Raw genomic sequence first — 48,961 nt, forward strand, 5'->3', positions numbered from 1 at the left:
GCGTGGAGCGCGGTGGTGCTGCTGGTCGGTGGCTGGGGCATGGAGGGGTGTCCCTTCTGTGCTATTTGCCCAGAACAGTAGCCCAAAGATCCCTGGGGGCCGGGGACGCGGGCCTCACCCGAATGGCCGACACGGATGGCTGGGTGCCCGCGGTGAACCGACCCTTGAGCTGTCGGTCGGTGCCCCCGGCCGCCCACTCGGAGAGGAGTGTTTCGCATGAGTACATCAACGGCTCCGTCCGGCAGCCCGCATCGCCTGGGCCCCGAGACGGAGGGGAGTCCGTGGGCCGCCGGCGGCAGCGCGCTGGCCGGGGTGCTGATGGTGCTGTACGGCGTGCTCGGCGTGCTGCAGGGCATCGCCGGCATTGCGAAGAACGACGTGTACGGCAATGTCGGCGACTACGTCTTCAAGCTCGACACCACGGCCTGGGGCTGGATCCACCTGATTCTCGGCGCGATCGTGCTCGCCGCGGGCTTCGGCATCTTCAAGGGCGCGCTGTGGGCGCGCAGCGTCGGCGTCGCCCTCGCCACGCTCACCGTGATCGCCAACTTCATGTGGCTGCCCTACTACCCGGTCTGGGCGATCATCGGCATCGCCCTCGGCGTCTTCGTGATCTGGGCGCTGTGCACCGACCGCTTCGGTGCCGCCGCTTAACGGTGTCGCAACCCCCTATGGCCCTGCTGCGCGTGCCCGCGCCAGGGCCATAGGCATCGGATGGAGCATGACGTGAGTGAGGCCGTAGCAGCGCCACCCCAAGCGCCCGGACTGCGGGAGATCCTGCTGAGTCCCGGGTACCGCCGCCTGCTCCTGCTCTCCGCCCTCGCTGGCGTGCCCATCGCGCTCCTGTGCTTCGCGTTCGTCAGCCTGCAGCACGCCATCCAGCACGGCGTCTGGGAGCATCTGCCGGCGGCCCTGGGTTACGACCGGGCGCCCTGGTGGTGGCCGTTGCCCACGCTGCTGCTGGCCGGGCTGATCCTGGCACCGGTGGTCACCCGGCTGCCCGGCGGCGGCGGTCACGTCCCCGTACACGGGCTGGGCGGACCGCCCGTAAAGCCGGTGGCGCTGCCGGGCGTGATCATCGCCGCCCTGGCCACGCTGCCGCTGGGTGTGGTGCTGGGTCCTGAGGCGCCGCTGATGGCGCTCGGCAGCGGGCTCGCGCTGCTGTTCCTGCAGTGGGTGAAGGCCGCCGACCGGCCGGAGACCACCTTGCTGTTCGGCACCGCGGGCTCGACGACCGCCATCTCCACCATCCTCGGCGGGCCGCTGGCCGCGGCGCTGATGGTGGTGGAGGGAGCCGGGCTGGTGGGTCCCCGGCTGGTGGCGCTGCTGCTGCCCACCCTGACCGCCAGCGGCGTGGGGGCGCTGGTGTTCACCGGCTTCGGGCGCTGGACGGGACTGGGCATCGGCAGCCTCGAGCTGCCCAGCGTGCCGCCCGATGTGCAGCCGGACGCGGGTGACTTCCTCTGGGGACTGCCGATCGCGGCGGTCGTCGCGCTGGTCGTGTCCGCGGGGCGCCGGCTCGGGTTCGCCACCCTGGCGTGGGCTCGGGAGCAGACCGCGGTGCGCACCGTGGCGGCAGCCGTCGCCGCCGGCGGGTGCCTGGCCGCGTACGCCCTGATCACCGGGCGGACGCCGGAGGACGCCGCGCTGTCCGGGCAGGCCGGGCTGGGAGAACTCGCCGCGCATCCGCACGCTTTGCCCGTCGCGACCCTGATCGCGCTGGTGGTGTGCAAGGGGCTGGCGTGGGGGCTGTGCCTGGGCGCCATGCGCGGCGGTCCGATCTTCCCGGCGGTTCTGCTCGGGGCCGCGATTGCCCTGGCCTGCGCCGGGCTGCCCGGCTTCGGCGCCACGCCGGCGCTCGCCGTGGGGATTGCGGCGGCCGCGGTTACGGTGACCGGGCTCGCCGTGACGAGTGCGGTGCTGGCGGCGCTGCTGCTGGGTGCGGACTCGGCCAACCAGATGCCGCTCATCGTCCTGTCCACCGCCGTCGCCCTGGTGGTGGCGCAGCTGGTGCGCCGGGGAGAGCCGCCGGAGCCTACGGCGTAGCGGCGGGCTGGGGCGACCGGCTGCCCACGCGCCGCCAGATCACCCGCAGGACGACCATGGTCAGCGCACCGACCCCGATCAGGACGACCAGGTTGAGCCCGAGCTGCGCCAGCGACCGCAGCCCGTAGTCCCAGCTGACGAGGGCCCAGGCCACACCGGCGTCGGCGGCCGCGGGGATCGTGGTGGCGGAGATGAAGACCCCGAGCAGCGTGCCCGTCCGGTCCAGCGTCAGCGAGACCGCGCCCACCGTGCCCGCGGTCACGGCCACCACCAGGGAGTAGAAGTTCGGCGTGCCCACCAGGTGCGACACCGGCCGGAGCCCGTTGTCGTACGCGATCGGCACCCGGTCCATCGCGCCCGCCACGGTGGCGAACACGTAGGCCGCCGCGAGGGCGAGAGCGAATCCGGCGAGCAGGGCGCCGAGTCCCTTCCGCACGGGGGCCATCTCGCGCCGTGAAATGCCCAGTGCGACATTGGCGATCGCGCCGTATTCGGGGCCGACGACCATCGCTCCGATGACCAGAATCTGCGAGTTGGTGAGAATGCCGACGGCGCCGATGATGCCCGCGGCCACGAGCAGCAGATAAAAGCTGGGCCGGTATACCGCGTTGGCGCGGATCCGGGCCTGCACCATCTCCCAGACGGGAGCCCGCGCCAGCGGGCCGAGCAGCTTGCGCTCCGCGTGCAGTGCCGGCTCGGAGGTGGCCAGTTCCACGTGGGAGACGGTGAGGGAGATCCGCTCGCCGGCGCCCCCCGACCGCAGGCTGCGCAGCAGTTCGTTCGCGGCGCCCACGAGCACATCGCATTCGACGACGTCCTCCTGCTGCGCCTGGTCCGTGGCGGGCAGCACGCCCAGGTCGAAGACGTACGGGTTGGCGCGCAGCGCGGCGAGCACCTCGCCGAGGTCGTTCCGGGGACCGGTCAGCCGCAGATGCAGCATGTCGACCGTGTTCATCTCCCCTAACCGGGCCACCGGCCGCCGAGACGCCTTCTCCATGCACACCCCTGCAGCCGACTATTCCGGTCACCGGACCGCTGCCACACCAGAAGAATCGGCAGCGGTCCGGGTCATTTCCGGGCGGCAATACCCGGCCACAGCTCTCAGGTGCCGAGTTAGCGCCTTCGGTAAATATAGGAGCGGGTCGTGGGGGCGACAACTTGGCTTTTCGGGGTCTCGGGCTGCTGACCTGCGTAAAGATTCGATACCAGAGATAAAAGTCGCGTAAGTGCCGGGGGTGTGGCGTCATAGAGGAAAGGGGAGGCCGCGGGGCGCCAGCCCGCATCGGGTCAAGACGCCGCGGACGCTCTATCAAGGAGAGAACATGCGGAAGCTCGCAGTAGCGGTGGGGGCCTCGGCGATACTCGCGCTGGCCCCGATGACGACCGCAGCGGCCCAGGCTCCGGCCGACACCCCGGCCGGTGTGTCCACCAGCGTCGTCGAGCAGAACAACGGCGACAAGGGCCCGAAGGGTGACAAGGGTGACCGCGGTCCCAAGGGTGACAGCGCGAGCAACTGGGGCTGGCTGGGTATGACCGGTCTGCTCGGTCTGCTCGGCCTCGCCAAGCGGAGCGCTCCGAGTTACTCCACGACCGCGACGCGCACCACGGGTACCACGCGCACCTACGGCGACACCGGCACTACCCGGAACTACGGTGACACGGACCGATACTGATCCGTCGCACCAAAGGTCACGGCCCCAGAACCCTCTGGTTCTGGGGCCGTGTCATGTCCCCCCGGCGACACTCTCCGACGGCTAGCATGCGAGCGATCTTCGCAATTCAAGCAATTCGCAACAGAAGGAATGAGTGTGCTCGTATCCCGCATCGCTCGGAGCCCCGCACTCCTGGTGTTTGCTCTTGTCGCCGTCGTGATGGGCCCGGCGCCTGCGTACGGACAGGAGCTGCCTCCCAATAGCGAGCCGTCCGATCCCCGCGCGACCTTCGTCAACGAAAACATCCGCAACTGCGCCGACGCCGGCTATCCCGACGACGTGCAGATCTACGGCGAGGGCGCGGAGTCGGCGGGTGATCCGTACGTACAGGGGACGGTCACCGGATCCGACCCCACCAAGGTGCAGGTCGAGATCACCGACGAGGGCGAGAGCGCCGGCGTCGTGATCGACACCGTGGTCGTCAAGGGCGGCACGGGCTCCAACCTCTACAAGTCCCCGTACGTGCCGCCGGAGCTCGAGGCCCCGCAGGACTACATCTCGCCGACGAACAACGGCGGCAGCGTCGCCGACGTCAGCCACTACCTGATCTGCTACCACCTCGAGGACGAGCCGCAGGCCGACCCGGGTTCGCTGCTGGTGCTCAAGCGGGTCATGGCGCCGGAGGGCGGCACCTCCGAGCCGCTGCCGACGGAGTACACCGTGGACGTCACCTGCACGCCCCCCACCGGTGACCCGATCGAGGACACGATCACCTTCGGTGCCGGTGGCGGCATCGGGACCACATCGGACGGCAGCCGGGTGGTCAAGGACATCCCCGAGGACTCGACCTGCACCGTGGTCGAGGAGGGCACGGACCAGTTGCCGGACGGCGCCACGGTGACCTACGTGCCGTCGAAGGCCCCCAAGTCCGGCGTCACGATGGGCAACACCAAGGGCACCGCGGTCGTCGTCACCAACGACTTCAGCGGCGTCACCCCGGCCACCGGAGACTTCCGCATCACCAAGGAGGTCGCCCCGCCCGGGTATACGGGCCCGCCCGACACGTTCACCATCAGCTACGCGTGTCAGGGCCCGGAGACCGGGACGGTACGGCTGAGCCCCGGTGAGACGGCAACCGTCAGCGACATCCGGAACGACGCCTACTGCATCGTGCGGGAGCCGACCCGCCGGCTGCCGGCCGGCTGGGAGGTCTCCTACACCGTCGACGGGAAGACGAGCAGCAGGGCTCCCGTCTTCAAGGTGACCGACACCGACGACGTATCGGTGACGGTGACCAACACCGCCCCCGACGGGCCTCCGGACAAGGACGCCTGAGGTCCCGAGCCGCCGCAGCCCGCGCCCCGTACAGGGGCGCGGACTGCGGCGCGTTCCGGCCGGTCAGTCCGTCAGCAGCGCACGTCGGACGCCGCGTCCCTGAGCTCCTGGCCCAGCTGCCGGGCCTCGGGCCGCAGCGTGCTCACGATCTCCCGTACGGAAGCGTCGTCCGGGAGGTCGGCGTACGTGTTCCTGAGGTCGTCGGCGGCCTTCTGGACGGCGTCCCGCGCGTTGCTGTTCACCTCGCCGAGGTCGTCGCGGACGTCCTCCCAGTCGTCCTGCACGTCGTCGTAGGACTCCTTGACGTCGTCCTTGGAGGAGTCGGAGGAGAGGTCGCCCAGCGCGAGGCTGTCCAGCCGCAGCTCGGTCAGGTTGTCGCACAGGTCGTCGCTTGCGGCTTGGGGCGCCGCGCCGGTCAGGAGCAGGGCCGTGGTCGTGGCCAGGCACACGGCGCCGGCTATGAGAGGACGCTTCATGGTTGAACGCAGCCTTTCTGGATGCCCCTGTCGGTTGCTTCGGGCACTACTCCAAAAGTGACATGTGACGCGCCCACGGCGAGCGCGGTCATCGCCCAGTCGGGTGACCGGCACAGCACCTCGCGCACCAGCCGGGTGGCGCCGCCGCCGAATCGCGGACCCGGCGTGCCTCCCTTTAACTGGATCCACAGCCGATCTTGGGAAGCGGATGATGACAACCTCTACGAAGCGCCGGATCGGCTCGTTCCTGTCGGCCCTGCTCATCGTGCTGGGCTGCGTGCTGGCACCGCTGAGCGCCGTGGCCGTCTGGGCCTCCAACCAAGTGGGGAACACCGACCGGTACGTCGCCACGGTCGAGCCGCTCGCCGACGATCCCGACGTCCAGAAGGCGGTGGCCAACCGGGTCACGGACGCCGTCATGGAACACGTCGACGCCGCCGCCCTGCTGCAGCAGGCCGCCCCCGCGGACCGCCCCGCCCTCGAGCGGGCGCTCGGCCGGATCGACGGCCCGCTGGACAAGGCCATGCGCAGCTTCGTGCACTCCACGGCGGACCGCGTCGTGCAGAGCGATGCTTTCCCCACCGTCTGGACCGAGGTCAACCGCGCGGCGCACGCCTCGGTCAACAAGGCCCTCACCGGCGAGGGGCGGGGCGCGGTGAAGCTCGAGAACGACGCGGCCACCGTCGACCTCGCCCCGGTCGTCGAGCGCGTGAAGGAGCGCCTGGTCCAGGCGGGGCTGCCCGCCGCCGACCGGATCCCCGAGGTGCATACCGAGCTGACGCTCGTGCAGTCCGAGGACATCGGCAAGGCCAGGACCGGCTTCCGGCTGCTCCAAGCGGTCGGCAACTGGCTGCCCGTCATCGCCCTCGTGCTCCTCACCGCGGGCGTGCTGCTCGCGAGGCGCCGGCGCCGGGCGCTGGCCGCCGCCGCACTCGGCGTCGCGGTCGCCGTCGCGCTGCTCGGCATCGCGCTCACCGTCGTCCGCGGCGTCTACCTGGACGCACTGCCCGACGGCGTCTCCCACCCCGCCGCCGAGTCCGTGTACGACACCCTCGTCCGCTTCCTGCGGACCGGCATCCGCATGCTCGCGGTCCTCGGCATCGCCGTCGCCCTCGGCGCCTGGCTTACGGGCCGGGGCCGGCGCGCGGCGGCGGTGCGCGGCATGTGGCAGTCGGGCCTCGGCGCGGCCCGTTCCGCGGCTACGCAGGCCGGTCTGCGTACGGGCCCGGTCGGCCCCTGGGTGCACCGCTGGAAGCGGTGGCTCTCGTGGGCAGTTGTGGCCGCGGCGACGCTGGCGCTGATCCTGTGGCAGGCCCCGACCGGCCTGGTCGTGCTCTTGCTGGTGCTGGCTGTGCTGGCCGCGCTGGCCCTGCTCGAATTCCTCGACCCGTCCGCGGATCAGGTGGCGTCGGGGTAGAGGCAGGACCAGTCGTCCCGGACGCTGACGGTCACCCAGCCCCGCCGGCCCGCCTCCGCCAACGCGCGCTCCGCACCACCGTCGTACGGCGGATCGTCGCGGGTGTCGTCGTCGTGGCGTACCAGCAGCGCCAGCCCGCGCGGGGCCGCCGCGGCATGGGTGAGCATCTCGATGTCCCCGTTGGAATTGCCGCAGGCGAGCACCGGCCGGCGGCCCAACCGGTCCCAGATGAGCACCGGTTTCTGGGGGCCGTCATCGAGGACGCCGATGCTCGCGCCGTAGACGACTGCCTCCCGGGAGGACGACCAGCTCGTCTCGGCGGTGGAGCCGATGACCAGCTCGGGCGGCACCCCGTACATGTCGGCGGAGACGACGCGCATGAAGTCCCGCCCGCCGCCCGAGACGATCGCGGTGGTGAATCCGCTCTCCCGTAAGAAGCCCAGCAGCTCCAGCATGGGCTGGTACGCGCAGGCCGGATACGGGCGCTTCAGCACGGGGTGCCGGGCGTTGGCGAAGAACTCCGCCACCCGCTCGGCCAGCGTGTCCGTGTCCATGTCCTGCTGCGTGGCCATGATCGCTTCGGCCAGGGCGGGCACCCGGGTGTCGTCGCCCGCGTAGTGGTCGTCGACCACCGAGGCGATCCACGTCGGATCGCCGGAGACCGCGGAGGCGTACGGCTGGCGGTCCGCCAGCGACGGGTCGGCCGCGGCCATCTCCCGCCACCGCTCGGTCAGGAAATGCAGCTGTACGGGCATCGGCCGCTCCGGCCACAGGGTGCCGTCGTTGTCGAAGACGGCGATCCGGTCGGGCGGTTCGAGGTAGTGGTCGCCGTCCGGAGTCGTCACCTCCGCGACGAAGCGCAGGATGGCCGTACGGGCCGGTCCCTCACGCCAGGAAGGCAGCACGGGAGAAGTCATGGCAGCTCCAGAGGGTGCCAGCCGCCGGGGACGAGGCGTTCGGCCTCGCTGGGACCCCAGGAGCCCGGCTCGTAGGTCAGGGGCTTGGTCTCCGTGTTCAGCAGCGGGCCGGTGATGCGCCAGCATTCGTCGACCATCTGCATGGTGACGAAGCGGCTCGTCTTGCCGGTCAGCGCGTCGTGCAGAACGTTCCGGTAGGCGTCGGTGTCGTCGCCGGTCAGCTGGGTGAAGTCGAGGCGGGCGGTGTTCTCGTCGATCCGTGTCGCGTCGTCGCCGTGCTGGGTGAGCAGGGTGAGCGAGAGGCCGGCGTCGGGGCCGATGCGCAGGCGGATCAGATTCGGTGCGGCGGTCTGGGCGCCGTGGGTGTGGTGGTAGCCGGGGATGGCCCGGGTGAGTTCCACGATCAGCTCGATGGCCGTGGTGGCCATGGCCTTGCCGGCCCGGATGGCGATGGGCACGCCGGACCAGCGGGCGGTGTCCGCGTAGAGGATCAGGGCCGCGTATGTCTCCGTGGTCGAGCCGGGGGCGACGTCGTCGACGTCCTGATAGCCGGCGTACTGGCCGCGGACGTAGTCCTCGGCCCGGGCGGTGCGGATCGCGCGCAGGGTGCGGGTGCGTTCGTCGAGGAGGTCCGCGGCCGATCCGGTGCGCGGGGCCTCCATGAGGAAGTAGACCAGGGTCTGCAGGAGATGGTTCTCGACGACGTCCCGCAGACAGCCGGTGGCGTCGTAGAAGCCGCCGCGGTCGGCGACGTCGAAGTCCTCGGCCATGGTCAGCTGCACGCTGCAGACGTACTCGCGGCACAGGACGGCGGACAGCAGGGGATTGGCGAGGCGGATGGTCAGCAGGTTGTCGACGGCGCTCTTGCCGAGGAAGTGATCGACGCGGCGCAGCCGTTCCTCGGGGAAGTGGGCGGTGAGTTCGGCCTGGAGGTCGCGGGCGGAGGCGCGGTCGTGGCCGAAGGGCTTCTCCACGATCAGGCGGGCGTCGTCGTGCAGCCCGGCCTCGGCCAGCCGCCGCGCGATGGTGGCGTACGTCTCCGGCGGCACCGCGATGTAGTGCGCGAGGTAGCCGAGCGGGCGGGCCTTGGCGGCGAGCGCGGTGAAGGTGGCCGGGTCGTCGTAGTCGACAGGGACGTACGAGAGCAGTGCGGCGAAGCGGGCGAAGGCGTCCTCGTCGACCGCGCCCTGTTCCGCCACGCAGTCGCGGGCGTGATCGCGCAGCCGCGCGTCGTCCCAGTCGCTGCGGCCGACGCCGATGACCGGCACGGTGAGCAGGTCCTGGCGGACGAGCTGGTACAGGGCGGGGAGCAGCATCTTCTTGGCGAGGTCGCCGGTGATGCCGAACAGGACGAGCGCGTCGGCGGGTTGGCGGCTGGTGTCGGTCATCGCTGTCGGTCTCCCACTGGCCTACGACCTGAAGCGGATCAGCGTCGGTGCAGTGTCTCCAGGGCCTCGACGAGGACCTTGGGGTCGTGCCGGCCCTTGTAGACCTCCGGCGGGCGGGTGGTGCCGAGCAGCTCGGCGACGGCGGTCCAGGCGGTGCGCACCGAGTACTCGACGGTGAAGACGACATCGTCGGGGACCTCGGCGTACTGGCCGATGAAGGCGAGGTTGGTGGAGCCCTCCGGCACGACCTGGGGCCGGTCGCCGTGCCTGCGCGGCAGGAACTGGCTGGTGATGTACGGCATCAGTGCGGGGATCACGATGGAGTTGTCCAGGATCTGCGGAGTCCGGTCGAAGTGCAGGTGCTGCAGCACCTCTTCGAGGATCTCCCGCCCGGTGCACTGCGTCATCGGCTTCTTTACGTAGTCGCCGTCGCGGCCGCCGGAGAGGGCGTAGCCCCACCAGACGTACGTGTCGTCGGGCTGGTCGCGGAAGTGCGGCTGGTGGTTGAGGACGATGGTCAGCAGCCAGCTGGAGTCCTTGAAGGTGATCAGCCCGCCCTTGCCGGCCTCGCTGCCGGAGAAGCGTTCCATCAGCTCGAAGAACGTCGGGTCCTTCGTCGTGACGGTGAAGGACTCCCAGACGGATTCGGAGAGATGGGCGTCGAACGCGGCCGGGTTACCCACGTCGCCGCGCTTGGCGGCGAGCCGGTGCCACAGCTGCCAGGAGCCGTCGGGTGCCGAGGTGTCGAGCGCCGGGACGGTGTGGGTGTCACCGAGGGTGGAGTTCGCGGTCATCGAGCCGTTGGTGACGAAGACCAGGTCGCCCGGCTCCAGGGTGATCTCCTCGCTGCCCGCCTGCGTGGTGCAGCTCAGGCCCGTAACGGTGAGGGTCTCGCCCGCGCCCAGGTGCAGATCGTCGACGCGGGTGCCGAAGCGCAGCGTCACGCCCTGGTCGGTGAGCCACTTCAGCAGCGGGCGGACGATCGAGTCGAACTGGTTGAAGCGGGTGCGGTAGATCCCCGACATGGTGTCGAAGGTCTTGAACAGGTGCACAAAACGGTTGAGATAGCGGCGGAACTCGATCGCGCTGTGCCACGGCTCGAAGGCGAAGGTGGTGCACCACATCCACCAGAAGTTGGTGGTGAAGAACTCCGGGCTGAAGCAGTCCGTGATCCGCTTGCCGTCCAGCTGCCGCTCGGGCGTCGCCACGCACTTGACCAGCTCGAGCCGGTCCCGCTCGGAGAAGCCCATGGAGTGCGCGTCGACGAGCTGCCCGGCGGCGTCCACCAGCCGGGCGTGGTCGTCCCAGGCGAAGTCCTCGTGGAAGGCGAAGGTGTCCTCGGTGACCGACTTCGACGGATCGTCCAGCGAGGGGATCGAGCCCAGCAGGTCGTAGGTGCAGTCGAAGTGGATCTCGAACATCCGGCCGCCGCGCATCGTGTACCCGGTCTCGGGCGACCCGGCGGCATCGAGGCTGCCGCCCTCCCGGTCCTGCTCCTCCAGCACCACGATGTCCTGCCCGGCGAACCCTCCGTCCCGGATCAGGAATGCCGCCGCCGACAGCCCGGCGATACCACTGCCCACCACATACGCTCTCGGCTTGGTCATCTGACCAGTATTGATTCGGGTCCGGCCGGGTGCAGTGGATGAACGGTCAAACGGATGACGCCCGCGCGCGGTCAGCCGACGTGCACGTGCGGGCGCTTCGCCCGGTCCGGCTCCGCCTCGCGCAGCACCTCGCGGGTCACCGGCGCCACCTCGCCGTGGCCGAAGAAGAAGAAGCGGGCGAACTGGCCGATCGGGTTGCCCTCGGTCCACTCGAAGTAGATGTGCGGCTGCTGCCCGGTCAGGTCGCGGACGTGCAGCAGGACGGCGGCGAGGGCGTTGGGGATGGCGGGGCTCTTCAGCGTGAGCACCTTGTGGCGGCCGTGCAGCACCTCGCCGCGGACATACAGGTCGGCCTCGAACTCGGACGGGTCGCCGATGGCGACCTCGATGAAGACGACGTCATCGCCTTCTCTCAGGTCGTTGTCGGCGTGGATCTGGCGGAGCTTGTCGCGGTACTCGGCTTCGTCGCGCTCGCCCGGCTCGTTGGCGACGAGCCTGATGGTGCCGGTGGCGGCCTGGTCCCGTACGAACTGCTCGGCCAGGGGATCGAAGATGACGCCGGTGATCCGCAGCTCGAAGGCGCGGCGGAGCCGGGAGAGCAGCGAGGACCCGACGATGGCGGCGATGAAGCAGGCGCCGATCTTCATGCCGTCGGGGCGCTCGATGACGTTCGCGGCGGTGGTGTAGACGAAGATCGCCGAGACGATCGTGAAGAAGACGGTGAGCCGCCGCTGGCCGGCCCGCCTGGCGGCGATGGTGACCGCGATCGCCGCCGAGGTGATGAGGACCAGGACGCCGGTGGCGTACGCGCCGCCCTGCTTGTCCACGCTGGCGTCGAAGATCCAGGTGATCAGGAAGGCGGCGGCGACGAGCGTCAGCACCGCGGGGCGTACGGCGCGGGCCCAGGACGGGGCCATGCCGTACCGCGGCAGGTAGCGGGGCATCAGGTTGAGCAGCCCTGCCATGGCGGAGGCGCCGGCGAACCACAGGATGGCGATCGTCGCCGCGTCGTAGATGCTGCCGAAGGTGTTCCCCAGGTGCTCGTGCGCGAGATACGCCAGCGCGCGGCCGTTGGCGGGGCCGCCCGGGTCGAATTCCTTCTCCGGGATCAGCAGCGTCGTCACCACGCTGCTGCAGATCAGGAAGACGCTCATGGTGACCGCGGCGGTGGTCAGCAGCTTCTTGGCGCCGACGATGCGGCCCAGCGGGCGCCGCTCCGGCTCGCCTTCACGGCCCTTGATGTGCGGCATGACGGCGACGCCGGTCTCGAAGCCTGACAGGCCGAGGGCGAGCTTGGGGAAGACCAGCAGGGCGATGCCGACCATGGCCAGGCCGCTGCCGTGCTCGGTCGTCAGCGCGTCGCTCCAGTCGGGGATCACGTGCGGGGTGGTGATGACGTGCCACAGACCCACCGCGATGACGATGGCGTTGAGCAGCAGGAAGACCCCCACCAGCGGCACCGCGAAGCCGATCGCCTCGTTGAAGCCCTTGAGGAACACCGCGCCCAGCAGGGCGATCATCAGCAGCGTGATGCCGAGGTTGTGGCCGCGGAAGGTCGAGGCCAGATGCGGGTTCTCCACCAGGTGCGCGGCGCCGTCGGCGGCCGACAGGGTGATGGTGATGATGAAGTCGGTGGCGGCGAAGCCGAGCAGGAAGAGGACGAACAACTTGCCCCGCCAGAACGGCAGCAGCCGCTCCAGCATCGCGATCGAGCCCTGGCCGTTCGGACTCTCCTCCGCCACCCGCCGGTAGACCGGCAGCGCACCGGCCAGGGTCACGGCCACCAGGACGAGGGTCGCCAAGGGGGACAGGAGCCCGGCGGCCACCGCGGCAATGCCGGGCTGGTAGCCCAGCGTCGAGAAGTAGTCCAGGCCGCTGAGGCACATCACCTTCCACCACGCGTGCCGCTTCTCCTCCTTGGGCGGCCGGGCGTGCGGCCCCTGGTGTCGCTGCACCCGGTCCGCCTGCCCCTCGAGCAGCCAGGCACGCAGCCGCTCCCGTGGACCGTGGGACGTGGCGGAGCCGGCGCCGGGGGAAGCCATTCAGACATCATCCGGCCCTCGGCTCCGCGAATACTGCCTGGCCACGCCGCCCGTCACGCAGACGGACGCGCCTGCCCTGCGGGGGACCGGGGGCCGCTCGACCCTGGGACCATGCGCGCCGCGATCGGGACTGCTCCGTGGAGCTGACGCTGATCGCGGTCGTCGGCGTGGTCAGCGTCGTCGCCGTCGCCGCGTTCGCGAACCGGCTCGGACTCGCCGCACCGCTGGCCCTGGTGATCGTCGGGCTCGGGCTCAGCTTCGTACCCGGGGTGCCGCATCCGCAGATCGCTCCGGAGTGGATTCTGGCCGGCGTGCTGCCGCCGCTGCTGTACGCGTCCGCGGTGACCATCCCGGTCGTCGACTTCCGCCGCAACATCCGGGTGATCTCCAGTCTCGCCATCCTCCTCGTGGTGCTGACCACGCTCGGCACCGGGTGGCTGTTCCACCTGCTGCTGCCGGGCATCGGGTGGCCGGCGGCGTTCGCGCTCGGGGCGGTGATCAGCCCGACCGACGCGGTGGCGGCGACCGCGATGGGCAGAAAGCTCGGCCTGCCGCACCGGCTGCTGGTCGTCCTGGAGGGCGAGGGGCTGGTCAACGACGCCTCCGCGCTGGTGCTGCTGCGCTCGGCGACCGCCGCGCTGGCCGCGTCGGTGTCGGTGTGGGGGGTGGTGGGGGAGTTCCTGTACGCCGTGGTCGTCGCGGCCGCGGTCGGACTGGCCGTGGGGGTGGTCAATGTCCGGCTGCGGGCGCTGCTGAAGGATCCGGTGCTCAACACCGCGATCTCGTTCGTCGTCCCCTTCCTCGCGTATCTCCCCGCCGAGGCGCTCGGCGCCTCCGGCGTCCTGGCCGTCGTGGTCGCCGGGCTGGTGACCGGCCACGAGGGGCCGCGCTTCCTGCGCGCCCAGGACCGCATCGCCGAGGACACCAACTGGCGAACCCTGGCGTTCCTCCTGGAGAGCGGACTCTTCCTGCTGATGGGGCTGAGCGTCGAAGGGCTGCTGGCCGACGCGGGCGACGCCGGGGTGAGCGCCGGCCGGACCGCCGCCGTCGCCATGGCGGCCGTCGGGCTCGGCCTCGCCCTGCGCATGGTGTTCGTGGCCCCCATCGTTACGGGCCTGCGCCGCCGCCAGGGCCGCGCCGCCGACCTCCAGCCGCGGCTGGAGCGGCTGCGTACCGACTTCGACGAGCTCGTCCGGCAGGGGCGGGTCGGCGAGCGGAAGCAGCGGCGCCTCGAACACCGGATCACGCGGGCGGCCGCGACCGTGCAGTTCGAGCTCAACGAAACGCTCGGTTGGCGCGGCGGCGTCGTGCTCGCCTGGGCCGGCATGCGCGGCGCCATCACCGTCGCGGCCGCCCAGACGCTGCCGCCCGAGACCCCGCTGCGCTCCCATCTGATCCTGATCGCCTTCGTCGTCGCCGCGACCACCCTGCTGCTGCAGGGGCTGACCCTGCCGACGGTGATCCGCGCGGCCAAGGTCCCCGGCGACGACATGGACCGGCTGCGGGCCGACTACCTGGAGCTGGGCGGCGAACTCGACGCGGCGGCGCTCTCGGTGCTGGACGACCCCGGCCTCGCCACCCCCGACGGCGGCCGCTACGAACCGCAGGTGGTGGAGCAGGTGCGCGCCGACTCCCGGATCCCGAGCGAGAAGAAGAAGCGCCTCGCCGGACAGCCCGGCGCGGCGATCGCCGATCTCCGGGACCAGTACGTGCAGTTGCGGCTGCGGGTGCTCGACGCCGAAGTGGCGCGGCTGCTCGAGGCCCGCGACATCGGCCTCTACAGCACCCAGGCCCTGGACCGTGCCCAGCACATGCTCGACGTGGACGCCGCACGCCTGCAGCAGTTGGACGATGCGACCGGTACGGGCTGATGGCGGATACTGATCGCCATGGATGAGGTCGAGGTCGTGGTCGCCCATTCCGAGCGGGCCACCCTGCGCGTCGGCGATGTCTTCCTGAAGGTGGACGCCGATCAGGCCCGTATCGAAGCCGAGGTCAAGGCGATGGCTCTGGCGCCCGTCCCGACCCCGCGGGTCCTGTGGCGCAAGCCGCCCGTGCTCGCGATCGCCGCCGTGCCGGGGACGGCTCTCGGCCACCTCGGGCAGCCGTCGACCGCGTCCCCGGCGGCGTGGGCCGCGGCGGGTGCCGCCGTCCGGAAGCTGCACGACGCGCCGTTGCCGCCCTGGCCCGGCCGGCGCCGCCAAGGGCCCGACGAGTTGGCGGCGGAACTCGACGGCGAGTGCGAGCTGCTCGTGGCGAACGGCGTCCTGCCCGCCGACCTCGTCACCCGCAGCCGCCAGGTCGCCGAGGCCGCGCTGCGGCCGTGGACTCCGGTGTTCGCGCACGGCGACCTGCAGGCCGACCACGTCTTTGTCGACGGCGACGAGGTCACCGGCATCATCGACTGGTCCGAAGGGGGCCCGGGTGATGCGCTGTTCGACCTCGCCACCTTGACGATCGGACACCAGGAGCGCCTGAGCGACGTCGTCGCGGGCTATGGCACCGATGTCGACCTCGACGGTATCCGCGCGTGGTGGTCGATGCGCAGCCTGCTGGGGGTTCGCTGGCTGGTCGAGCACGGCTTCGACCCGTTCGCGCCGGGCTGTGAAGTCGACGTGCTGAAGGCGTGCGCGAACTCCTGGTAGAGCGCTGACTTTGGGTGATCTCCCGATCCGTTGACCGTCGTGTGGACGTCATGTATACATGCTCCATGCACGGTGGATCCACATCCGGAACGGCCCGTAGCTGGCCCCGATGCGTGGAGATGTCATGGCACCAATCAGCAGGCGTGGCCTGCTCGCAGTAGGCGGCGGCGCACTGGGCAGTACGGCACTGGCGGCCTGCGGAAGTCCGGCGAAACTGCCCGATTCCATGGAGGAGATACGCACGCGGCCCGACCGGCCCAGCCGGGGCGGGGTGCTGCACTTCGGCCTCTCCACGGACCCGGCCAACCTCGATCCGCACGTCACCACGGGCGCGGCCTCGGACTTCCTGCGGCAGCTCACCTATAACGGCCTGCTGCAGTACGACGGCGACGGCGAGATCACCGGTGACCTCGCGGCGGACTACGGCTGGTCGAGCCGTACGACCTACAAGGTCAAGCTGCGCCCGGGAGTGCGCTTCCACGACGGCTCCCGGCTCACCACCCAGGACGTGGTGTTCTCCTTCCGCCGCATGATGGACAAGAAGACCGCGGCGACCACCGGACCGCTGCTCGACCAGGTCGACGCCGTCGAGGCCGAGGACGCCACCACGGTGGTCTTCCGGATGAAGCAGCCCGACACGACGCTGCCCTTCGTCCTCGCGGGGCCGACGGCGAACATCGTCTCCCAGCGGTGGATCGAATCGGGGGTCGACCCCAAGACGCGGGTCATGGGCACGGGCCCGTTCAAGTTCATCGAGCGCATCCCCGGCGTGAGCACGACGCTGGAGCGCTTCGGCGACTATTTCGACCCCGAACTGCCGTATCTCAACGGCATCGTGTTCCAGCCGATGAGCGACGACTACGCCCGCGTGACGGCCCTGCGCACCGCGACCGTGGACATGATCGATTACGTGCCGGCGACCCACGTCGACGTCATCACGAAGAATCCCCGGCTGCGGTTCGCCTCCGACAAGACCTTCGGCTTCGGCTTCGTCGGCTTCGTCACCAGCAAGCCGCCGTTCGACGACGTCCGCGTGCGCAAGGCCATCGCCCTGTCGATCAACCGGCCCTCCGTCCTGGAGACGGCGCTGCTCGGCCACGGCCGGCCGATCGACGGCGCGCTGATGTCCGACGCCTTCGCCGGCTATCCGGCCAAGCTCGACAACACCCTCGGATACGACCCGGAGCAGGCCCGCTTCCTGCTGAAGAAGGCCGGCCGGGAGGGCATGACCATGCCGGTGGTCACCACCAGCACGTACTCGGTGATATCCCGGCCGGCCCAGGCGATGCTGCCGGGCATCCGGGCGGCGGGGGTGGACGTGCGGCTCACCCAGCAGGAGTGGCTGACCTTCCGGGCCAGCGTCACGGCCAAGTCCTTTCCGGTGCACTCCTGGGGTACGGCACCCAAGTTCGGCGATCCGTCCTCGCTGGGGGACTTCCTCAGCAGCACCGGCACCTTCGCCGTCAACACCGACTTCAAGGACGAGCGGATCGACCGGCTGCTGGGGGAGGGGCGCCGGGCGCGCAGCCGGGAGCTGCGCGACGAGATCTACCGGGACGTGGAGCAGCGGGCCCTCGAACTGCTGCCGATGACCTGGACCGTCCGCCGGCAGCAGGGCGAGGCGCACTACGACTACGTCAAGGGCTACCGGCATCCGCCCAAGGGCTCCTGGACCGGGACCACCCTCCGCCGCATCTGGATGGAGAAGACCGCATGAAACGGTTCCTCCTCACCCGGTTCGCCCAGGCGCTGCTGCAGCTCTTCGCCGTCGGCACCATCGTCTTCTTCCTCGTCCGGCTCATCCCCGGCGACCCGGCGCGGGCCGCGCTCGGCGAGGGCGCCACCGACGAGCAGGTCGCCCAGACCCGCGAGGCGATGCACCTCAACGACCCGTTCCTGCAGCAGTACTTCGGCTTCTGGGGGCGGCTCTTCCAGGGCGACCTCGGCACCTCGCTGCTGAGCAGCCGCCCGGTGATGCAGGACCTGCCGACCCGCCTGGGCAACTCCCTCGAACTGGTGCTGGTCTCCCTGGCCATCGCGCTCGTGCTGGGCATCCTGCTCGGCCGGATCGCGGCCACCCGCGCCGACAAGCCGGCCGACCACGCCCTGGTCGGCGGGTCGATCTTCGGGATCTCGCTGCCGGTCTTCGTCCTCGGCACGCTGCTGCTGATGGTCTTCGCGTTCCTCATCCCCGTACTGCCGCCGCAGCGCTTCACCACCCCGTGGGAAGACCCGGTCACCCACCTGCAGATCCTCATCCTGCCGGTGGTCACGCTCACCGCCGCGTCCTGCGCCGTGATCACGCGGATGACGCGGTCGGCGATGCTGGAGACGCTCACCGCCGACTACGTGCGCACCGCCCGCTCCAAAGGGCTCTCGGAAAAACGGGTGATCAAGGACCACGCGCTGCGCACCGCGCTGCTGCCGGTGGCGTCCGCGGCCACCATCGAGCTGACCACCCTGATCGGCAGCACCGTGCTGGTGGAGACCATCTTCGGCTGGCCCGGGGTGAGTTCGCTGCTGATGAGCGCCGTCGGGCAGCGCGACTATCCGGTCATCCAGGCCGTCGTGCTCGCCGTCGCGGCCATCGTCATCCTCGTCAACCTGGTCGGCGACCTGGTCATACGAGCCCTCGACCCGCGGGCGGAGGAGGCCTGACATGTCGACCGCAGAACTCACCTCATCCCAGGCACCACCCGAGGCCGCGGCGCCGGCCCGGCGCGGCAGCAAGTACTTCCTGCGCCGCCTGGCCGCCAACCGCCGCACCGCCATCGCGGGCGGATTCCTGCTCCTGGTCGGACTGGCCGCGCTGCTGGCACCGCTGATCGCGCCGCACGACTACCGCGACATCGTCGGCAAGCCGCTCACCCAGGGCGGGGTGCTGGGCGTCGACGACTTCGGACGCGATGTGCTGTCCCGGCTGCTGATCGGGCTGCGCACCTCGCTCGCGGTCGCGCTGTCCGCCGTCGTCATCGCCGGCGTGCTCGGCACCGCGCTCGGCCTGGTGGCCGGATACGGCAGCCGGCTGGTGTCGGGCGTCATCATGCGCGGGATCGACATCCTGCTCAGCTTCCCGCCCATCGTGCTGGCCATCGCCGTGGTGGCCGCGATGGGACCCGCGCTGATCAACGTCGTGATGGTCATCGGCGTGCTCTACATCCCGCGCTTCACCCGCATCGTCTACAGCCAGGTGCTGGCCATCCGGCACGTCGAATACGTCGAGGCCTCCGAGGTGATGGGCACCCGGCGCAGCACGATCCTGCTGCGCACCATCCTGCCGAACGTGGCCGCGCCGGTGATCGTGCAGCTCAGCCTCTCGGTGAGCTTCGCCATCCAGATGGAGGCGGGCCTGAGCTTCCTCGGCCTCGGCGCCCAGCCGCCGCTGCCGTCCCTGGGCACCATGGTCGGCGCGGGCCGCGACTTCCTCGAGGTCCAGCCCAGCCTGCTGATCTACCCCTCGGTGCTGATCATCCTCCTCGTCCTCGCCCTGAACGTCTTCGGCGACGGCCTGCGCGACCTGCTCGACCCGCGCCGCCGCGGCACCGACTCCTGACTTCTCTTCTCCGCACCGCACCGCACGCGAAAGGACCGCCTTATGACCGTCACCCTGCCCGACACCCACCGCCTGGGCGAGCTCTCCTGGACCCAGGTCAAGCACCTGGCCGCGCAGGACCCGGTCGTCCTCCTCCCCATCGGCGCCATCGAGCAGCACGGCCCGCACCTGCCGGTCCACGAGGACTCCATCGTCGCCGAGTGGGTCGCCGACCGGCTGGCCCGCGAGCACGGTTTCTGGGTCGCACCCGCCCTCAACTACGGCCACTCCGGCACCTTCCGCGGCTACGCCGGCAACCTCTCGCTCAGCCAGGAGACGCTGCGCAACGTCACGTACGAGATCATCGAGGCGCTGGTGAAGTCCGGCTTCCAGCGCATCGTGATCGTCGACAACAACGGCGGCAACGTCGGCCCGGTGACCGGCGCCTCCCTCGACGCGCGGCGCGACTTCGGCGTGCTGATCGGGCACCTGTACCCGTGGCAGCTGGGCTACGCCCTGATGCGCGACGTGTACAAGGACCCGGCCACGGCGTACGGGCACGGCGCCGAGCCGGAGCACTCCGCGATGCTGGCGATGTTCCCCGAGCAGGTGCAGAGCGAGTTCGCCGAGCCCGGCGGGCTGGCGTCCGACGCCGGGTGGACGCCGACCAGTTACACCGACGCCGCCATTCCCGGATACGACGTGCCCGGCACCGTTCTGTGGGATTTCTCCGAGGTCAGCCCCACCGGCTGCACCGGCGATGTGAGCCTCGGCAGCGCCGAGACCGGCGCGATCTGGATCGAGCGGGTGCTCGGCTTCTGCGCCTCCTACCTGCGCGAATACGACCGGAACACCCGCTCCGACACGGCCGCGGGGGCAGCATGACGGGCCCGGCGCCGGCAGCCGGCACTGTTCTGACGGTGGACGGGCTGTCGGTGGACTTCCGGATCGCGGGGGAGTGGACCCCGGCGGTGAAGGACATCAGCTTTACGGTCGGCAAGGGCGAAGTCGTCGCCCTGGTCGGAGAATCCGGCTCTGGCAAGTCGGTGAGCTCGATGTCCGTGCTCGGGCTGGTCGGCGGGAACGTGCGGCACAGCGGCAGCATCCGCTTCCACGACACCGAGCTGCTCGGCCTCGACCACGAGGCGCTGCGCGGCATCCGCGGCAAACGCATCGCGATGATCTTCCAGGAGCCGATGACGGCGCTCAACCCCGTCTACACCATCGGCCGGCAGATCGCCGAGGCCATCCGCTGCCACGAGCCGATGTCCGCCGCCGACGCCCGCACCCGGGCGGTGGAGTTGCTGACCAAGGTCGGGATACCCGAGCCCGAGCGGCGCGTCGACAGCTATCCCCATCAGCTCTCCGGCGGCCAGCGGCAGCGGGCGATGATCGCCATGGCGATCTCCGGCTCGCCCGAGGTCATCATCGCCGACGAGCCGACCACGGCCCTCGACGTCACCGTGCAGGCCGAGATCCTCGACCTGCTGCGCGGCCTGCAGAAGGACCTCGGCTCCGCGGTGCTGATCATCACCCATGACATGGGCGTCGTCGCGGACCTGGCCGACCGGGTGATCGTGATGAAGCGGGGCGAGGTGGTTGAAGAGGCCCCCGTCGAGCGGCTGTTCGCCGCGCCCCGGCACGACTACACCCGCACGCTGCTCGCGGCCGTACCGAAGCCGCCGACTCCGGGTGAGGCCGAGCCGGTGCCGGAGGCGACGTCCACAGGCGGGACGGCGACCGCGACGCTGCGGGTGACGGATCTCGAAGTCGAGTATCCGGGCCGGCTGGGCGAGAAGGGCTTCAAGGCCGTGCACGGCGTCAGCCTCTCCATCCGCAAGGGGGAGGTGCTGGCGCTGGTGGGCGAGTCCGGCTCCGGCAAATCCACCATCGGGCGGGCCATCGTCGGACTCGCCCGGGCGACCGCCGGGTCCATCCAGGTCTGCGGCACCGACGTCACCCGCCTGACCGGCCGCCGGCTGCGCGCCTTCCGCCCCACGTACTCGATGGTCTTCCAGGACCCCGGTGCCTCGCTCAACCCCCGGCTGTCGATCGGGGACTCGATCGCCGCGCCGCTGCTGGTCAACCGCACCGCCGACCGGGCCGGTGCGCGCGCCCGGGTGGCCGAGCTGCTCGAGCAGGTGGAGCTGCCGGCGAGCTGGGCCGAGCGCTTTCCGCACGAGCTGTCCGGCGGGCAGCGCCAGCGCATCGGGATCGCCCGCGCGCTGGCGCTGGAGCCGGAGCTGCTCATCGCCGACGAGCCCACCTCGGCGCTCGATGTGTCCGTCCAGGCCACCGTGCTGCGGCTGTTCCGGGAGCTGCAGGACCGGCTCGGCTTCTCCTGCCTGTTCATCAGCCACGACCTCGGCGTCGTCGAGCTGCTCGCCCACGAGGTCGCCGTCCTCCAGCACGGCCGGCTCGTCGAACACGGCCCGGCGCGCGAGGTGCTGGCCCGGCCGCGTACCGACTACACCAAGCGGCTGGTGGCGGCCGCGCCCGTCCCGGACCCGGCCAGGCAGGCCGAACGCCGCCGGTTGTGGCGGGAGATGGCGGCGTGAGGGCCGGGCCGGTCAGCGCGTCACTTCAGATGGGCGACGACCGTGTCATCAGGGTTGAGATGGGTCCGCAGCGTGGCGGCCGCCCGCTCGAAGTCGTGCCGGGTCAGGGCGTCCAGCAGGGCGGTGTGCTCGCGCATGATGATGGGCAGCCGCTCGGGCCGGATCGAGACCGCCGTCAGGCCGATCCGCAGATGCCGCGGCTGCAGGCTGCGGAACAGATCGATCAGGACGGTGTTGCCCGTCGCCCGTACGAAGCCGGAGTGGAAGAGGAAGTCGAGCCTCGTGTGCTCGGCGATGGCCTCGCGGTCGCCGGCCTGCGAGCGCTTGAGCATGTCCGGCTCCCCCATGCGCTCCAGCAGGGCGGACTGCTCCCGCGGGATCTCCAGCTGCTTCTCGCACAGCGTCCGGAAGCCGTGGATCTCCAGCACCTGACGCATCTCGAACGTCTCGATCATCTCGCCGACGGTGACGCGGCGGACCTGGGCGCCGCGCCGGGGGAGCAGGTCGATGAACCCCTCCGCCGCCAGCCGGTGCAGCGCCTCGCGCACCGGCGTCCGCGACACGCCCGCCTCCTCGGAGACGATCTTCTCCTCGAGGAAGGCACCCTCCGGATACCGGCCCAGCGCGATGGCTTCCCGGACCCATTCGTAGGCCCGTCCCCGCGCCGACACGTCGCGGCCCCCCTGGTCGACTGACACGCTCATCTCCCTCACGGTCATTTGTATACGCAGTGTATACCTGTTCAAGGAGGCTCATGTCCTCGCGTACGACCGATGTTCAACGCACCTATGCCGCCTGGCTGTCCGACCCGAGCTTCGCGGCCGCCGAGATCGTGGCGGCCGCGGGGTACGGCGCCGTGGTGCTCGACATCGAGCACGGCTCGTTCGACCTCGCCGACCTGGAGCGGTTCATCCCGTTCCTGCGGCGGCTTGACCTCGAGGTGCTGGCGAAGGTGCTCGGCCCCGAGCGCGGGCCGATCCAGCAGGCGCTGGACTTCGGGGCCACGGCGGTGGTCGTCCCGCACGTCGAGAGCGCCGCACACGCGGCGGCGGTCTGCGCGTACGGCAAGTTCCCGCCGCTGGGCGACCGCAGCTTCGCCGGCGGCCGCACGGCCGGGTACGGCGGCTTCGACGACGACTGGGTCGCCCGGCAGGACCGCGCGACCCGGGTGTACCCGATGATCGAGGACGCCGGGGCGATCGAGGAGATCAAGGAGATTCTCGCGCTGCCGGTGGTCGACGGCGTCTTCGTCGGCCCCAGCGACCTGTCGCTGCGCAGGGCGCGCGGCGCCTACACCCGTAACGCCGCGGACTTCGCCGACCTCGCCGTCATCGCGGACGCGGCCCGGGCCGCCGGCAAGCCCTGGGTGCTGCCGGCCTGGTCGACGGAGGAGAAGGCCTTCGCCCTGGCGCACGGCGCCGACCAGCTCGTCCTGACGATGCAGCACGGCGCCCTGCTGGCCGGCTTCCGCGCCGCGCTGGCCGAGACCGCGGAGCTCGCCGGGAGCCGGCAGCCGTAAGCACGCCGCCACCACAGACCACCTCAGCTCCACCACGTGAAAGGTAGTGCATCCCGCATGTTCGCCACTGTCGCGCAGTTCGCCTCCACCACCGACAAGTCCGCCAATCTGGAAGCGGCTTCCGGCCTGATCGCCACGGCCGCGGCCCAGGGCTCCGACCTCGTCGTGCTCCCGGAGAACGCCATGTACGCCAACCCCGACCCGGCCGCGGAGACCGCGTCCCAGGCCGAGCCGGTCGACGGGCCGTTCGCGTCCGCGATCGCCGCGGCGGCCAAGGAGCACTCCATCGCCGTCGTCGCGGGCATGACCGAGACCCCCGCCGCGGGCTCCGGCAAGCCCAGCAACACCGTCCTCGCCGTCGACGGCACCGGCGAGCGGCTCGGCGTCTACCGCAAGGTCCACCTCTACGACGCCTTCGGCTACCGGGAGTCCGACCGCATCCAGCCGCAGCCCGCCGAGGCGCTCACCTTCACCCTCGGCGGCCTGACCTTCGGCGTCATGACCTGCTACGACCTGCGCTTCCCGGAGATGGCCCGGTTCCTGGTCGACGCCGGAGCCGATGCCCTCGTCCTCCCGGCCGCCTGGGTCGTCGGCCCGGCCAAGGAGGACCACTGGACGACTCTGCTGCGGGCGCGGGCGATCGAGAACACCGCGTACGTGCTCGCCAGCGGGCAGACCGGCCCCAACTGGTGCGGACACAGCGCGATCATCGACCCCATGGGCCACACCCTCGCCTCGGCCGGCGAGAACCCGGGCGCCGCCACGGCCGTACTGGAGGCCGGGCGGGTCGGGGAAGTCCGGGCGAAGAACCCGAGCTTGGCCAATCGGCGCTTCGCGGTGAGCTTCGGCTGACCTTTGGCAGGCTGGCGTGATGCAGATACTCCTGCGCGGCGGGCGCGTACTGGATCCGGGGACGGACACCGACGCCGTCCGCGATGTGCTGGTCCGTGACGGGCGGGTGGCCGCCGTCGGGCCCGGCCTGCCGGCGCCGGACGGGGCCGCCGTGCTCGACGTGTCCGGGCTGGTCGTCGGCCCCGGCTTCGTCGATCTGCACAGCCATGTCCATACGATCGCGGGCCAGCGCCTCCAGGCCTTCGACGGGGTGACGACCGCCCTGGACCTGGAGGCGGGGCTGATGCCGGTCACCCGCGCGTACGCGGACGCCGCGCGCGAGGGCCGGCCGCTGAACTACGGCTTCTCCGCGTCGTGGGGCGCGGCCCGCGCGCAGGCGCACCTCGGTGTCGAGCCCGACGCCAGTATGGCGAGCACGCTCGCCCTGCTGGGCGATCCGGGCTGGCAGCGGACCTCGTCGCCGGCGGAGCTGCGCACCTGGCTGTCGCTGCTCGAGCGCGAACTGGCCGACGGCGCGCTCGGGATCGGGATCCTCATGGGCTACGCGCCGCGCAGCGACCCGGCCGAGTTCCTCGCGGTCGCCCGGCTGGCGGCGGCCGCGGGCGCCCCGACGTACACGCATGTCCGGGAGCTGGTGGAGGCCGACCCGACGACGCCGGTCGACGGGGCCGAGGAGCTGGTGCGGGCGGCGGCGGAGACCGGCGCCGCGATGCACCACTGCCACGTGAACAGCACGTCGCGGCGGCACGTCGACCGGGTGCTCGGCATGCTGGCGAAGGCGCAGGGCGAAGGGTCCCGGATCACGGTGGAGGCCTATCCGTACGGCGCCGGCTCCACCGGCATCGGCGCCTTCTTCCTCGCCCCCGAACGGCTCCCGGCGTGGGGGATCCAGCCGTCGGACATCGTCGTCCTGGAGACGGGGGAGCGGATCGCCGACGCGGCGCGGCTGCGGGAGGTGCGCGCCAGCGATGCCGGCGCCGAGTGCTTGGTCGAGTTCCTCGACGAGGACAAGCCGGCCGACCGGGACCTGCTGCGGCAGGCGCTGGCGTATCCCGACGCGATCGTGGCGAGCGACGCGATGCCGATCGTGTGGGGCCAGGGCGCATACGACTCGCGCGAGTGGCCACTTCCGCCCGGCGGGTCGACGCACCCGCGGACGGCGGGCACCTTCACCAAGACGCTGCGCCTGATGGTCCGCGAAACCGGCACCTGGAGCTGGCTGGAGGCCTTCCGGCGGTGCTCCTACCTGCCCGCCCGGGTGCTCGACGCGATCGCGCCCGGCGCCCGGGCGAAAGGCCAACTCGGCGTCGGCGCCGACGCGGACCTGGTCGTCCTCGACCCGGACCGGGTCACCGACACCGCGACCTACTTCGACTCGACCCGCCCGTCCGCCGGCATCCACCACCTGCTCGTCGGCGGCACCCCCGTCATCCGCGACGGACAGCTCCGGACCGACGCCTACCCGGGCCGGCCACTGCGCGGCGAGCCGGTCTGAGGGCTCAGCCGGGCCACCGCGGCGGCTGCTATAAGGCCGCCTGATACCCCCCTCGCGAATCTCCGCCTTCCTCGCCTCTGACCACCGTGTTTCCATCGCATGAACTCACGACGTGGTGAGAGGAACCCCCGTGACAGCTCTGCATACCGCGATAGCCATCCTTCTGGTTGTCCTGCTCATCCTGGTGCCCAAGGTGGAACCGGTGATCGCCCTGGTCATCGGCTCGCTCTACCTCGGCATCGCCGCCGGCCTCGGCTTCGAGGGCACCATCGAGACGATCGTGGCCGGCTTCGGCGACATCATGGCGGAGGTGGGCCTGCTCATCGGCTTCGGCGTGCTGCTCGGCTCGCTCCTGAACTCCATGGGGGCGCTGCAGAAACTCGTCGAAAAGCTGCTGCGCATCCTGGGCCCGGGCAAGCTGCCCTACGCCCTCGCCGGCGCCCTGAGCGCCGTCTTCCCGTCGATCTACGTGGACGTCCAGCTCGTCCTCGCCGCCCCGCTCGCGAAGCGCGCGGCGCCGCGCATGGGGCGTTACGGCCTGCCCATGATGGGCGGCGCGCTGAGCGCGGGCATCCTCGTCGGCTACGTCTTCGTGGTGCCGGGCCTCGGCACCCTGGCGGTCGCCGGACTGCTGCACGTGCCGCTGAGCACGATGCTCGTGTACGGCTTCGCCCTCGGCCCGCTCGCCGCGCTGCTGACCACCTTCCTGTTCGGGCGGCTGCTGCGGCGCGGCTTCTGGAACCCGGAGACCGACGAGGTCCCGGAGGAGCCGGACGACGCGGAGAACGGCGGCGCGGCAGGTAGCTCCGGCGGGGCGGCCGGCGGGGGCGGGGAGCCCGTAATCAAGGACGGGGCTGTCGCAACGGCCGCCGCCACCTCCACCACCTCCGCCACCGGCGAGCCGGACTCCCACCGCCCGCTGCCGCCGCTGTACCTCTCCCTGCTGCCGATCATCGTCCCGCTGCTGCTCATCGCCACCGGCGCCATCGCCGACGCCGCGGGCGTGAAGTCGGACCTGCTCACCTTCCTCGGCAACCCGGCCTTCGCCCTCTTCGCCGGTCTCGTCGGCGCGTACGCCCTGGCGCGGTGGGTGCACACCGGCGAGCGGGTGGACCGGGCGATGACCGAGGGCTTCCACAGCACCGGGCAGATCCTGCTCGTGACCGGCGTGGGCGGCTCGCTGGGCGCGGTCATCGGCAAGACCGGCCTCGACAAGGTGCTCTCCGACATGTTCTCCGCCGACGCCGGCATGTCCACCGTGGTGACGATCCTGCTGGTCTGGCTGGTCGCGGCGCTGCTGCACCTGGCCATCGGCTCCATCGGCGTCGCCGCGATCGCCGCCGCCGGGATCATCGCCCCGATCATGGGCGACCTGGCCGTGCCGCCCGCGGTGCTGGCCCTGGCGATCGGCTCGGGCTCGCTCTTCGCGCTGCAGGTGAACAGCAACTTCTTCTGGATGTTCCAGCCGCTCCTCGGGGTGACCACCAGGGGCGCGCTCAAGGCGCTCACCTTTGTGACCTCGCTGGCATCGGTCGTATCGCTGGTGCTGGTCATCGCCGTGAGCTTCGTGGTGTAAGCAAGTCCGAGAGAAAGAAGCACATGCAACCCCTCCGCGGCATCACCGTCGTCTCGCTCGAGCAGGCCATCGCCGCTCCGTACGCCACCCGCCAGCTCGCCGACCTCGGCGCCCGTGTGATCAAGGTGGAGCGTCCCGGCACCGGCGACTTCGCTCGCGCCTACGACAGCCGGGTGCGCGGGCTCAGCTCGCACTTCGTGTGGGTCAACCGCAACAAGGAGTCGCTCACCCTCGACATCAAGGATGAGCAGGGCATGGACGCGCTGCGCCGGCTGCTCGCCGACGCCGACGTATTCGTGCAGAACCTGGCGCCAGGGGCGGCCGAGCGCGCCGGTCTCGGCTGGGCCGAACTGCACGCCGCTCACCCGGAGTTGATCGTCTGCGACATCTCCGGTTACGGCGCCCCGGGCCCGTACGCCACCTCGAAGGCGTACGACCTGATGGTGCAGAGCGAATCCGGGCTGCTGTCGGTGACCGGCACGGCCGAGGAGATGGCGAAGGTGGGCATCTCGGCGTCCGATATCGCCGCCGGGATGTACGCGTACAGCGGGATCCTCGCCGCCCTGCTGGAGCGCGGCCGCACGCGTGAGGGCGTGCATGTCGACGTATCGATGCTGGAGGCCACGGTGGAGTGGCTGGGCTTCCCGCTGTACTACGCGTACGACGGTGCCGAGCCGCCGCCACGGGCGGGCGCGGCGCACGCGACGATCTATCCGTACGGACCCTTCACCGCCGGGGACGGCAAGGTCGTCATGATGTGCGTCCAGAACGAGCGCGAGTGGGCGGCGTTCTGCGAGCGCTTCCTGCGGCGGCCCGAGCTGGCGACGCACCCGGACTACGCCGGCAACGCCGCCCGTAACGCGCACCGGGAGGCCCTGGGCGCGCTGATCTCGGCGCGCTTCGCGGAGCTCACCGCCGCCGAGGCCGTCGGGCTGCTGGCGGCCGTCCCGGTGGCGCACGCCCGGGTGAACTCGCTGGCCGAGGTGTGGGAGCACCCGCAGCTGGCCGCCCGCGGCCGCTGGCACCAGGTGCAGACCCCGGCGGGGCCGATATCCGCCCTGGCCCCGCCGGGACTGGTCGACGACGCCCCGCGGATGGACCCGGTGCCCGGCCTCGGCGAGCACACCCGGGCCATCCTCGCCGAGGCGGGCCTGACGGACGCCGAGATCGACGAGCTCACCGCCCGGGGGGCCGCATGACCGGCGTGGCAGATCAGCTCGCCACGGCGGTGAGCTGGCTGTTCGTGCCGGCCACCCGTCCCGACCGGTTCGCGAAGGCGGCCGGCAGCGGCGCCGACGCCGTCGTCATCGACCTCGAGGACGCGGTGGCCGCCGGCGACAAGGCGGCGGCCCGCGACCGGCTGCGCGCGGCCTGGCCCGGGGACGTCGCCGTGCCGGTGACGGTACGGATCAATGGCCCGCGGACCGCGGACTTCGCCGCGGACCTGGCCGTCTGCCGGGCGCTGGCTCCCGCGGCCGTCGTGCTGCCCAAGACCGAGTCGGCGGCGCAGGTGCGGGAAGCGGCCGAGGCGAGCGGCGCGCCCGTGCTCCCGCTGATCGAGTCCGCGCGCGGCCTGGTCGGCCTCGACCGCATCACCGCAGAACCCGGCTGTGTCCGGCTGCTCCTCGGCAGCATCGACCTCGCCCTCGATCTCGGCATATCCGACGACCGGGCGCTCGACTCCGCGCGGGCCGACCTGGTCCGCTGGTCGGCGGCGAACGGACTGCCCGCACCCGTGGACGGCGTGACCACGGCCGTCCGCGACCCGGACGCCGTAGCGGCGGCGACCGCCCGCGCCCGCGGCTGGGGCTTCGGCGGCAAGCTGTGCGTCCACCCGGCGCAGGTGCCGCAGGTGCACGCCGCCTTCGCGCCCGCCGAGGACGAGGTGACGTGGGCCCGGCGGGTGCTCGCCGCAGGTCACGACGGAGCCGCGGCCGTGGACGGTGAGATGATCGACCGGCCGGTCGTCGAACGCGCGCGCCGCGTCATCGCGCAGGCCGCGCGGCACACCGCCGCGTGATCGAGACCTCGGAGCGGGAAGGCGGCACCGGACACCACCGTGGACATCGCCCAGCTACGCGACTTCATCGCCGTCGTCGACGCCGGCAGCCTGTCCCGCGCCGCCGGCGTGCTGCACGTATCGCAGCCCGCGATCAGCCAGCGCATGGCCCAGCTCGAGGCGCACCTCGGCGTCCGGCTGCTGGACCGCGGCCCGCGCGGCGTACGCCCCACATCGGAGGGCCGGACGCTCTACCGGGACGCGCAGCAGCTGGTGCGGCAGTTCGACCGCCTCGCGCAGGACATCACCGGCGGCCGGCAGCCGGTGCACGGCCCGGTCGCGATCGGCCTGCCCACGACGGTGACCGCGCCACTCGCCCCCGCCCTGTTCTCGTGGGTACGCGCCCGCTATCCCGGCATCCACCTGCAGGTCTTCGAGTCGATGAGCGGTTACGTCCACGAGCTGCTGCTCGCCGGCCGGCTGGACCTGGCCGCCGTCTTCCGCGAGGACGACGCGCCACGCCCGGCGGAGCTGCCGCTTTACTCGGAGGAGCTCTACCTGATCGGCCAGCCCGAGCCGGCGCCGGAGAGCGCGGACGAGGTGTCGCTGCTCGATCTGCGGCAGGTGCCGCTGGTGACGCCGGGGGCGCGCAGCAATCTGCGGGCGCTGGTGGACCGGGCCTTCGCCGCTCACGGCCTGGTGCCCGTCAACATCGGCGACGTGGAATCACTCGGAACGCTGATCCGTATCGCGGAGAGCGGCGAGGCCTGCACGATCCTGCCGCGCTCGGTGGTCGCGGGCCATGGCGACCCGCGCCGCCTGGGCGTCCGCCGCATCGTGGATCCCGTGCTGCGCCGCCATATCGCCGTGCGTACGGCCACGGACAGCTACGAGCCGCGCGACACCGTCGTGGCGGTCCGCCGGGGCATCGTGGAGGTCACCGGAGAGCTCGCCGCCGCGGGCCGTTGGCCGGGAATTCACCTGGTCTGACGGAGCCGAGGTGCGGGGTGTGCGTCAGCTCGGGTCGCAAACCGGGTACGCTGCTTGGTCGGCGGCGTCATATGGCGGGCGTTGCGAAGATCGAGGAGATAGGTCGTTTCATGCTGATTGCTCAGCGTCCCTCGCTGACCGAAGAGGTCGTCGAGGAATACCGGTCCCGGTTCGTCATCGAGCCGCTGGAGCCGGGCTTCGGTTACACCCTTGGCAACTCGCTCCGGCGAACGCTTCTGTCCTCGATCCCGGGTGCGGCGGTCACGTCCATCCGCATCGACGGCGTCCTGCACGAGTTCACCACCGTGCCGGGCGTCAAGCAGGACGTCACCGACCTCATCCTGAACATCAAGCAGCTGGTGGTGTCGAGCGAGCACGACGAGCCGGTCGTGATGTACCTGCGCAAGCAGGGCCCCGGCGTCGTCACCGCCGCCGACATCGCGCCGCCGGCCGGTGTCGAGGTCCACAACCCGGACCTGGTCCTGGCCACGCTGAACGGCAAGGGCAAGCTCGAGATGGAGCTGACCGTCGAGCGCGGCCGCGGCTACGTCTCCGCCGTGCAGAACAAGCAGCTCGGCCAGGAGATCGGCCGCATCCCGGTCGACTCCATCTACTCGCCGGTGCTCAAGGTCACGTACAAGGTCGAGGCCACCCGAGTCGAGCAGCGCACCGACTTCGACAAGCTGATCGTCGACGTCGAGACCAAGGAGGCCATGCGTCCGCGCGACGCCATGGCGTCCGCCGGCAAGACCCTGGTCGAGCTCTTCGGCCTGGCCCGCGAGCTCAACATCGACGCCGAGGGCATCGACATGGGCCCGTCCCCGACCGACTCGGCGCTGGCGGCCGATCTGGCGCTGCCGATCGAGGAGCTGGAGCTCACGGTCCGCTCCTACAACTGCCTCAAGCGCGAGGGCATCCACTCCGTGGGTGAGCTCGTGGCGCGCTCCGAGGCCGATCTGCTCGACATCCGTAACTTCGGATCGAAGTCGATCGACGAGATCAAGGAAAAGCTCACCGGCATGGGCCTGGGCCTCAAGGACAGCGCCCCCGCCGGCTTCGACCCGACCGCCGCCCTCGGCGCCGCGGCCCCGTTCAGCGCGGCGGCGGACGACGGCGACGCGGGCTTCGCGGAGACCGAGCAGTACTGATTCACCTCCGGCCCGGTGGCTGCGCACGGCACACGCCGTGTGGGTCACCGGGCCGAGGCATGTCCAGGGGGGACCTGTGATGGCGGAAATCGGATCCGACGCCTGGCCGCCGGTCCCGATCAGGACCGAGCGGCTCGTGCTGCGTGAGGCGGAGGCGCGGGACCGGGCGGCGTTCGTCGAGCTGTTCACGTCGCCGGAGGTGAACGCCTACCTGGGCGGGCCTCGCGCGCGCGAGGAGTGCGAGCGGACGCTGCCTGAGATACCTGGGCAGCGTCCTGGCGTTTTCGTCATCGAGCTCGACGGCGCAATGATCGGCACGGTCGAGCTCAACCGCCGCGACGGAGAGCGCCGGAGCCGGGTCCGTCCGGACGCCGGGGAGGCCGAGCTGGGCTATCTGCTCCTGCCGGAGGCCTGGGGATACGGATACGCCGCGGAGGCGTGCGCGGCGGTGCTCGGCTGGTATGCCGAGGCGCTGCCGGGCGAGCCGGTGGTGCTCTGCACCCAGACCGCCAATGCCCGCTCCATGCGGCTCGCGGCGAAGCTGGGCTTCACCGAGGCGCATCGCTACGAGGCGTGGGGCGCCCCGCAGTGGATGGGCGTGTGGACCCCGCCCAGGGGATGGGGTGCGACGCGGGCCTGGGTGGAGAAGGGGCTGGCCGAAGGGGAGCGCATCGAGGCAGTCGCGCGGTTGCGTGGGGGCTGGACGTCCGAGATGCGGCGGGTGGATGTCTGCGGGCCGGGAGGGCGGCGGTCGCTGGTGTTGCGGTCGTTCGTGAAGCCTTTCTATCTGCGGCATGCGGAGGGGCTGCTGAGTCGTGAGGCGGACGTTCTGCGGCTGCTTGCCGGGACGGATGTGCCGGCGGCCGGGCTGGTGGCCGTGGATGCGGTCGCGGAGTGCTGCGACCATCCTTCCCTGCTGATGTCCCACCTCCCCGGGACCCTGCGCCTGGGTGATGCGGGCGCCGACACGCGCGCCGACTTGCTGGCCCGCCAGCTGTTGCGTATCCACCGGCTGCCGGTGACGGCCGGGGACCGGCCTCGGGCCTATCAGGCGTGGACCTCTCCCGAGCGGGTGAGCGTGCCCGCCGAGACCGAGCGGCCCGAGCTGTGGCAGCGGGCCGTGGACGTGATCCGGCGCGAGCCTCCCGCGTATCAAGGCAGCTTCCTGCATCGCGACTTTCATCCCGGCAATGTCCTCTTCACGGGCGACGGCGACAGTCTGCGGATCAGCGGCGTCGTCGACTGGGTGGAGACCTCCTGGGGCCCGGTCGATCTGGACGTGGCGCATTGCTCGACGGCCCTGGCGCTGCTGCACGGCGTGTCCGCGGGCATGGACTTCGCCGACCGCTACGCAGCCGCGGGAGGGGTGCTGACCGCGGACCGCGCCGATCATCTGTACTGGCGGCTGCTGGACGCCCTGGCCTTCGCCCCGGACGGCGAGAAGGTCGCCGTCCCCTGGCGCGAGACGGGCCGTGCCGACCTGACCCCCGCGCTGCTGACCGGGCGGCTGGAGGGATATCTCTACGCCCTCTTCGACCGCTACGGCTGACGATGATTTTTCGGCGTTGCCGGAGTCAGTACGGGCGTCAGCTCGACTCACCTTGGAGGACGCCATGGCGCTGGACCTGTTCGCCGGCATTCCCGTGACCGATTACGCCGCGGCGCTGCCGTGGTACCAGCGGTTCTTCGGGAGGGAGCCGTCGTTTCTGCCGAATGCCATCGAGGCGGTGTGGGAGGTGGCCGAGCATCGCTACATCTACATCGTGGAAGACGCGGAACGGGCGGGGAACGCCCTTGTGCTGTCGTTCGTGGAAGACCTCGACGCCCGCGTCGCCGAGGTCTCCCGGCGCGGCATCGAACCCGCGAAGCGGGAGTCGTTCGACGGTGGCGTGAGCAAGGTGATCTATCAGGACGCGGATGGCAATGAGATCAGCCTCGGCGGGGGCGGCGCGGGCTGAAAAATCTCGGCACGGATGTCGAGAACGGTGTGGCCGCTCCGTCCCAGGGGCAGGAGCGGCCACCGTGGCCGCTCGGCCGTCAGGAGGCCCCCGCCATGACGAACGACCAGGTCACCGAGACCCTCAACCGCCCGCTGAGCCAGGAGCTGCTGGCCCGCGACCTCTGCCGCCTGGCCTACATGGCCAAGGACGGGACACCGCGCAACATCCCGATCGCCTTCGCCTGGAACGGCAGGGAAGCCGTGATGTGCACATCGAAGAACGCCCCGAAGCTGGCCTCACTCCGCCGCAACCCGGCCGTCGCCATCACGATCGACACCGAGGTGCATCCACCCAAGATCCTGCTCGTCCGCGGCACCGTCGAGCTCGATGAGGTCGACGGCATTCCGGAGGAGTACCTGGAGATGAACGGCTCCTACGAGATGACGGCCGAGCAGCGGGTCGAGTGGGAGGCCGAGGTCCGCTCGCTCTACGACGGCATGGTCCGCATCGTGATGACGCCGACGTGGGCGAAGCTGATCGACTTCGAGACGACCTTGCCCAGCGCCGTGGAAGAACTCATCCGGCAGCGCGCGGAACGTCTACGGCACAAGGGCTGATCCGTCCCTTTCCAGGCCCCGGTCGGCACCTGTGATCACCGGTGCACCGGCGTACGGTCTCGGCCCTGGGCAGGGGGAACGACCGGCGACGGCGCTCATAACCGGCCCGTCAACCGATCGTTTCTGAACACAGGGGGAACTCTTATGCGCAAGCGCCCTGCCATCATCGCGGCCACCGCCATTTCGGCCGGCGCCCTGGCGGCCCTTCTCATACCCGCCCCGGCGCAGGGCGCCGAGTACACCTCGGCCTTGAAGCTGCGCGGCGTCCAGTACAACGCCCCCGGCAGCGACGACAACCGCTGCACCGGCGGCAACACGCGCGAGGAGTACCTCACGATCAAGAACTACTCGTCCTCCACGACGGTCAACCTCAAGGGCGACTCCATCAAGGACGCCACCGGCAACCGCTTCGTGTTCCCCGCGAACCACTACCTCCAGCCCGGCGACTACGTGCGCCTGCGCGGCGGCAACGGCACCGACTCCGACACCAAGAACGTGGTCTACCGCGACAACTGCAACTTCATCTGGAACAACAGCGGCGACACGATCTACCTGTACAAGGACACGGGCGCCCGCGCGGACGTGCACTCGTACACCAAGGGCGGCTCCGACGCGGACGGCAACGGCTACGTCGGCTTCCACGGCTAAGCGGGAAGCGGCTCGATCCGGGCCGGTACGTGCTTGTGCCACGGCGTGCCTGCGATCGGGTCGCGCCAGGCCAGGTCGGTGAGGGTGTTCAGGGCGACCCCGGTCCGTTCGGTGCCGCCGTCGTCGGTGGGCAGGTCGAGGCCGAAGCCGTTGGGCAGGGCCGCGTGTCCTGCCTGCAGGCGGTCGTCGATCTCCACGGTCGCCTGAGCAGTGCCGCGTTTCGTGGTGATCCGGGCGAAGGCGCCGTCCAGCAGGCCGAGTTGCTCGGCGTCGTACCGGCTGATGCGCAGCGCGCCCTGCTGGTCACGCTTGCGCCAGGTGTCGTCGCGGAAGATGGTGTTCGCGGTGAAGGCGCGGCGCTGGCCGGCGGCCAGGACGATCGGGAAGTCGTCGCTGGTGTGGACGGCCGGAGTGGTGTCCAACGCGTCGAGCAGCCCGAGGAGTTCGGGGATCGGCAGCGGGATGCGGTGGCCGGGGTGCGGCACGTAGTTCCAGGCGTCGGCGTATTCGTCCTCGGTGAACGTCATGCCCGAGCGGCCGTTCAGCATCGCGTCGAAGAGGGCGTCGGCGTTCGCGTGGCCGGCCCGGCGCATGGCGGCGGGGTACTGCTTGGCGATGCCCTGCGCCAGCGCCCACAGCACGGCGCCGGAGCGGGCGCCGTCGGCGAGGGTGGGGCCGAGGGTCTCGTACAGCAGATACGGGGCCATGCCGAAGGTGGACTTGTCGACCGCGGCCAGGGCGGCAAAGGCCAGCTTGTACGGGGTGCGGCCCAGGCGGGCCGCCGCGTGCAGCAGCTTCAGCCGGCCGCGGGGGACGGCGTTCAGCTCGCGGATGATGCGGGCGTAGATCTCGGGTTCCGGCAGGGTGCCGGGCAGCGGGTCGAGGACCGGGGCGCGCAGGTGGAAGGTGTTGTGCGGGAACTCGAAGGTGAAGAAGGTCGCTTCCCACTTCTCGAACTGGGAGGCGGCCGGCAGCACATAGTCGGCCTGGCGGCCGGTCTCGGTCAGGGCGATGTCGATGACGACGACCAGGTCGAGCGCGGCCAGCGCCTCGGTGAAGGCGGCGGAGTCGGCCAGGGAGTGCGCCGGGTTGGCCGACTCGATGATCATCGCGCGAAAGCGGTCCGGGTGGTCGGTGAGGATCTCCTCGGCGATGACATTGCAGGGCACCAGGCCGCCGGGCATCCGCGCGCCGGTGACGGGGGTGCGGCGCGGGCTCGTCGAGTAGCGGGCCAGCGGGGCGATCCAGGAGTGCGGCTGCATGGCGCCGGGCTTGGCGAAGTTTCCGGTCAGCAGCCAGGTGAGCTTGTTGAGATATGACACCAGCGTGCTGTTGGGTCCTTGCTGCACGCCCAGGTCCTCGTACGTCGCGACGCTGGTGGCGGTGCCGATCCTGCGGGCCGCCCGGCGGAGCAGGTCCTCGGCCACGCCGCAGGTCTGCGCGCAGCTCGCGACGTCCACCGTCCTGAGCTGCTCGAGCACCGTCTCGGCGCCGGTGGTGCGGGCAGCAAGGAAGGCGTGGTCGACGAGGTCCTCCTGGACCAGGACGCCGAGGAGGGCGGCCAGGCACCAGGCGTCGGTGCCGGGCTTCACCTGCAGATGGATGTCGGCGAGATCGGCCGTCTCCGTACGCACCGGGTCGATGACGATCATCGAGCGGGACGGGTCCTTGGCGATGTCCTTGAGCACGGTGCGGGCGCGCGGGACGCCGTGCGACTGCCAGGGGTTCTTGCCGAGGAAGAGGGACACGTCGGCGCGGGTGAAGTCGCCGGTGGTGTGACCGCCGGTGAGGTGGGCGTCGACGAAGCCCTCGCCGGTCTTCTCCTGGGCGAGCGGGTTGGAGCGGTAGCGGGCGCCGAGGGCGCGCAGGAGGGCGCCGCTGTAGGCGCCGCCGAGGTGGTTGCCCTGGCCGCCGCCTCCGTAGAAGAAGATCGATTCGCCGCCGTGGGTGTCGCGGACGGTCTTCATACGGGCGGCGATCTCGCGGATGGCGGTGTCCCAGTCGACGGGGGTGAAGCTGCCATCGGGCTCCCGGCGCAGCGGAGTCGTCAGGCGGGCGCCGCCGTTCTGGTAGTGGTCCAGGCGCAGGGCCTTGTTGCAGGTGTAGCCGCCGGTGGCGACGTGCTCCTTATCGCCGCGGATCTTGGTGAAGCGGCGGCCGTCGGTCTGGATCTGGATGCCGCAGTTGTTCTCGCAGAGGATGCACGCGGTCTTGTGCCAGGCGGTGGTGTCGGCGGTCATGGGCCGTGTCCCCTCAGCCGAGCGGGTTGGTGGTGTCGCGCAGGGTGGCCAGGGCCGGGGCGTACATGCGGGTCTTGATGGTGCCGAGGGTGTTGCCGTCCTTGTTCACCTGCGCCTGGGCGATCTCGATCGCGGTGGCGCGGACGGCGTCCTCGCCGACCGCCTGGTCGACGATGCCGGCGGCCGCGGCGTCGGTGCCGCCGTAGCGGCGGCCGGTGACCATCGCCTCGTGCGCGGTCTGCGGAGCCAGCCGGGCCTGGATGAGCGCGGACATGCCCGGGGTGAAGGGAATGTTGATGTCCGCCTCGGGCAGGCACCAGAAGCCGCGGTCGGCGCGCATCACGCGGAAGTCGTGGGCGAGGGAGAACATCGCGCCTGCGGCGAAGGTGTGCCCCTGCAGCGCGGCCACCGTGACGACCGGCAGCGACAGCATCCGCGCGAACAGCTCGTGGACGGAGACGACGTAGTCCTGGTGCTGCTCGGCGTGGGCCAGCAGCCAGTCCAGGTCGAGCCCGTTGGAGTAGAACTTGCCGGTGGCGGCGGTGACCAGGGCGCGGGGTCCTTCCGCCTTCTCCACCTCGTCGAGCGCGGCGTTGACGGCGGAGAGCCAGTCGGGGTGGAAGCGGTTCTCGCCGTCGCCGAGGTCGAGGACGAAGACGTTGTCGTGGCGGTCGAGCGTGGGCATGGTGACTCCTTGAGCTGGGCTGACTCGGGCAGGTGGCCGGGGGCTACCGCCGGGGCTCTGGCTGGGTATCGGGGCGGTCGCGCAGGGCGTACCGGAGCAGGTCGTGGATCTCAGTGGCGGCCGCCTCGATGGGGGCGGTGCTCTGCTCGGCGCGGCACATGATCACGGCGCCTTCCACGGCGGCGATGATGAAGGCACCGAGCCTGCGGCTGCGCTCCTCGGTCAGGCCGTGCCGCAGGAAGAGGGCGGCGAGGGCCTCCTGCCAGCGCGCGAAGACGGCGGCGGCGGAGCGGGCCAGCTGGGGGGCGTCGTCGTTGGTCTCGACGGCCACCGCCACGATCGGGCAGCCGGCCCGGAAGTCGCTCTCCACGAGCCGGTCGCGCCACATCACGAAGAAGGCGTCGACGGCCGCCACCGGATCGTCCGCCTGCGTGGCGGCATCGATCATGCCGGCGATGAAGTCCCCGGCCAGCGCCACGGCCTCGTCGATGAGCTGCGTCCGCCCGCCGGGGAAGTGGTGATACACCGAGCCGCGCGGGGCGCCGCTGTGCGCGAGCACGCGGTCGATGCTGGTGGCGCTCGCCCCGTGCTCGCGCAGCAGCGCCGCGGCGCTGAGGATCATCCGGTCACGACTCTCACCCCTGCGCGGGCTCATCTGCTCACCACCTTCCCGGCGTGCTACCTGCCGGTAACTTAAGGTGTATGGCATAGAGCATGCAAGGGGTGGGACGGAGATCGTTCCGGTGCTGTCAGCGTGCGCCCGGTTCGGTTACGTGATGGGGAAGTCGAAGTAGGTGTCCGGGTAGGGCTCGTCCTGCAGCGTGTAGTGCCACCATTCGGATTCGTACGCGCGGAAACCGCAGGCCTCCATGATGGAGCGGAGGTGGATGCGGTTGCTCGCTTCGGATGGGGTGATCCCCGGGGCGCCGTGATGGGAGACGGGGTCCATCAAGTCGTGGTCGCCGCCCATGCGGGCGAGCTCACCGGTGTCCAGGTGATAGAGCGTCAGGTCGACGGTGCTGCCCCGGCTGTGGCCCGACTTGGCGGCGACGTAGCCCTTCTCGAACATCTCGGCCCGGTCGATATTCGGGTAGTGCCGAGGCTTCGTACGGCCGTCCTCCGGCTGTCTCGACCACTGCATGAAGCAGTCCACGGCGCGTTGCGGGCGGTAGCCGTCCCAGAGGAGCAGGCCAAAGCCCTGGGGCCGGGCCTTTTCCCGGGCCCTTTCGAGGGCCGCGCACAGAGCCCGGGTGCCGACGATGCGGTTGGCCAGGTAGCCGTCCACCGGTTTGCCGGTGAAGTTGTCCCAGGTGGCGTACTTGGCGTCCCAGCGTATGCCGGGTGCGGTCGCGTCCAGGAAGACGAAGTCATCGTTCATCGGAGGTGCCCGTCAGTGCCAACGACACGATCCGGTCGATCACTTCGGCGAGCGGCATGCCTGCGGCCGCCATCATCCTCGGGTAGCGGCTGTAGGAGGTCAGGCCGGGCAGGGTGTTGACCTCGTTGAGGACTACTTGGCCGTCGTCCGTCAGGAACAGGTCCACCCGCGCCAGCCCGCTGCACCCCAGGGTGCGGTAGACCGCCTTCGCGGCTTCCTGGACGAGTGTGCGCGACTCTGCCGGGATGTCGGCGGGGACGATGAAGGTCGAGTTCTCCGATCCGCTCTCGGGATTCTCCTCCTGATGGATTTTGAAGAAGCCGTGCGACAGTGCGACACGGTCCACCTCGCCCGCGATCAAGTCCTGCTCGTTCCCCAGGATGGCGCAGCCGATCTCGCTGCCGATCACGGCCTCTTCGATCAGCACCTTCGCGTCGTATTGCCGCGCGGTCTTCACCGCACTCAGCAGTTCGTCCTTGTTCGTCACCTTGCTGACGCCGAAAGACGACCCCGAACGGGCCGGCTTGACGAAGACGGGATAGGTGAGCTGGTCGGGATCGACATCCTCGTCGGCCGTGACGGTCCAGAACTTCGGTGTGGCGATGCCCGCGGCATTGACGACGCTGTAGGTCAGGGACTTGTCCATGCAGAGAGCGGAGCTCTGGATGTCGCAGCCTGCGTAGGGGATGCCGGCGAGTTCCAACAGGCCTTGGATCGCGCCGTCTTCGCCGAGTTTGCCGTGCAGCACGGGCAGCACGACATCCAGATCGATCGTTCCGTATCGGCCCTGCTCCAGGACCAGCAATCCGGGCAGGCTTCGGTCCGGTGACAGCAGCGCCGGGCGGCAGTTGCCGTTCTCCCAGGCCGGGCCGGGGCCGTCGCAGAGCTTCCAGGCGCCGCTTCTCGTGATGCCGATGTAGAACGGCTCGTACTTGGCGAGGTTGATGTTCTTCGCGACCTCTTGCGCGGACTTGATGGAGATGGGGTGCTCTTCGGAGCAGCCGCCGAAGAGGATTCCGACCTTCAGCTTATCCATGCAGATTCCTGCTTTCGAATTCCAGGCAGTTGGTGAGGGAGTTCTGGACCGTGTCGCGCAGGGCGTGGTCCGTGTAGTACGCGGTGTGCGGGCTGATGAATACGTTCGGCAGCTCTTGCAGCCGCAGCAGAGCCTTGCTGTCGAAGGCCCGGTCTCTGCAGTCGGTGTAGAAGATTCCTTCCTCGCCTTCTACGACATCCAGCGCCACGCCGCCCAGCTTGCCGCCCTCCAATGCCGAGATGAGAGCCTCGGTGTCGAGGAGTGCGCCGCGTCCCGTATTGATGACGAAGGCGCCGTGCTTCATCTCATCGATATTCTGGCGATTCAGGAGGTGGTGTGTATCGGTAGTGAGCGGCGTATGCAGCGTGACGATGTCGCTCTGCCGCAGCAATTCATCGAGCGGCACGTAATCGGCGGCGGTGGCCGGGTGATTGTCGTACGCCAGAATCCGGCAGCCGAAGCCCCGCAGCCTGTCCATGACCGCCGCGCCGATGCGTCCCGTGCCGATGACCCCGACGGTCAGATCGCGCAGCTCTTTCCCGCGGACATCGTTCAGCCGGTAATCGTGGACGTCCGTCCGGCGGACCGTGGCCTTGGCGCTTCGCACCGCCATCAGCATCAGCATCAACGTGTAGTCGGCGACGCTGTCGGGTGAGTAGGCCACGTTCCCCACGGAGATGCCGACGCTTGCCGCGTAGTCCACATCGATGTGGTTGTAGCCGACGCTTCGGGTGGAGATGTAGGAGACGCCGGTCCGGCTGAGCGCACGGAGTGTGGAGTTCGCGATGTCGGTCTTGTGGCTGACGCTGATGCAGCGGTTTCCCGAGGCCAGTTCGATGGTGGCCTCGGATACCGCTGCCGCCGTGATGATCGGCACCACGCCGGCGCGCGGAGCCAACTCCCGGAACAGGACGGCCTCGTCCTGCTCGCACCCGTAAACGGTGATTCCCACGGTGTAGGTCATGCCTACAGTAAAGGCGGTCAGGTGTTACCGGAACGTATGCGGGTTTCGATATGCAGACGATAACTTACCGGCCGGTAGCATATTGCCCGCATATCCAAAACACCATACGGGACGGCAACATCACGCCATCTTGACTTGACGACGTGACCTACAGCGAACGCGCCTCCTCCTACCTCTATCTCGACGGCCTCGCACCCGCCCGCCGGCTCCCGCGCCGCGTGGGCAGAGTCCCGCTCAGCCTCGGCGAGATCGCCGCGGTCGTCGGCGGGACCGTCGAGGGTGACGACGCCGTGACGGTGACCGCGCCGGCCGTGCTCGACGGCCGACAGGCCGAGCCGGGAGGCCTCTTCGTCGCCTTCGCCGGTGAGAACGTCGACGGCCACGACTACGCGGGCCAGGCCGGACAGGCCGGCGTGGTGGGTGTGCTCGGCTCCCGGCCGACGCCGCTGCCCACGGTCGTCGTCGACGATGTGCAGGCCGCGCTGCAGGCACTCGCCACCCATGTGGTGGCAAGGCTGCGCAATGGGCTGACCGTTGTCGGGCTGACCGGGTCGCAGGGCAAGACCAGCACCAAGGACCTGGTGGCCGCTGTGCTGTCGAGTGCCGCGCCGACGACCGCCACGATCGGTTCGCTCAACAACGAGTTGGGCGTGCCGCTCACCATGCTGCGCGCCGATATGGGCACCCAGTTCCTCGTCCTGGAGATGGGTGCCCGTCGCGTCGGGGACATCGCCGCGCTCACCGGTCTGGTCGCGCCCGACATCGCCGTCGTCCTCAACGTCGGGCAGGCCCACCTCGGGGAGTTCGGTTCGCGTGGGGCGATCGCCAGGGCCAAGGGGGAGCTGGTGGAGGGGCTGGCGCCCGGCGGCACCGCCGTCCTCAACGCCGACGATCCCCGGGTGGTCGCGATGCGCTCGCTCACCGACGGGCCGGTGCTGACCTTCGGCCGGGCGGAGCATGCCGATGTGCGGGTGCTCGACCTGGAGTCGGACCGGCTCGGCCGGCCGTCCTTCACGCTACGTACCGCCGACGCCTCGGCGCGGGTCGCGCTGCCGCTCATCGGCGCCCACCAGGCGCTCAACGCGTCGGCTGCGGTGGCGGCGGGGCTGGCGGCGGGCCTTCCCCTCGAGGCGGCCGCGGACGCGCTGGCCTCCGTCTCGCTGTCGAAGTGGCGCATGGAGCTGCGTGAACTCGCCTGCGGCGCGACGCTGCTCAACGACTCGTACAACGCCAACCCCGACTCGACCCGCGCCGCCCTGGACGCGCTGGCGGCGGTCGAGGGCGGCCGCCGCATCGCCGTCCTCGGCGAGATGCTCGAGCTCGGCGAGGAGAGCGAGGCCGAGCATCGAGCGGTCGGCGCGTACGCGGCCTCCCGCGCGGACGTGGTGGTCACGGTCGGCGAGGCGGCCCGGGAGATCGCCGACGGCGCGGGGGAGCGGGCGGTGGCGGTGGCCGGCAACGCCGCCGCCGTCGACTGGCTGCGCGGCCACCTCGCCGCCGGTGACGTGGTGCTCGTCAAGGCTTCCCGCGGGGCGTGCCTCAACGAAGTAGCCGCCGCGCTGGCGTAGTCGGCCGGGGCGCGCCGGACGCTCCGCGTCGCCTCATGTAGAGGTCGAAGGCCCGGTACGTCATCGGTCGCAGCGGCAGATCCCACTCGCCGGCGTACCGCACTGCCCGGCCGCCGGTGCCGGTCTTGAACTGGATCAGGCCGACGTGCGGGTCGTCGGCGTCGAGGGTGGGGGTGATGCCGCGCAGGTCGTAGACGTCGCAGCCGGCCGCCAGGGAGTCGCGGATCATCGCCCACTGGCAGGCGTTGGAGCCGCGCACCTCGCGCTTGGCGGTGGAGGAGGCGCCGTAGGCGTACACCGCGTGCGCGCCGACGCGGACCAGGATGGTGGCGGCGACCAGATCGCCCTGGTGGCGGGCCAGGTAGAGGCTGATCCGGCCGCGCTCCTCGGTGCGCATGGCCGCGAGCATGGTCTGGAAGTAGCGCAGCGGCCGCGGTGTGAAGCGGTCGCGCTCGGCGGTGTGGACGTAGAGGTCGTGGAACGCCTTCAGGTCCTCGAGGCCGTCGCTGACGGTGATCTCGACACCCGCCTTCGCGGCCTTCTTGATGTTGCGGCGCCATTGCTGGTTCATGCCCCTGAGCAAGTCGTCCTCGGTCCTGCCCGCCAGCGGGAGCTCGTACTTGAACTGCGGATGCCCGGCTCCGAAGCCGTCCTCCGGGCTCTGTGGCAGCCAGCCTGCTGCCGCGAGCCGGCTGGTCACGTGCGCCCCGACCGGGTCCGCCCAGTGGCCGGACAGCTCGGTGAGCCGCCTGCTGCCCGGGTCGGCGATGCCCTCCTTGACCTGGGCGGCGCTCCAGGTGTGCGTGCGCACCGGCGGGCCGAGCCGGATCGCGAAGGCGCCGTGTGCCTTGAGATACGCCGCCAGCGGGCCGAGCCACGCGTCGAGGTCGCCGGCCCAGTCGATGGCCGGGCCCTCGGCCAGGTAGGCCAGCGTGCGGCGCTCGAGTCGCGGCACCGGCCGGTGCAGGACGAGCCCGGCACCGGCCAGCCGCGCGCCGTCGTACCAGCCGAGGGACTCGCTGCGCCACTCGGTCTTGACCCGGCCCCACGCCGGGGTCTGCAAGAAGCTGACCGAGCGCTGCTGCCGTACGAACGCCAGGTGCTCGGCGCCGCTGATCGGCCGCACGGTCAGACGTGGGCCCGCGGTAGCTGCTGTACGGGCCGGTTCGCTGTAGGACATGCAGCCAGTGAAGGCAGCGGGGTGTTGCCCGCGCGTATGCGGTTTTCGATATGCCGGCGATATGGCCGCCCGGCGCGCCCGGCGGGGATGCGTTACGGCGTGGCCAGCTCGAAGCGCGCGACGGTGACGGAGCCGCCGAGGGCCCTGGTGGCGTAATGGAAGATCGCGTAGCGATTGCCCATGAAGAATTGCCAGTTGGTGTGCATGCTGAACGCAGGGCCGAGCGGGGTGAAGCCGGTGCCGTCCGTGCTGTAGGAGAAGGTGGCGGTGCCCGGGGCGCCGGGGGTGATGTCGGCCTCGGCGCGCAGCCAGATCCGGCCGGCGCCGCCGGGGAGTGCGGCGACGGCCCGCTCGGTGCCGGTGCCGGTGGTGTTCCAGTCCTTGTCCATGGTCAGGCCGTCGGTCATTACCACGCGCGTCGCGCCGCCGGCGCGGGTGACGCCGATCCAGGCGGAGGAGTCGCGCAGGATGGCGAGTCCGGCCCGGTCGCCGTCGGTCATGCCGGAGAAGTCGAGCTCGACGGTGGCGGTGGAGGTGGGACCCTGGATGCGGTGAGTGAGGGTGTTACGGGCGGCGTAGAGGTCGTCGGTGACCGTGGCGGTGTGCAGGGCGAGGCCGTCGTCGACCGCGAACTTGGTGGTGTCGGGGTTGTGGTTCCACTCCCACTTCGGCTTCAGGGAGGTGCCCTCGAAGGTGTCGACGCCGGTGAGCGGTTCGACGTCGCGTGGTGGGGCGGGCAGGTCGGGGAGCGGGTAGGAGGCGCCCCACGCGCCGTCGACGAGCTGCAGCTCGGGCCAGCCGCCGGCGGTCCAACTGACCGGCGCCAGGGCGGGGATGCGGCCGCCGGGGTAGGCGTCGATGAACGCCAGGTAGTACCAGTCGCCGTTCTGGGTGTCCACGAGGCCGCCCTGGTGGGGCACGCCGCCGCCGGCGACGGGGCCCGGCAGGTCGAGGAGGACCTGGCGCAGCTCGTACGGGCCGAAGGGGGAGCGGGACTTCAGGATGTACTGGCCGTTGGCCGGGCGGGTGACGAAGATGTAGTAGTTCCCGTTGATCTTGTAGAAGCGGGAGCCTTCGAGGACGCCGATCTCCGGCGGCGTCGTGAACACCTCCGCGGACCGGACCTGGCTGCGCAGGTCCGGTGACAGCTGGGCCACCTTGATGGTGGTGGCGCCGAAGGCGACGTAGGGGGTGTCGTCCTCGTCGAAGAGCAGGCCCGCGTCGTAGTAGGCGGTGTCGAGGGTGGTGAGCCGGTCCCAGGGGCCCTCGGCCGCCGGGGCGGTGTAGATGTGGGTCTGCCGGAAGTCGGTCTGGCCCAGCCAGTAGAACTTCTCGTCGCTCCGGCGGTATTGGAGGGAGGAGGCCCAGATGCCGTCGACGTACGCGTGACCGCCGTTGAGGTCTGGCGCCGAAGTCCAGGACGGGTACGGAGTGGCCGGCGAACTCCCAGTTGACCAGGTCGTAGGAGCGCAGGATGGGCGCGCCGGGGGAGTAGTGCATGGTCGAGGCGGAGTAGTAGTAAGCGTCGCCCACGCGGATGATGTCGATGTCGGCGAAGTCCTGCCAGATCACCGGGTTCGTGAATTGACCCGGGAGGGGGCGTGCGGCGCTGTCGGCCGGTAACGACCGGGCGGCGTGCGCTGTGGGCAGCACGGTGGCGCCCGCGATCAGGCTCGTGGCGGTGGCGAGGACGGCTCTTCGGGGGAGGGGCATGGGGGGTCTCCTGGGGTCTCAGCAGCCGACGTGTCCGGGATCTCGAACGCTGGTCGTGTCACCGGACGCGCAGGAGCTTAGGGGCTCCGGACAGATCGTCAACACCCCATTCACCATGATCCGTAGGGCAGAGTAGGGGCATGCCGACGTACCGGACGATGTCGTTCCACCTCGAGACCGAGCGGCTGATTCTGCGGCCGTGGGCCGAGTCCGACGCCGCTGAGTTCAGCGCTCTCCTCTCCGAACGCGGCAAGGGGACGCGCACGGTTGAGTACGCCCGTACGGGCATCGTGGAGCTGCTCGCCGCGACGGAGACCACCGGGATCGCCCTGCTGCCCATCGTGCGCCGGGAGGAAGGCGACTTCATCGGTTATTGCGGATTGATCATCGGCCGCACCACGCTGGAGGAGCCCGAGATCGCGTACGAGCTGTTCCAGCACGCGCACGGCCGCGGCTACGCCACCGAGGCGGCCGGTGCGGTGCTCGACGCCGCGATCGCCACCGGCCGGAAGCGGCTCTGGTCGACCGTCGGCACGTGGAACACACCGTCGTTGCGCGTCCTGGAGAAGCTCGGCTTCGAGCGGGACCACGTCTCCACGGAGGACAACGGCGAGGTGGTGTGGCTGACGCGTGCGCTGCCGTAACGCCGATCCGCCTTGGCGTTCTGCTCAGCTGAACGGGGACCAGTGCGTCCCCGAACCGTCGTGCTTGACGGGCCGCTTCGTGCCCAGGCGGGCCCAGAGCAGGAAGGCCCCGAGGGCGAGGCCGATCGTCCCCAGCGGGATGGCGATGGCCAGGATGATCTCTAGCGTCATGCCCCTGCCCTTTCGCGACGTCAGAGCTGCGCGGTGATGGCCTCCATCAGGCGCACCGGTGTGAGCAGTTGGTCGTACGGCATCGGCGGGTGGTCATCGGCGATGGCGGTCAGGAAGCGGGACAGGGCGGGGGCGTTGTAGTCCGCGTCGAGGGTGAGGGGGCGGGCGTCGATGCCGGTGCTGCGGACGACGGTGGCGTGGAAGCCGATCGGCTGGTCGGTGGTGGGGATGGCGAAGTCGATCAGCAGGCGCGGGCCCGCGGTCAGTTCGGCGACGGCCGTGAGGGTGTGCTTGCCGCGGAAGACTTGGACGTCGGCGATGGCGTCGGGGCCGGCTGGGTTGCCGGCCAGTTCCAGGGCGGCCTCCACGTGGTGGATGCCGTAGAAGAACAGCCCGGCATGGGGGCTTTCGGGGTCGGCGGGGCCTGCTACGTGGATGGTCTGCGGCGGGTCTGCCGCCTCCTGCGCGAGCTGCGCGGTGGCGGCGCACAGGCGGACCGCGGAGTACGAGGCCAGGAGCCCGCCGCCGTCCGAACACGCCGCCGCGATGATCTCCTCCGCCCCGGCCACCGTGGCGGCCAGCGGCTTGTCGACCAGCACCGGCAGTCCGGCGCGCAGGGCCGGCACCGCGCGGCGCGGGTGCAGGTGGCCGTCGCGGTCGCAGACGATGACCGCGTCCACGGCGCCGATCAACTCGTCGGCGTCGTCGAGCACCGTGTCGATGGCGCCGGCGTGGGCCAAGGAGCGGTTGCGTTCGACAGAGCCGCCCGCCAGCGCGGTGACGCGGGCGCCGGCGTGCCGCCCTTCCTGGTTCAGGTGCCGAATGAAGTGCTCGGCATGGGAGTTCTCTGTTCCGCAGATGCCGATGCGCAGCACAGGCCTGGGCGTCCTTTCGTCCGGGTGGGACCGGTGGGCAGCATACTGAACACGAAAGATCCCCCTGTGGAGTCGAAGATGACCGCCTATCGCAACGGCGAGATATCGCACTGGATGAGGGCCGACCGGCGGGCCGGTGGCCCGTCCACATACGGCACTCAACTACCCGACGAAACCCAGGACATCGTCATCGTCGGCGGCGGCCTCACCGGCCTGTGGGCCGCGTACCACGCCGTGCTGGAATGCCCCGGCGCGAAGATCACCGTCCTGGAAGCGGAAGAGGTCGGCTACGGGGCCTCCGGCCGCAACGGCGGCTGGCTCTCCCCGCTGATCCCGGGCAACCGGGCCGTGTACGCGAAGGCCGCACGCAAGCGCGGGCAGGACGGCGCGGCGGCCGTCGCCGCCTTCCAGCGCGCGATGGACGGCGCCGTCGACGACACCCTGCGCATCCTCGAGGACGAGGGCATCCAGGCGGACCAGCAGCGCGGCGGACACCTGCGGGTGGCCACCACCCCCGCGGCGATGAAGCGCCTCGAAGTCACCCACGCCGCCGACCTGGCCAACGGCTGTCGCGCCGAGGACCTGCAACTCCTGGACGCCGCCGCCGTGCGGAAGCGGATCGCCATCCGCCCGGCGCTCGGCGGCCTGCTCACCCGCACCACCGCGCGCGTCCATCCGGCCAAGCTCGTCCACGGCCTCGCGGCGGTCGTGGCGGCCAAGGGCGTACGCATCCTGGAGCACACCCGCGCCACCCGCATCGCGCCCGGCGCGGTGACCACCACCCGCGGCACCGTGCGCGCCACCACGATCCTCAGCTGCCTGGAAGCCTATTCAGGACAGGTCGACAGCGACGCCCCCGGCCTCGGCAGCCGCGAGATCATCCCCGTCAACTCCTCCATGGTCGTCACCAATCAGCTCCCCGAGCACGCCTGGGAACGGATCGGCTGGCACGGCCGGGAGTGCCTGGGCGACGCCGCCCACACCTTCGTCTACGCCCAGCGCACCGCCGACGACCGCATCGCCATCGGCGGCCGCGGCACCCCGTACGCCTTCAACTCCGGCACCCCCGGCGAGGGCCGGGTCGACGCCCGCACCGTGCGCACCCTCAGCGAGCGGCTCCGGCTCTTCTTCCCCGACGTGCCGTTCACCGTCGAGCACGCCTGGCGCGGCGCCATCGGCGTGACCCGCGACTGGTGCGCCGGCGTCACCTTCGACCCCGGCACGCGGATCGGCGTGGTCCGCGGCTTCGCCGGCCATGGGGTTACGGCCACCCAGCTCGCGGCCAGGACCCTGCTCGACCGTGCAGCGGGACGGGACACCACACTCACCCGGCTGCCCTGGAACGACCACGACTCCGGCCACTGGGAGCCCGAACCCCTGCGCTGGGTCGGCGTCCACGGCATGTACCGCCTCTTCGGCCTCGCCGACCGCTGGGAGGAGCAGCGGCACTCCCGTAACACCTCGCTCATCGCCCGCGTCGGCTCCCGACTGGCAGGACTCGGCGAATGACCAGGACCCCCTCGTTGCCGAAGGTCACGTGGTGTGCCGGGCGACCCACGCGTCCGTCTGGTCGGCGAGGTGGTGCAGGGCGGTGGTGGTGCGTTCGCGGTCGCCGGTGTTGAGCATGTCGATCTGGAGGCCGGCGAAGGCGGCGTTGAGGAGGGTGGCGTACTCGCGCGCGGGCTGCTCCGGGACTCCGCGGTCGCGGAACCAGCCCGCCACGAAGTCCACCCGGTCGGCCAGCAGCCGCGAGGTGGCGCCGGCCAGGCGGTCGCCCGCCGCGAGGCCCTCGATCTCGTGGATCAGCCGGGTGAAGGGCAGGTGCTCGGGGGTGAGGTGGTACTCCCACGTCGCCTTGACCACCTCGCTCATGGGCAATGCGCCGTCCGCGCCCGGCAGTTCGGCGAGCCAGCCGCGCTGCCGCTCGTCCAGCCTGGTCAGCGCCGCGTTGAGCAGCTCCGCCTTGTCGGCGAAGTGGTGGGTGAGGACCCGGGTGGTCTGGCCCAGCTCCTTGGCCAGCGGGCGCATGGAGAGGGTGGCGAGGCCGTTCTCCGTCAGGTAGTCGACGATCGCGTCGAGCAGGGCGGTCTTGCGGGCGGGGTCGGGGG

General features: G+C 70.8%; 44 protein-coding genes and 2 pseudogenes. 28 read left to right on the top strand and 18 right to left on the bottom strand.

Translation table 11 applies throughout. The features are described from left to right. Nucleotides 1-216: 216 nt before the first annotated feature. Nucleotides 217-654, top strand: a complete 438-nt coding sequence (locus tag G5C51_RS10430) for a DUF7144 family membrane protein (RefSeq protein WP_165235417.1) — start codon at nt 217-219, stop codon at nt 652-654. A gap of 72 nt (nt 655-726) precedes the next feature. Continuing rightward, a complete protein-coding gene (locus G5C51_RS10435) occupies nt 727-2,046 on the top strand; it encodes a chloride channel protein (RefSeq protein WP_338118085.1) in 1,320 nt (439 codons plus the stop codon). On the opposite strand, the gene G5C51_RS10440 is transcribed toward G5C51_RS10435, so the two are convergent. Continuing rightward, nucleotides 2,036-3,043 carry a DUF389 domain-containing protein gene (locus G5C51_RS10440; protein WP_240929538.1) on the bottom strand — a complete coding sequence of 336 codons (1,008 nt, stop codon included), beginning with the start codon at nt 3,041-3,043 and terminating at the stop codon, nt 2,036-2,038. The two genes, G5C51_RS10435 and G5C51_RS10440, sit on opposite strands and share 11 nt — an antisense overlap. A gap of 325 nt (nt 3,044-3,368) precedes the next feature. Here G5C51_RS10440 and G5C51_RS10445 point away from each other — a divergent pair, with 325 nt between their 5' ends. Then, nucleotides 3,369-3,719 (top strand): hypothetical protein, encoded by a 351-nt coding sequence (locus tag G5C51_RS10445; protein ID WP_165235423.1) that lies wholly within the window; start codon nt 3,369-3,371, stop codon nt 3,717-3,719. Nucleotides 3,720-3,854: 135 nt separating this feature from the next. Continuing rightward, complete coding sequence (locus G5C51_RS44005; RefSeq protein WP_165235426.1) at nt 3,855-5,033, top strand: DUF5979 domain-containing protein; 1,179 nt, start codon at nt 3,855-3,857, stop codon at nt 5,031-5,033. A gap of 71 nt (nt 5,034-5,104) precedes the next feature. On the opposite strand, the gene G5C51_RS10455 is transcribed toward G5C51_RS44005, so the two are convergent. Continuing rightward, on the bottom strand, nt 5,105-5,509 hold the full coding sequence (locus G5C51_RS10455) for a hypothetical protein (protein WP_165235429.1): 405 nt from the start codon (nt 5,507-5,509) through the stop codon (nt 5,105-5,107). Between the two features lie 211 nt (nt 5,510-5,720). On the opposite strand from G5C51_RS10455, the gene G5C51_RS10460 reads away from it, so the two are divergent. Continuing rightward, a complete protein-coding gene (locus G5C51_RS10460) occupies nt 5,721-6,926 on the top strand; it encodes a hypothetical protein (RefSeq protein ID WP_165235432.1) in 1,206 nt (401 codons plus the stop codon). Here G5C51_RS10460 and G5C51_RS10465 read toward each other — a convergent pair. From G5C51_RS10465 to G5C51_RS10480, 4 genes are all read right to left on the bottom strand, one after another. Beyond that, complete coding sequence (locus G5C51_RS10465) at nt 6,908-7,843, bottom strand: HAD family hydrolase (RefSeq protein ID WP_165235436.1); 936 nt, start codon at nt 7,841-7,843, stop codon at nt 6,908-6,910. The two genes, G5C51_RS10460 and G5C51_RS10465, sit on opposite strands and share 19 nt — an antisense overlap. Then, complete coding sequence (locus G5C51_RS10470) at nt 7,840-9,231, bottom strand: glucose-6-phosphate dehydrogenase (RefSeq protein ID WP_165235439.1); 1,392 nt, start codon at nt 9,229-9,231, stop codon at nt 7,840-7,842. The genes G5C51_RS10465 and G5C51_RS10470 overlap by 4 nt, the downstream gene beginning before the upstream one ends. A 38-nt stretch (nt 9,232-9,269) precedes the next feature. Next, a complete protein-coding gene (locus G5C51_RS10475) occupies nt 9,270-10,838 on the bottom strand; it encodes an oleate hydratase (protein ID WP_165235442.1) in 1,569 nt (522 codons plus the stop codon). Between the two features lie 71 nt (nt 10,839-10,909). Beyond that, nucleotides 10,910-12,880 carry an APC family permease gene (locus G5C51_RS10480; protein ID WP_165235445.1) on the bottom strand — a complete coding sequence of 657 codons (1,971 nt, stop codon included), beginning with the start codon at nt 12,878-12,880 and terminating at the stop codon, nt 10,910-10,912. A gap of 137 nt (nt 12,881-13,017) precedes the next feature. On the opposite strand from G5C51_RS10480, the gene G5C51_RS10485 reads away from it, so the two are divergent. The 7 genes from G5C51_RS10485 (at nt 13,018) to G5C51_RS10515 (ending at nt 21,615) form a co-directional block, all read left to right on the top strand. Then, nucleotides 13,018-14,751 (top strand): cation:proton antiporter domain-containing protein, encoded by a 1,734-nt coding sequence (locus G5C51_RS10485; RefSeq protein ID WP_165235448.1) that lies wholly within the window; start codon nt 13,018-13,020, stop codon nt 14,749-14,751. Between the two features lie 18 nt (nt 14,752-14,769). Further along, complete coding sequence (locus G5C51_RS10490) at nt 14,770-15,525, top strand: phosphotransferase family protein (RefSeq protein ID WP_165235452.1); 756 nt, start codon at nt 14,770-14,772, stop codon at nt 15,523-15,525. Between the two features lie 226 nt (nt 15,526-15,751). Further along, nucleotides 15,752-17,242, top strand: coding sequence for an ABC transporter substrate-binding protein (locus tag G5C51_RS10495; protein WP_240929539.1), 1,491 nt, complete (start codon nt 15,752-15,754; stop codon nt 17,240-17,242). Then, nucleotides 17,239-18,183 (top strand): ABC transporter permease, encoded by a 945-nt coding sequence (locus G5C51_RS10500; RefSeq protein ID WP_165235458.1) that lies wholly within the window; start codon nt 17,239-17,241, stop codon nt 18,181-18,183. The genes G5C51_RS10495 and G5C51_RS10500 overlap by 4 nt, the downstream gene beginning before the upstream one ends. A gap of 1 nt (nt 18,184) precedes the next feature. After that, nucleotides 18,185-19,078 (top strand): ABC transporter permease, encoded by an 894-nt coding sequence (locus G5C51_RS10505; protein ID WP_165235462.1) that lies wholly within the window; start codon nt 18,185-18,187, stop codon nt 19,076-19,078. Nucleotides 19,079-19,120: 42 nt separating this feature from the next. Beyond that, a complete protein-coding gene (locus tag G5C51_RS10510) occupies nt 19,121-19,942 on the top strand; it encodes a creatininase family protein (protein WP_165235465.1) in 822 nt (273 codons plus the stop codon). After that, nucleotides 19,939-21,615 carry an ABC transporter ATP-binding protein gene (locus G5C51_RS10515; protein ID WP_165235468.1) on the top strand — a complete coding sequence of 559 codons (1,677 nt, stop codon included), beginning with the start codon at nt 19,939-19,941 and terminating at the stop codon, nt 21,613-21,615. Before G5C51_RS10510 ends, G5C51_RS10515 begins: the two co-directional genes overlap by 4 nt. 20 nt (nt 21,616-21,635) lie before the next feature. Here the strand turns inward: G5C51_RS10515 and G5C51_RS10520 are convergent, their stop codons facing one another. Next, complete coding sequence (locus G5C51_RS10520; protein ID WP_165235471.1) at nt 21,636-22,313, bottom strand: FCD domain-containing protein; 678 nt, start codon at nt 22,311-22,313, stop codon at nt 21,636-21,638. Between the two features lie 56 nt (nt 22,314-22,369). Here G5C51_RS10520 and G5C51_RS10525 point away from each other — a divergent pair, with 56 nt between their 5' ends. The 13 genes and pseudogenes from G5C51_RS10525 to G5C51_RS10580 all read left to right on the top strand — a co-directional run bounded on the left by G5C51_RS10525 (nt 22,370) and on the right by G5C51_RS10580 (nt 34,399). After that, nucleotides 22,370-23,134 carry an aldolase/citrate lyase family protein gene (locus G5C51_RS10525; protein WP_165235474.1) on the top strand — a complete coding sequence of 255 codons (765 nt, stop codon included), beginning with the start codon at nt 22,370-22,372 and terminating at the stop codon, nt 23,132-23,134. Nucleotides 23,135-23,191: 57 nt separating this feature from the next. Beyond that, the gene (locus G5C51_RS10530; protein ID WP_165235477.1) at nt 23,192-23,986 is read left to right on the top strand and encodes a carbon-nitrogen hydrolase family protein; all 795 of its coding nucleotides are present in this window, start codon (nt 23,192-23,194) and stop codon (nt 23,984-23,986) included. 19 nt (nt 23,987-24,005) lie between these two features. Then, nucleotides 24,006-25,481, top strand: a complete 1,476-nt coding sequence (locus G5C51_RS10535; protein WP_165235480.1) for an amidohydrolase family protein — start codon at nt 24,006-24,008, stop codon at nt 25,479-25,481. 130 nt (nt 25,482-25,611) lie between these two features. Then, nucleotides 25,612-27,057: a GntT/GntP/DsdX family permease gene (locus G5C51_RS10540; RefSeq protein WP_165235483.1), complete on the top strand. Its 1,446-nt coding sequence runs from the start codon at nt 25,612-25,614 to the stop codon at nt 27,055-27,057. Between the two features lie 23 nt (nt 27,058-27,080). After that, a complete protein-coding gene (locus tag G5C51_RS10545; RefSeq protein ID WP_165235486.1) occupies nt 27,081-28,256 on the top strand; it encodes a CaiB/BaiF CoA transferase family protein in 1,176 nt (391 codons plus the stop codon). After that, nucleotides 28,253-29,077: an HpcH/HpaI aldolase/citrate lyase family protein gene (locus G5C51_RS10550; protein ID WP_165235489.1), complete on the top strand. Its 825-nt coding sequence runs from the start codon at nt 28,253-28,255 to the stop codon at nt 29,075-29,077. The genes G5C51_RS10545 and G5C51_RS10550 overlap by 4 nt, the downstream gene beginning before the upstream one ends. A gap of 39 nt (nt 29,078-29,116) precedes the next feature. Next, complete coding sequence (locus G5C51_RS10555) at nt 29,117-30,046, top strand: LysR substrate-binding domain-containing protein (protein WP_165235492.1); 930 nt, start codon at nt 29,117-29,119, stop codon at nt 30,044-30,046. 110 nt (nt 30,047-30,156) lie between these two features. Next, nucleotides 30,157-31,194 carry a DNA-directed RNA polymerase subunit alpha gene (locus G5C51_RS10560; RefSeq protein WP_165235495.1) on the top strand — a complete coding sequence of 346 codons (1,038 nt, stop codon included), beginning with the start codon at nt 30,157-30,159 and terminating at the stop codon, nt 31,192-31,194. Between the two features lie 79 nt (nt 31,195-31,273). After that, nucleotides 31,274-31,804: pseudogene (locus G5C51_RS42500) on the top strand (GNAT family N-acetyltransferase); the annotation flags it as partial. Next, nucleotides 31,787-32,743 (top strand): phosphotransferase family protein, encoded by a 957-nt coding sequence (locus G5C51_RS10565; protein ID WP_206313685.1) that lies wholly within the window; start codon nt 31,787-31,789, stop codon nt 32,741-32,743. The pseudogene G5C51_RS42500 and the gene G5C51_RS10565, both read left to right, overlap by 18 nt. A gap of 64 nt (nt 32,744-32,807) precedes the next feature. Then, a complete protein-coding gene (locus G5C51_RS10570) occupies nt 32,808-33,152 on the top strand; it encodes a VOC family protein (protein WP_165235501.1) in 345 nt (114 codons plus the stop codon). Nucleotides 33,153-33,247: 95 nt separating this feature from the next. Then, a complete protein-coding gene (locus G5C51_RS10575) occupies nt 33,248-33,751 on the top strand; it encodes a pyridoxamine 5'-phosphate oxidase family protein (protein WP_165235504.1) in 504 nt (167 codons plus the stop codon). Between the two features lie 144 nt (nt 33,752-33,895). Continuing rightward, the gene (locus G5C51_RS10580) at nt 33,896-34,399 is read left to right on the top strand and encodes a lamin tail domain-containing protein (protein ID WP_165235507.1); all 504 of its coding nucleotides are present in this window, start codon (nt 33,896-33,898) and stop codon (nt 34,397-34,399) included. On the opposite strand, the gene G5C51_RS10585 is transcribed toward G5C51_RS10580, so the two are convergent. From G5C51_RS10585 to vanH, 6 genes are all read right to left on the bottom strand, one after another. Then, a complete protein-coding gene (locus tag G5C51_RS10585) occupies nt 34,396-36,639 on the bottom strand; it encodes a molybdopterin-dependent oxidoreductase (RefSeq protein ID WP_165235512.1) in 2,244 nt (747 codons plus the stop codon). The two genes, G5C51_RS10580 and G5C51_RS10585, sit on opposite strands and share 4 nt — an antisense overlap. 13 nt (nt 36,640-36,652) lie before the next feature. Continuing rightward, on the bottom strand, nt 36,653-37,324 hold the full coding sequence (locus G5C51_RS10590; RefSeq protein WP_165235515.1) for an enoyl-CoA hydratase-related protein: 672 nt from the start codon (nt 37,322-37,324) through the stop codon (nt 36,653-36,655). Nucleotides 37,325-37,367: 43 nt separating this feature from the next. Next, complete coding sequence (locus G5C51_RS10595) at nt 37,368-37,979, bottom strand: TetR/AcrR family transcriptional regulator (RefSeq protein ID WP_240929540.1); 612 nt, start codon at nt 37,977-37,979, stop codon at nt 37,368-37,370. 114 nt (nt 37,980-38,093) lie between these two features. Then, nucleotides 38,094-38,702, bottom strand: coding sequence for a D-Ala-D-Ala dipeptidase VanX (vanX, locus tag G5C51_RS10600; protein ID WP_165235518.1), 609 nt, complete (start codon nt 38,700-38,702; stop codon nt 38,094-38,096). Beyond that, nucleotides 38,692-39,738, bottom strand: coding sequence for a D-alanine--(R)-lactate ligase (gene vanA / locus G5C51_RS10605; RefSeq protein WP_165235522.1), 1,047 nt, complete (start codon nt 39,736-39,738; stop codon nt 38,692-38,694). Before vanA ends, vanX begins: the two co-directional genes overlap by 11 nt. After that, entirely contained in the window at nt 39,731-40,702 is a 972-nt protein-coding gene (vanH, locus tag G5C51_RS10610) for a D-lactate dehydrogenase VanH (protein ID WP_165235524.1), read from the bottom strand. Before vanH ends, vanA begins: the two co-directional genes overlap by 8 nt. A gap of 218 nt (nt 40,703-40,920) precedes the next feature. Here vanH and G5C51_RS10615 point away from each other — a divergent pair, with 218 nt between their 5' ends. Beyond that, nucleotides 40,921-42,270, top strand: coding sequence for a UDP-N-acetylmuramoyl-tripeptide--D-alanyl-D-alanine ligase (locus G5C51_RS10615; protein WP_338118087.1), 1,350 nt, complete (start codon nt 40,921-40,923; stop codon nt 42,268-42,270). On the opposite strand, the gene G5C51_RS10620 is transcribed toward G5C51_RS10615, so the two are convergent. Both G5C51_RS10620 and G5C51_RS10625 read right to left on the bottom strand, forming a co-directional pair. Next, nucleotides 42,242-43,450, bottom strand: a complete 1,209-nt coding sequence (locus G5C51_RS10620) for a lipid II:glycine glycyltransferase FemX (RefSeq protein WP_165235528.1) — start codon at nt 43,448-43,450, stop codon at nt 42,242-42,244. The genes G5C51_RS10615 and G5C51_RS10620 overlap by 29 nt on opposite strands. A gap of 92 nt (nt 43,451-43,542) precedes the next feature. Further along, nucleotides 43,543-45,163: pseudogene (locus tag G5C51_RS10625) on the bottom strand (glycoside hydrolase family 43 protein). Nucleotides 45,164-45,303: 140 nt separating this feature from the next. On the opposite strand from G5C51_RS10625, the gene G5C51_RS10630 reads away from it, so the two are divergent. Continuing rightward, nucleotides 45,304-45,807 (top strand): GNAT family N-acetyltransferase, encoded by a 504-nt coding sequence (locus tag G5C51_RS10630; protein WP_165235530.1) that lies wholly within the window; start codon nt 45,304-45,306, stop codon nt 45,805-45,807. Nucleotides 45,808-45,831: 24 nt separating this feature from the next. Here the strand turns inward: G5C51_RS10630 and G5C51_RS10635 are convergent, their stop codons facing one another. Then, the gene (locus tag G5C51_RS10635) at nt 45,832-45,978 is read right to left on the bottom strand and encodes a hypothetical protein (RefSeq protein WP_165235533.1); all 147 of its coding nucleotides are present in this window, start codon (nt 45,976-45,978) and stop codon (nt 45,832-45,834) included. A 20-nt stretch (nt 45,979-45,998) separates the two neighbouring features. Next, the gene (locus G5C51_RS10640) at nt 45,999-46,853 is read right to left on the bottom strand and encodes a Gfo/Idh/MocA family oxidoreductase (protein WP_165235536.1); all 855 of its coding nucleotides are present in this window, start codon (nt 46,851-46,853) and stop codon (nt 45,999-46,001) included. Between the two features lie 78 nt (nt 46,854-46,931). On the opposite strand from G5C51_RS10640, the gene G5C51_RS10645 reads away from it, so the two are divergent. After that, nucleotides 46,932-48,362, top strand: a complete 1,431-nt coding sequence (locus tag G5C51_RS10645; protein ID WP_165235539.1) for an NAD(P)/FAD-dependent oxidoreductase — start codon at nt 46,932-46,934, stop codon at nt 48,360-48,362. A 24-nt stretch (nt 48,363-48,386) separates the two neighbouring features. Here G5C51_RS10645 and G5C51_RS10650 read toward each other — a convergent pair. Then, the coding region (locus tag G5C51_RS10650; protein ID WP_165235542.1) for a TetR/AcrR family transcriptional regulator at nt 48,387-48,961 on the bottom strand (575 nt) is incomplete at its 5' end.

Origin of the sequence: Streptomyces coryli (assembly GCF_011044975.1) — a bacterium.
Lineage (GTDB): Bacteria > Actinomycetota > Actinomycetes > Streptomycetales > Streptomycetaceae > Streptomyces > Streptomyces coryli.

Coding starts and splice junctions, on each gene's coding strand:
- vanH (WP_165235524.1), bottom strand. CDS start 40,702: ATGACCTACACCGTGGGAATCACCGTTTACGGGTGCGAGCAGGACGAG.
- G5C51_RS10510 (WP_165235465.1), top strand. CDS start 19,121: ATGACCGTCACCCTGCCCGACACCCACCGCCTGGGCGAGCTCTCCTGG.
- G5C51_RS10465 (WP_165235436.1), bottom strand. CDS start 7,843: ATGACTTCTCCCGTGCTGCCTTCCTGGCGTGAGGGACCGGCCCGTACG.
- G5C51_RS10620 (WP_165235528.1), bottom strand. CDS start 43,450: ATGTCCTACAGCGAACCGGCCCGTACAGCAGCTACCGCGGGCCCACGT.
- G5C51_RS10575 (WP_165235504.1), top strand. CDS start 33,248: ATGACGAACGACCAGGTCACCGAGACCCTCAACCGCCCGCTGAGCCAG.
- G5C51_RS10440 (WP_240929538.1), bottom strand. CDS start 3,043: ATGGAGAAGGCGTCTCGGCGGCCGGTGGCCCGGTTAGGGGAGATGAAC.
- G5C51_RS10595 (WP_240929540.1), bottom strand. CDS start 37,979: ATGAGCCCGCGCAGGGGTGAGAGTCGTGACCGGATGATCCTCAGCGCC.
- vanA (WP_165235522.1), bottom strand. CDS start 39,738: ATGGATAAGCTGAAGGTCGGAATCCTCTTCGGCGGCTGCTCCGAAGAG.
- G5C51_RS10635 (WP_165235533.1), bottom strand. CDS start 45,978: ATGACGCTAGAGATCATCCTGGCCATCGCCATCCCGCTGGGGACGATC.
- G5C51_RS10565 (WP_206313685.1), top strand. CDS start 31,787: ATGGGCGTGTGGACCCCGCCCAGGGGATGGGGTGCGACGCGGGCCTGG.
- G5C51_RS10455 (WP_165235429.1), bottom strand. CDS start 5,509: ATGAAGCGTCCTCTCATAGCCGGCGCCGTGTGCCTGGCCACGACCACG.
- G5C51_RS10585 (WP_165235512.1), bottom strand. CDS start 36,639: ATGACCGCCGACACCACCGCCTGGCACAAGACCGCGTGCATCCTCTGC.
- G5C51_RS10490 (WP_165235452.1), top strand. CDS start 14,770: ATGGATGAGGTCGAGGTCGTGGTCGCCCATTCCGAGCGGGCCACCCTG.
- G5C51_RS10515 (WP_165235468.1), top strand. CDS start 19,939: ATGACGGGCCCGGCGCCGGCAGCCGGCACTGTTCTGACGGTGGACGGG.
- G5C51_RS10590 (WP_165235515.1), bottom strand. CDS start 37,324: ATGCCCACGCTCGACCGCCACGACAACGTCTTCGTCCTCGACCTCGGC.
- G5C51_RS10430 (WP_165235417.1), top strand. CDS start 217: ATGAGTACATCAACGGCTCCGTCCGGCAGCCCGCATCGCCTGGGCCCC.
- G5C51_RS10445 (WP_165235423.1), top strand. CDS start 3,369: ATGCGGAAGCTCGCAGTAGCGGTGGGGGCCTCGGCGATACTCGCGCTG.
- G5C51_RS10530 (WP_165235477.1), top strand. CDS start 23,192: ATGTTCGCCACTGTCGCGCAGTTCGCCTCCACCACCGACAAGTCCGCC.
- G5C51_RS10560 (WP_165235495.1), top strand. CDS start 30,157: ATGCTGATTGCTCAGCGTCCCTCGCTGACCGAAGAGGTCGTCGAGGAA.
- G5C51_RS10550 (WP_165235489.1), top strand. CDS start 28,253: ATGACCGGCGTGGCAGATCAGCTCGCCACGGCGGTGAGCTGGCTGTTC.
- G5C51_RS10505 (WP_165235462.1), top strand. CDS start 18,185: ATGTCGACCGCAGAACTCACCTCATCCCAGGCACCACCCGAGGCCGCG.
- G5C51_RS10495 (WP_240929539.1), top strand. CDS start 15,752: ATGGAGGAGATACGCACGCGGCCCGACCGGCCCAGCCGGGGCGGGGTG.
- G5C51_RS10580 (WP_165235507.1), top strand. CDS start 33,896: ATGCGCAAGCGCCCTGCCATCATCGCGGCCACCGCCATTTCGGCCGGC.
- G5C51_RS10460 (WP_165235432.1), top strand. CDS start 5,721: ATGACAACCTCTACGAAGCGCCGGATCGGCTCGTTCCTGTCGGCCCTG.
- vanX (WP_165235518.1), bottom strand. CDS start 38,702: ATGAACGATGACTTCGTCTTCCTGGACGCGACCGCACCCGGCATACGC.
- G5C51_RS10475 (WP_165235442.1), bottom strand. CDS start 10,838: ATGACCAAGCCGAGAGCGTATGTGGTGGGCAGTGGTATCGCCGGGCTG.
- G5C51_RS10545 (WP_165235486.1), top strand. CDS start 27,081: ATGCAACCCCTCCGCGGCATCACCGTCGTCTCGCTCGAGCAGGCCATC.
- G5C51_RS10645 (WP_165235539.1), top strand. CDS start 46,932: ATGACCGCCTATCGCAACGGCGAGATATCGCACTGGATGAGGGCCGAC.
- G5C51_RS10525 (WP_165235474.1), top strand. CDS start 22,370: ATGTCCTCGCGTACGACCGATGTTCAACGCACCTATGCCGCCTGGCTG.
- G5C51_RS10535 (WP_165235480.1), top strand. CDS start 24,006: ATGCAGATACTCCTGCGCGGCGGGCGCGTACTGGATCCGGGGACGGAC.
- G5C51_RS10480 (WP_165235445.1), bottom strand. CDS start 12,880: ATGGCTTCCCCCGGCGCCGGCTCCGCCACGTCCCACGGTCCACGGGAG.
- G5C51_RS10630 (WP_165235530.1), top strand. CDS start 45,304: ATGCCGACGTACCGGACGATGTCGTTCCACCTCGAGACCGAGCGGCTG.
- G5C51_RS10500 (WP_165235458.1), top strand. CDS start 17,239: ATGAAACGGTTCCTCCTCACCCGGTTCGCCCAGGCGCTGCTGCAGCTC.
- G5C51_RS10570 (WP_165235501.1), top strand. CDS start 32,808: ATGGCGCTGGACCTGTTCGCCGGCATTCCCGTGACCGATTACGCCGCG.
- G5C51_RS10470 (WP_165235439.1), bottom strand. CDS start 9,231: ATGACCGACACCAGCCGCCAACCCGCCGACGCGCTCGTCCTGTTCGGC.